Origin of the sequence: Clostridium hominis, assembly GCF_014287825.1 — a bacterium.
Taxonomy (GTDB): domain Bacteria; phylum Bacillota; class Clostridia; order Clostridiales; family Clostridiaceae; genus Clostridium; species Clostridium hominis.
In genome coordinates this window covers 1-52659 of record NZ_JACOOO010000043.1, presented here as the reverse complement: position 1 = coordinate 52659, position 52659 = coordinate 1, and the positions used below count along the sequence as shown (strand labels likewise).

The 52659-nt window shown below is 29.1% G+C and carries 50 protein-coding genes and 2 other annotated features; of the genes, 35 read left to right on the top strand and 15 right to left on the bottom strand.

The genetic code is table 11. The features are described 5' to 3' along the window. Window positions 1–110: 110 nt before the first annotated feature. From H8S20_RS18150 to celB, 3 genes are all read left to right on the top strand, one after another. Window positions 111–1373: a L,D-transpeptidase family protein gene (locus H8S20_RS18150; protein ID WP_186861006.1), complete on the top strand. Its 1263-nt coding sequence runs from the start codon at window positions 111–113 to the stop codon at window positions 1371–1373. 182 nt (window positions 1374–1555) lie between these two features. Further along, window positions 1556–1818: a binding site (T-box leader), on the top strand. 240 nt (window positions 1819–2058) lie between these two features. Next, on the top strand, window positions 2059–3393 hold the full coding sequence (gene brnQ / locus H8S20_RS18145; protein WP_186861005.1) for a branched-chain amino acid transport system II carrier protein: 1335 nt from the start codon (window positions 2059–2061) through the stop codon (window positions 3391–3393). A gap of 123 nt (window positions 3394–3516) precedes the next feature. Further along, window positions 3517–4806: a PTS cellobiose transporter subunit IIC gene (gene celB / locus H8S20_RS18140; protein ID WP_186861004.1), complete on the top strand. Its 1290-nt coding sequence runs from the start codon at window positions 3517–3519 to the stop codon at window positions 4804–4806. A 224-nt stretch (window positions 4807–5030) separates the two neighbouring features. Here celB and H8S20_RS18135 read toward each other — a convergent pair whose 3' ends face one another. Beyond that, window positions 5031–5714 (bottom strand): GntR family transcriptional regulator, encoded by a 684-nt coding sequence (locus H8S20_RS18135; protein ID WP_032117725.1) that lies wholly within the window; start codon window positions 5712–5714, stop codon window positions 5031–5033. A gap of 170 nt (window positions 5715–5884) precedes the next feature. Here H8S20_RS18135 and H8S20_RS18130 point away from each other — a divergent pair, with 170 nt between their 5' ends. Next, on the top strand, window positions 5885–7273 hold the full coding sequence (locus H8S20_RS18130) for a glycoside hydrolase family 1 protein (RefSeq protein WP_186861003.1): 1389 nt from the start codon (window positions 5885–5887) through the stop codon (window positions 7271–7273). 76 nt (window positions 7274–7349) lie between these two features. Here the strand turns inward: H8S20_RS18130 and H8S20_RS18125 are convergent, their stop codons facing one another. Both H8S20_RS18125 and H8S20_RS18120 read right to left on the bottom strand, forming a co-directional pair. Then, entirely contained in the window at window positions 7350–7937 is a 588-nt protein-coding gene (locus tag H8S20_RS18125; protein WP_186861011.1) for a 4Fe-4S binding protein, read from the bottom strand. Between the two features lie 16 nt (window positions 7938–7953). Next, entirely contained in the window at window positions 7954–8151 is a 198-nt protein-coding gene (locus tag H8S20_RS18120; RefSeq protein ID WP_186861002.1) for a DUF362 domain-containing protein, read from the bottom strand. A gap of 140 nt (window positions 8152–8291) precedes the next feature. Here H8S20_RS18120 and H8S20_RS18115 point away from each other — a divergent pair, with 140 nt between their 5' ends. From H8S20_RS18115 to H8S20_RS18100, 4 genes are all read left to right on the top strand, one after another. After that, window positions 8292–8942 (top strand): Crp/Fnr family transcriptional regulator, encoded by a 651-nt coding sequence (locus H8S20_RS18115; RefSeq protein ID WP_032117728.1) that lies wholly within the window; start codon window positions 8292–8294, stop codon window positions 8940–8942. A 118-nt stretch (window positions 8943–9060) separates the two neighbouring features. Beyond that, window positions 9061–9381 carry a rhodanese-like domain-containing protein gene (locus tag H8S20_RS18110; protein ID WP_032117729.1) on the top strand — a complete coding sequence of 107 codons (321 nt, stop codon included), beginning with the start codon at window positions 9061–9063 and terminating at the stop codon, window positions 9379–9381. 18 nt (window positions 9382–9399) lie between these two features. Then, window positions 9400–11100 carry an FAD-dependent oxidoreductase gene (locus H8S20_RS18105; protein ID WP_186861010.1) on the top strand — a complete coding sequence of 567 codons (1701 nt, stop codon included), beginning with the start codon at window positions 9400–9402 and terminating at the stop codon, window positions 11098–11100. A gap of 154 nt (window positions 11101–11254) precedes the next feature. Next, window positions 11255–11508 (top strand) — a binding site (T-box leader). 217 nt (window positions 11509–11725) lie between these two features. After that, on the top strand, window positions 11726–12274 hold the full coding sequence (locus H8S20_RS18100; protein ID WP_032117731.1) for a tryptophan transporter: 549 nt from the start codon (window positions 11726–11728) through the stop codon (window positions 12272–12274). 47 nt (window positions 12275–12321) lie between these two features. On the opposite strand, the gene H8S20_RS18095 is transcribed toward H8S20_RS18100, so the two are convergent. Beyond that, window positions 12322–13698 carry an MATE family efflux transporter gene (locus H8S20_RS18095; RefSeq protein ID WP_032117732.1) on the bottom strand — a complete coding sequence of 459 codons (1377 nt, stop codon included), beginning with the start codon at window positions 13696–13698 and terminating at the stop codon, window positions 12322–12324. Between the two features lie 219 nt (window positions 13699–13917). Here H8S20_RS18095 and H8S20_RS18090 point away from each other — a divergent pair, with 219 nt between their 5' ends. After that, complete coding sequence (locus tag H8S20_RS18090) at window positions 13918–14121, top strand: hypothetical protein (protein ID WP_032117733.1); 204 nt, start codon at window positions 13918–13920, stop codon at window positions 14119–14121. A gap of 76 nt (window positions 14122–14197) precedes the next feature. On the opposite strand, the gene H8S20_RS18085 is transcribed toward H8S20_RS18090, so the two are convergent. From H8S20_RS18085 to agaV, 3 genes are read right to left on the bottom strand one after another with little or no spacing between them, the layout of a single operon-like run. Continuing rightward, a complete protein-coding gene (locus H8S20_RS18085; RefSeq protein ID WP_032117734.1) occupies window positions 14198–15040 on the bottom strand; it encodes a PTS system mannose/fructose/sorbose family transporter subunit IID in 843 nt (280 codons plus the stop codon). Then, window positions 15030–15845: a PTS mannose/fructose/sorbose/N-acetylgalactosamine transporter subunit IIC gene (locus H8S20_RS18080; RefSeq protein WP_032117735.1), complete on the bottom strand. Its 816-nt coding sequence runs from the start codon at window positions 15843–15845 to the stop codon at window positions 15030–15032. Before H8S20_RS18080 ends, H8S20_RS18085 begins: the two co-directional genes overlap by 11 nt. A gap of 55 nt (window positions 15846–15900) precedes the next feature. Next, on the bottom strand, window positions 15901–16377 hold the full coding sequence (gene agaV / locus H8S20_RS18075; RefSeq protein ID WP_032117736.1) for a PTS N-acetylgalactosamine transporter subunit IIB: 477 nt from the start codon (window positions 16375–16377) through the stop codon (window positions 15901–15903). Between the two features lie 425 nt (window positions 16378–16802). Here agaV and H8S20_RS18070 point away from each other — a divergent pair, with 425 nt between their 5' ends. Then, the gene (locus H8S20_RS18070) at window positions 16803–17972 is read left to right on the top strand and encodes an AraC family transcriptional regulator (protein WP_032117737.1); all 1170 of its coding nucleotides are present in this window, start codon (window positions 16803–16805) and stop codon (window positions 17970–17972) included. Window positions 17973–18156: 184 nt separating this feature from the next. On the opposite strand, the gene yajC is transcribed toward H8S20_RS18070, so the two are convergent. The 3 genes from yajC to H8S20_RS18055 are packed head-to-tail and all read right to left on the bottom strand — an operon-like array spanning window position 18157 to window position 20084. Continuing rightward, on the bottom strand, window positions 18157–18435 hold the full coding sequence (gene yajC / locus H8S20_RS18065) for a preprotein translocase subunit YajC (protein ID WP_032117738.1): 279 nt from the start codon (window positions 18433–18435) through the stop codon (window positions 18157–18159). A gap of 1 nt (window position 18436) precedes the next feature. Continuing rightward, window positions 18437–18868, bottom strand: coding sequence for a PTS galactosamine/N-acetylgalactosamine transporter subunit IIA (gene agaF / locus H8S20_RS18060; protein ID WP_186861001.1), 432 nt, complete (start codon window positions 18866–18868; stop codon window positions 18437–18439). 37 nt (window positions 18869–18905) lie between these two features. After that, entirely contained in the window at window positions 18906–20084 is a 1179-nt protein-coding gene (locus tag H8S20_RS18055; protein ID WP_186861000.1) for an SIS domain-containing protein, read from the bottom strand. Window positions 20085–20275: 191 nt separating this feature from the next. Here H8S20_RS18055 and nagA point away from each other — a divergent pair, with 191 nt between their 5' ends. From nagA to pulA, 16 genes are all read left to right on the top strand, one after another. After that, a complete protein-coding gene (gene nagA / locus H8S20_RS18050) occupies window positions 20276–21418 on the top strand; it encodes an N-acetylglucosamine-6-phosphate deacetylase (RefSeq protein WP_186860999.1) in 1143 nt (380 codons plus the stop codon). Beyond that, window positions 21415–21945 (top strand): hypothetical protein, encoded by a 531-nt coding sequence (locus H8S20_RS18045; RefSeq protein ID WP_186860998.1) that lies wholly within the window; start codon window positions 21415–21417, stop codon window positions 21943–21945. Before nagA ends, H8S20_RS18045 begins: the two co-directional genes overlap by 4 nt. Before the next feature lie 33 nt (window positions 21946–21978). Continuing rightward, complete coding sequence (locus H8S20_RS18040) at window positions 21979–22830, top strand: class II fructose-bisphosphate aldolase (protein WP_032117742.1); 852 nt, start codon at window positions 21979–21981, stop codon at window positions 22828–22830. Window positions 22831–22987: 157 nt separating this feature from the next. Continuing rightward, window positions 22988–23353: a hypothetical protein gene (locus tag H8S20_RS18035; RefSeq protein ID WP_032117743.1), complete on the top strand. Its 366-nt coding sequence runs from the start codon at window positions 22988–22990 to the stop codon at window positions 23351–23353. A 248-nt stretch (window positions 23354–23601) separates the two neighbouring features. Then, window positions 23602–24180 (top strand): accessory gene regulator B family protein, encoded by a 579-nt coding sequence (locus H8S20_RS18030; RefSeq protein ID WP_207725357.1) that lies wholly within the window; start codon window positions 23602–23604, stop codon window positions 24178–24180. Next, complete coding sequence (locus tag H8S20_RS20745) at window positions 24177–24305, top strand: hypothetical protein (protein ID WP_279288191.1); 129 nt, start codon at window positions 24177–24179, stop codon at window positions 24303–24305. The genes H8S20_RS18030 and H8S20_RS20745 overlap by 4 nt, the downstream gene beginning before the upstream one ends. A 33-nt stretch (window positions 24306–24338) precedes the next feature. Continuing rightward, on the top strand, window positions 24339–25598 hold the full coding sequence (locus tag H8S20_RS18025; protein ID WP_186860997.1) for a sensor histidine kinase: 1260 nt from the start codon (window positions 24339–24341) through the stop codon (window positions 25596–25598). Between the two features lie 365 nt (window positions 25599–25963). After that, a complete protein-coding gene (locus H8S20_RS18020) occupies window positions 25964–27478 on the top strand; it encodes a sodium-dependent transporter (protein WP_186860996.1) in 1515 nt (504 codons plus the stop codon). A 1-nt stretch (window position 27479) separates the two neighbouring features. Further along, window positions 27480–27593: a MetS family NSS transporter small subunit gene (locus tag H8S20_RS18015; RefSeq protein WP_141395437.1), complete on the top strand. Its 114-nt coding sequence runs from the start codon at window positions 27480–27482 to the stop codon at window positions 27591–27593. 187 nt (window positions 27594–27780) lie between these two features. Further along, window positions 27781–28041: a metal-sensing transcriptional repressor gene (locus H8S20_RS18010; protein ID WP_032117747.1), complete on the top strand. Its 261-nt coding sequence runs from the start codon at window positions 27781–27783 to the stop codon at window positions 28039–28041. A gap of 20 nt (window positions 28042–28061) precedes the next feature. Continuing rightward, window positions 28062–30488 carry a heavy metal translocating P-type ATPase gene (locus H8S20_RS18005; RefSeq protein ID WP_186860995.1) on the top strand — a complete coding sequence of 809 codons (2427 nt, stop codon included), beginning with the start codon at window positions 28062–28064 and terminating at the stop codon, window positions 30486–30488. 28 nt (window positions 30489–30516) lie between these two features. Then, entirely contained in the window at window positions 30517–30726 is a 210-nt protein-coding gene (locus H8S20_RS18000) for a heavy-metal-associated domain-containing protein (RefSeq protein ID WP_186860994.1), read from the top strand. A gap of 126 nt (window positions 30727–30852) precedes the next feature. Beyond that, on the top strand, window positions 30853–31836 hold the full coding sequence (locus H8S20_RS17995; protein ID WP_186860993.1) for an alpha/beta fold hydrolase: 984 nt from the start codon (window positions 30853–30855) through the stop codon (window positions 31834–31836). A 192-nt stretch (window positions 31837–32028) separates the two neighbouring features. Then, window positions 32029–32352, top strand: a complete 324-nt coding sequence (locus H8S20_RS17990; protein WP_186860992.1) for a thioredoxin family protein — start codon at window positions 32029–32031, stop codon at window positions 32350–32352. A 205-nt stretch (window positions 32353–32557) separates the two neighbouring features. Beyond that, the gene (gene glgB / locus H8S20_RS17985; protein WP_186861008.1) at window positions 32558–34507 is read left to right on the top strand and encodes a 1,4-alpha-glucan branching protein GlgB; all 1950 of its coding nucleotides are present in this window, start codon (window positions 32558–32560) and stop codon (window positions 34505–34507) included. A 39-nt stretch (window positions 34508–34546) separates the two neighbouring features. Then, window positions 34547–37738 (top strand): type I pullulanase, encoded by a 3192-nt coding sequence (pulA, locus tag H8S20_RS17980; protein WP_366456583.1) that lies wholly within the window; start codon window positions 34547–34549, stop codon window positions 37736–37738. A gap of 62 nt (window positions 37739–37800) precedes the next feature. Here the strand turns inward: pulA and H8S20_RS17975 are convergent, their stop codons facing one another. The 3 genes from H8S20_RS17975 to H8S20_RS17965 form a co-directional block, all read right to left on the bottom strand. Further along, on the bottom strand, window positions 37801–38118 hold the full coding sequence (locus H8S20_RS17975) for a DUF1540 domain-containing protein (RefSeq protein ID WP_032117753.1): 318 nt from the start codon (window positions 38116–38118) through the stop codon (window positions 37801–37803). A 17-nt stretch (window positions 38119–38135) separates the two neighbouring features. After that, window positions 38136–38681 (bottom strand): NADH peroxidase, encoded by a 546-nt coding sequence (locus H8S20_RS17970; protein ID WP_032117754.1) that lies wholly within the window; start codon window positions 38679–38681, stop codon window positions 38136–38138. Between the two features lie 132 nt (window positions 38682–38813). Then, window positions 38814–39995 carry an ABC transporter substrate-binding protein gene (locus H8S20_RS17965; protein ID WP_186860991.1) on the bottom strand — a complete coding sequence of 394 codons (1182 nt, stop codon included), beginning with the start codon at window positions 39993–39995 and terminating at the stop codon, window positions 38814–38816. A gap of 194 nt (window positions 39996–40189) precedes the next feature. On the opposite strand from H8S20_RS17965, the gene H8S20_RS17960 reads away from it, so the two are divergent. From H8S20_RS17960 to H8S20_RS17945, 4 genes are read left to right on the top strand one after another with little or no spacing between them, the layout of a single operon-like run. Next, a complete protein-coding gene (locus H8S20_RS17960) occupies window positions 40190–41167 on the top strand; it encodes a tripartite tricarboxylate transporter substrate binding protein (protein WP_186860990.1) in 978 nt (325 codons plus the stop codon). 54 nt (window positions 41168–41221) lie between these two features. Then, window positions 41222–41674 carry a tripartite tricarboxylate transporter TctB family protein gene (locus H8S20_RS17955; RefSeq protein ID WP_032117757.1) on the top strand — a complete coding sequence of 151 codons (453 nt, stop codon included), beginning with the start codon at window positions 41222–41224 and terminating at the stop codon, window positions 41672–41674. A 14-nt stretch (window positions 41675–41688) separates the two neighbouring features. Next, complete coding sequence (locus H8S20_RS17950) at window positions 41689–43224, top strand: tripartite tricarboxylate transporter permease (RefSeq protein WP_186860989.1); 1536 nt, start codon at window positions 41689–41691, stop codon at window positions 43222–43224. An 18-nt stretch (window positions 43225–43242) separates the two neighbouring features. Next, on the top strand, window positions 43243–44619 hold the full coding sequence (locus H8S20_RS17945) for a sulfatase family protein (RefSeq protein ID WP_186860988.1): 1377 nt from the start codon (window positions 43243–43245) through the stop codon (window positions 44617–44619). A gap of 99 nt (window positions 44620–44718) precedes the next feature. Here H8S20_RS17945 and H8S20_RS17940 read toward each other — a convergent pair whose 3' ends face one another. Together H8S20_RS17940 and H8S20_RS17935 are read right to left on the bottom strand one after the other, a co-directional pair. Next, complete coding sequence (locus tag H8S20_RS17940; RefSeq protein ID WP_186860987.1) at window positions 44719–45780, bottom strand: response regulator transcription factor; 1062 nt, start codon at window positions 45778–45780, stop codon at window positions 44719–44721. A 13-nt stretch (window positions 45781–45793) separates the two neighbouring features. Further along, the gene (locus tag H8S20_RS17935; protein WP_186860986.1) at window positions 45794–47545 is read right to left on the bottom strand and encodes a sensor histidine kinase; all 1752 of its coding nucleotides are present in this window, start codon (window positions 47543–47545) and stop codon (window positions 45794–45796) included. A gap of 191 nt (window positions 47546–47736) precedes the next feature. On the opposite strand from H8S20_RS17935, the gene H8S20_RS20850 reads away from it, so the two are divergent. The 5 genes from H8S20_RS20850 (at window position 47737) to H8S20_RS17910 (ending at window position 52601) form a co-directional block, all read left to right on the top strand. Next, window positions 47737–48525, top strand: a complete 789-nt coding sequence (locus tag H8S20_RS20850) for a YdcF family protein (protein WP_186860985.1) — start codon at window positions 47737–47739, stop codon at window positions 48523–48525. A gap of 150 nt (window positions 48526–48675) precedes the next feature. Beyond that, window positions 48676–49128, top strand: coding sequence for a metallophosphoesterase family protein (locus H8S20_RS17925; protein WP_186860984.1), 453 nt, complete (start codon window positions 48676–48678; stop codon window positions 49126–49128). Between the two features lie 62 nt (window positions 49129–49190). Further along, a complete protein-coding gene (locus H8S20_RS17920) occupies window positions 49191–50123 on the top strand; it encodes a hypothetical protein (RefSeq protein ID WP_186860983.1) in 933 nt (310 codons plus the stop codon). A gap of 29 nt (window positions 50124–50152) precedes the next feature. Continuing rightward, a complete protein-coding gene (locus tag H8S20_RS17915; RefSeq protein ID WP_186860982.1) occupies window positions 50153–51265 on the top strand; it encodes an anaerobic sulfatase maturase in 1113 nt (370 codons plus the stop codon). 148 nt (window positions 51266–51413) lie between these two features. After that, complete coding sequence (locus H8S20_RS17910) at window positions 51414–52601, top strand: hypothetical protein (protein ID WP_186860981.1); 1188 nt, start codon at window positions 51414–51416, stop codon at window positions 52599–52601. Window positions 52602–52659 lie beyond the last annotated feature (58 nt).

Here is a 52659-nt window from a genome sequence, read left to right as displayed (position 1 = left end):
ATAAAATAAATTTATAAAGATTGAATATAAATTATTGTTTATGTAAATAGAGAGATTATATAATTATATTGTAACGTTAAAAATATTTAGTAAAAAATGAGGAGAAGAAAATGAAAGGGATAAGGGGTTTTTATAGTAATAATAAAGCTATTATTATTATAGCTATAAGTATTTTAATATCAATAATATGCTTTGCTAGCTATAAAAATATTAAAGCTAAGAATAATTATAATGAAAGATTAGTTGAAGTTGAAAGTTTAATTCAAGAAGGAGAATATACAAAAGCTATAGAGAAAATAAAAGAAATTAACGAAAGTATAAAAGGGTTAGACCGGAAGTATTTAATGTATCAAGAAGTATTAGAAAATTATTTGTTAATAAACTTTGATAAGGACAAATTTCAGGCTAAAGAAGAATTAAATGATTTTTATGAAAAGTATGAAGAAGAGCTTAAAAAACCAGTATTTCATAGACTATATAATGAAGTAGTTAAGCAAACTGAAGAATTAGAAAGTTATTTTAGAGAGGTAATAGAAGCGAAAAAGGTTATTGAAGATAATATATCTGGAGATATAGATAAGGTAAAAGTATTAATAGATGAGTTTAAAAGTAAATATCCGTTAGAAGATATTACAGAATTAGAAAGTAAGTACAAAGAAAGGGTTGAATATATAGAGAAAGAAAAAGAAGAGAAATCAGTAGTAGAAGAAATAGACTATGAAAAAGACATTAATAACTCAGGAGCCACGGAAGGAAGTGGTAAAGGGATAGGAAGTACATTAGCTGCACAGAATTCAAGTCAAATAATTACTGTCGTAAGTAATGGAGGGTCATATGGAGAGCTAGTTATGTGGGAAAAGGATGGCAGTGACAATTGGATAGAAGTAGATAGGGTAGCTGCAAGACTTGGTCAAAATGGAATGAAGTATGCAAGTGAAGTATATGAAATGGATAAGTGCACACCAACTGGTATTTATACTGTTACAGAGGCATTTGGAATTAATGGTAACCCAGGTAGTGGAGTGCCGTATAGGGAGTTAGATGGATCAGAGTATTGGGTTGATGATGTAGATTCTGAATATTATAATACTATGCAATTTGGAGAACCAAATGGAAGGTGGGCTTCAGCTGAAAAGTTAACTGATTTTGGTGGATATTATAATTATGCACTTGTTATAGATTATAATAGATGGCCAGTAATATCAGGGAAAAGTTCAGCTATATTCTTACATTGTGATATGGGGATATATACTTATGGATGTGTAGCTATACCACAGAATAATCTAGTAAATTTATTAACCTGGTTAAATCCTAGTAATAATCCGGTAATAATATTAGATTTTACTTATGAAGATATATATACTAATTATTAGTGAATAAAGTAAGGAAAATGCATTGTGATAAAATGGTATAAAAATGCCTTTAAAACGAGCATATTAGCTAAAAATTATGTAGTATAATAATAAAGTAATATAAAATATGATAAAAAAGTATTAAAATAGTATTGACATTGTATAAATGGTAATATATTCTATAGATAATAAGTTGATTTAAAAGACATTCGTTGAAGAGAAAAAGTAAGTATTGATTTGTTCCACAGAGAGTTGGTGTTTTGCTGAGAGCCAATGTCCAAGAGATATCTGAAAAATCATCTCTGAGAAGTAAAGGTGAAAAGTTATTGAGTAATCTTTACCGGAGGCTCACCGTTAAAAGAGAGGCGTATTATGATGTACGTTTGCTAAGTGCTATAATAGGTTTATTTTTTCATAAGCTATTTTATAGAATTAGGGTGGTAACGCGGTTAACCCCGTCCCTTTATTTTAAGGGACGGGTTTTTTTATATTTAAGTGAAGTTCTAAATCAATTATTTAGTTAACTTAAATAAACATACAAAATTTAATTTGGGTACTTGAAGTTACACAAAGTATACGACTACGAACGTATGAGAGTAGTGAGTTTAATTAATAAAGGGGGCGATCTTATGGAGATTGACATTGATATTGTAAATATAGGTAATAGATACAAAGAATAATATATTAGATTATTGGGGGAATTATCATGAAGAATTTATCAAAAAAAGATTTAGTATTAGTAAGCTTAATGCTTTTTTCATTATTTTTTGGAGCGGGAAATTTAATATTTCCACCATTTTTAGGGCAGGCAGCAGGTAGTGCTACATGGATTGCTATGGCAGGGTTCTTTATAACAGCAGTAGGATTTCCTGTTTTAGGAGTAATAGCAGTTGCAAAATCAGGAGGATTATATTTATTAGCAAAAAGAGTTCATCCTGTATTTGCTGCAGTATTTACAGTTTTGATATATTTATCAATAGGCCCAGGACTTGGTATTCCAAGAGCAGGAAGTTTACCTTTTGAAATGGCAGTAGCGCCTTACTTACCAGAAGGAGTATCAGTAAAATTATCATTATTTTTATTTACATTAGTGTTTTTTGCTATTGCTTACTGGCTTTCTTTATCACCAGCTAAACTTGTGGATAGAATGGGTAAAGTTTTAACACCAACATTATTATTATTAATTTTAGTAATATTTATAGCAAGCATATTTAGACCTCTTGGGGGATATGGAGAGGCAACAGGAGAGTATATGACATCTCCATTTGTAAAAGGATTCTTAGAGGGTTACTTGACAATGGATACTATAGCTGCACTAAACTTTGGAATAGTAATAGCTTTAGCTATAAAATCTAGAGGGGTTACTGATGACAAGTTGGTTGTATCAAATTCTATAAAGGCTGGAGTAATTGCTGGTAGCTTATTAATAGCTATTTATGCAGTTTTAGGACATTTAGGAGCAACTAGTGGAGGAAAATTTGGCGCTACTGAAAATGGAGCTCAAACATTAACTAATGTGATAACATATATATTTGGGAAGCCAGGGGCTGTATTGTTAGCAGTAATATTTACACTTGCTTGCTTAACAACTTGTGTAGGATTAATAACCTCTTGTAGCCAATATTTTGCCACATTAACATCTAAGGTTAGTTATAAAGGTTTTGTTAGAATACTAGCTGTATTAAGTATGGGAATTGCAAATATGGGATTAACACAAATACTTTCTATATCAGTACCAGTATTAAATGCAATTTACCCAATAGCTATTATGTTAATTGTTTTAGGAATGATGAATAAACTGTTTAATGGAAATACCATTGCTTATAGGTTAACAATATTGTTTACAGGAGTTGTAAGTATTGTAGATGCATTAGGTCAAGTAGGCATTAGAGTAGGAGTTGTTACTAGATTATTTGAAAAGCTACCACTTTATCCGCAAGGATTAGGATGGGTTGTACCGGCTGTAGTGGGTGTTTTATTAGGAATTATAATTAAGTTCGGTAAAGAAAATATGAAGGATTTAAATTTGGAAACTAACTAAAGTAATTTAATGATTGTATAGACAATATTTGATAGGTATCTGTCTATACAATTATTTTTATGCATAAAATTATTTGATATATTTGTTTCATCAGAACAACGTTTACAAAATGGAGGGAAAGAAATGAATTTTTATCAAAAATTTGAGGGGAAAATAATGGACTTTGGGACAAAACTTAATAATTTAAAGCTATTAAGAGTATTACGTGATTCTTTTATGATATCATTCCCATTAATAATATTTGGATCAATAATGTTAGTTATAGCTAACTTACCATTCCTTGATAAGGTACTAAGCCCAGAAGCATTGACTAATTTAAAAAATTTCTTAGGACCAGCATCAATGACTACAATGTCAATAACAACAATCTTTGTTACTTTAGGTATTGGTTATTATTTTAGTAAAGAAGAAGGTGTAGATCCTATATTTGGAGCAGCTATTTCTTTAGTATCTTTCTTACTTTTAACTCCTACTGCTAATGGTGGAGAATTAGGAAGTGTATTACAAATAGATAGATTAGGTGCTAAAGGAATGTTTATCGGTATGATAGCAGCATTTTTATCTGCATATATGTATACATTCTTTGTAAAGAAAAATTGGACAATAAAAATGCCGGATACAGTACCGCCAGCAGTGTCTAAATCTTTTGCAGCTTTAATACCAGCGGTTTTAACATTAACAACTTTTTTAGTAATAAATATAATATTCACATTTACGCCCTGGGGAAATCCACATGACTTTATATATGAAATAATACAAACACCTTTAACTAAATTAGGTAGTGGGATTTCAGCAACAATAGTAGCAATATTCTCAATTCAAATTTTATGGTTCTTTGGATTACATGGACAAATTATTGTAAATTCAGTAATGGATCCTATATGGAATACATTGTCACTTGAAAATTTAAATGCTTTCCAAGCTGGTACAGAAATGCCAAATATAATAACAAAACAATTTATAGAAACATTTACAGTTGGCCTTGGTGGAACTGGTATGACTCTTATAGTAATATTAGCTATATTAATATTTATGAAGAGTAGACAATTAAAAGAGATAGCAAGACTTGCAGCACCAGCTGGATTATTTAATGTTAATGAGCCGGTTACGTTTGGATTACCAATAGTTTTAAATCCGATAATTGCTATTCCTTGGATAATAGCACCTGTTGCAGCAACTTTAGTGGCATATTTTGCAATGGCATCAGGATTAGTTCCAGCAACAACAGGAGTTGCAGTACCGTGGACAACACCTGTATTGATAAGTGGATTTTTAGCTACAAATTCTATTGCAGGTTCAATACTTCAATTAGTACAAATGGCATTAGTGTTAGCTATATGGTTCCCGTTCTTAATGGCGTTAGATAAGAAAAACTATGAATTAGAAAAACAGGAAACAACAAGTGTAGCATAAGAAATAAAGTGCGAAGCACTTTAGAGAAAAGTTTGACTTAGTCAAAGAGCAAGAGGTCACTTGGTGACGACCAAGAGATTTACAATATTCAAGAATAATAAACTTATACTTTACTAAAAAAGCTTTCGGATATTTACGAATTAAATATCTTGGACTGATGTAGGCACCCTTGGTCTCGACGAAGTCGACTTTTCACTTGCGCACTTAGTGCGCATTTTTTTTAACTATCTTTTAGCATAATAAACTATTGAATTGTTAAAGTGTTTATTAATAGAATACTCATAAACTCTTCCGTTAGTAAGATAACCTATATTTTCAACTTGAATAGCTAGGTTAGATTCTTTGCAATTAGAAAGTTCAGTCTCTTCTTCGGTAAGGATTATAGCAGATATATTCTTTATACCATGAGAAATTTCATAATTATTATCGTACTCAATATATGAAAGAAGACTTGCTTCACAATTTTGTTTTGTAAGGTTTGGAAAAAGTGATACAGGCATATAAATATATTCAATATGATCTATTCTTGTGTTAATACATCTCAATCTTGTTATATACCAAACTTTTGAGCCTTTAGATATCTGTAATTTTTCGCAAATATTATCATCTGCAATTATTTGACTTAGATTTAAAACTTTAGTATTTATATCTTTAGCAGAATAAAGATCGTACTGAGAGCTTAAATTTAAAGAGTAAGTGCATGGTAATTCATTTACAAAAGTAGGGCCACCGTGAGATTTTCTTGCATAGCCTCGTTCTATCAATACATCCATTACTTTTCTTATAGTATGTCTATTACATTCATATTTTTGCGCAAGATGAGCTTCAGAAGGGAATTTAGAATCCTTTTCTAATTCGCCACAAACAATACTTTCTATTAGATCTTTTAATATATCTCTACTTTTCAAAATTTAAATCCTCCTTTAGCTACTATATTCTAATAATATTATAGTAAGTAATTATTTTCAATAAAGTATTACAGTATTATGAATCTTTAATTTTGTATAGACAGATGGTGAAAATATTTATTATAAATATTAAAATAATAATACTAAAATATGTTTGGAGGAAAATAATAATGGCAATATATAAATTTCCAGAGAATTTTACATGGGGAGCAGCAACTTCAGGCCCACAAACAGAAGGATGGAGTGATAAAAGTAGCTTTAGTATATACGAGCATTGGTTTCAAACTGAACCAGAGAAGTTTCATAATGGGGTAGGACCAGCAGTAAACTGTGATACTTATAGAAAATATAAAGAAGATGTTAAGCTTATGAAGGAAATTGGGTTAACTAGCTTCAGAACATCAATTCAATGGACAAGATTAATAAAGAATTTTGATACATGTGAAGTAGATCCAGTTGCAGTGGAATTTTATAATAACTACATAAATGAAATAATTGATGCTGGAATAGAGCCGTACATTAACCTTTTCCATTTCGATATGCCAATAGAATTACAAAATAGAGGTGGATGGGAAAGTAAAGAAGTTGTAGATTTGTATGTTAAATATGCAAGCAAATGTTTTGAGTTATTTGGAGATAGAGTTAAGAAATGGTGTACTTTTAACGAACCAATAGTTCCGGCTGAAGGGGGATATTTATATAAATTTATGTATCCAAATATATCTGATTTCAAGAGAGCCATACAAGTTGGATACAATACTATAGTAGCTCATGCTAAAGCTGTAGAATCTTTTAGAAAGTTAAAAACTGGAGGAGAGATAACAATAGTATTAAATCTTACTCCATCATATCCAAGGTCTGAAGATAAAAAGGATTTAGAAGCATCAAGAATTGCAGATGGTATTTTCAATAGATCTTTCTTAGATCCAGTAGTACATGGTAATTTCCCAGAGGATGTAGTAGAGTTATTAAAAAATAATGATTTATTACCAGAGTATACTGAAGAAGAGTTAGAGGTAATAAAAAATAATCCAATAGATTTCTTAGGAGTTAACTATTATCAACCAAGAAGAGTTAAGGCTAAAGAAACAGAAGTAGATCCTAATGCACCTATAATGCCAGAAACATTCTTTGATTATTATGATATGCCAGGAAAGAGAATGAATCCTTATAGAGGATGGGAAATAGCACCTCAAGTAATGTATGATGTAGCTATCAATATAAGAGATAATTACAACAATATTCCATGGTATATATCAGAGAATGGAATGGGAGTTGAAGGTGAAGAAAGATTTAGAGATGAGAATGGTGTTATAAATGATGATTATAGAATAGATTTTGTAAAAGAACATTTAACACATCTTCATAAAGGAATAGAAGAAGGATCAAATTGTTTTGGATATCATTTATGGACATTTATAGATTGTTGGTCATGGGCAAACTCATTTAAAAATAGATATGGATTCGTTTCATTAGACTTAGAAACAGGAAAAAGAACTATAAAGAAATCAGGAAGATGGATAAGAGAAGTTTCTGAAACAAATCAGTTTGAATATTAATTTTATAGAGAAAATTTCATAAGATAAATAATGAAAGTACAAGACTTGATTTTAAGGACTTGTACTTTCATTGCTTTTATTTTTGAATCTTATCTTTAATTATACAGATTCCTTGAGTCATAGTTCCCATAGGACAATATACACACCAGGAACGAGGTTTAAAAAGGAGCATAGTTATTGCGCCTAGTATGGTTGAAGTTATCATCATACTATAAAAACCAAAAGCAAACTGAGCAATCCATGGATTAATAGAGGAGTAATCTGCAAAGTTCCAAGGTAATTTAAAAGTCCATAAAAGTGTTATAACTTCTTTTAGAGTGTTTGTACCATTAAATACTAGGTAAGTATTTAATAGCATATTAGCAAACATAGTTAAAAAGAATATTAGAAATCCATATCTAAAATATTTATGCTTTAAGAATTTTGGCATAGGTTTATTTCTTGATAGTTTATATTTATTTCCTAATATATTGAGGAGCTGTCCTCTACCACAATAGGTATTGCAATATGCTTTTCCTCCTCCTAATAAAGAAATCATTAAAGGAATTAAAAAGCAAAGTAATCCAAGCCAGGCAAATAACATATTAAAGAGTCCTAAAAATAAGTAAAGTGCTGAAATAATCCACATGTATTCTGACAAATGTTTTTTCTTTCTTTTTTTCATAATCATATTAATCCTCCTATTTTATTTTAATTGTAGATGCAGGGCATACTTTTGTACATTTACCACAATCTACACATTTATCAAAATCTATTTGTGAATAAATTCCTTTATATATTGTTATGGCTTTTAGTGGACAAGTTTTTTCGCAAATTCCACAGCCTACACAATAAGTTTTATCAATATAAGCTTTTTTTCTAATACTTTTATTTTCCATAATTAATTACTCCTTTTGATTATTTATATTTTAAAAGATTTCAAGATTAGTATAAGGTTATAATATATATAAGGTATGTGACTTAGTCACTATGTATATTAAGAGAAAAAGATATATTTTTAATATGAGGTGAAATTAAAATGATAGATAATGTAAGGGAATTATATAATGCCTATCCAGTTTTAAAGAAAATAGATAAAAGTACAAATGGAATAATAACAGAGAAAGCTATATTTAAGGAGCTTTTAGCTAATGAGTATTTATCTACTTATGGAACAGGGTGCGTTGGATTTATATTTGTTTTAAGTGGGGATATAAAGATTCAAAGAGTTGGTTATGAGGGGGAGGAGACTAACCTTTACAATATAGGAAGAGGACAATTATGCCATGAAGCTTTAAGTTGTTTTTTAAGGTGTGAGCCGTTAAATATTATAGGAAAAGCAACTCAAGACTCAAGAATTATGTTAATTCCTTTTGAAATAGTTGAAAAATATCTTTTAAATAGTACAGATTTTTTAAAGGAGATGTATAGAGATTTACATTATAAATTTAATTTAATTATTGGCACTAAGGAAGAAGTTAAGCATGAATCTTTACAACGGAGACTAGTAAAATTATTAATAAGCAAAGAAAGTAAAAATATTTATGCAACACATGCAGAATTAGCATTTGAGTTAGATTCAGCGAGAGAGGTTATTAGTAGAAAGCTTAAGGAACTAGAAAAAGAGGGATATTTAAAACTTACAAGAGGGAAAATACAAGTAGTAAAAGAATTAAAAGAATTGATATAAAAATAAGCAATGTGATCAAGTCACAAAACTTTTAAATAATTAAGAGTAAGATGTAAGTATACAAAAGATAAAACAAATCTTTAAAACATAGAAGAATTAGATTTTAGGAGGAATGATTATGTTTGGATTTTTTAATAGAAATACTGGAAAAGTAATTAATGTAAATGATATGGATAGCTTAGTAGGGAATATTGAACTTATTGATATAAGAGAACCTTATGAGTATAATAGTGGATCAATTAAAACTGCAAAAAATATACCTATGAACACGTTATTAGATAATCCATCAAAGTATTTAAAACAAGATAAAGAGTACTATATAATGTGTCAATCAGGAGGAAGAAGTTCTAGGGCCTGTAGTGAACTTACAAAAAAAGGTTTTGATGTTATAAATGTAGCTGGGGGGATGGGCTCTTACTTAGGAGCAAAAAGAAATTAATTAAAAGAGGGAGAGAGTATTATGAAAAAGATATTAATAGTTGGAGGAGTTGCAGGAGGGGCATCATCAGCAGCTAGATTAAGAAGAAATAGTGAAGATGATAGAATAATTATGTTTGAAAAAGGACCTCATGTATCATTTTCAAACTGTGCACTTCCATATCATTTAAGTGGAACAATAGAAGTGCCTAATAGGCTAGTCCTTATGAGTCCAGAAAAGTTTCAAGCCCAATATAATATAGAAGCAAGGGTTAATAATGAAGTTTTATCAATAGATAGAAAAAATAAAGAAATAGAGGTTAAAGACTTATTAACTGGAGAAGTTTATAAGGAGAATTACGATAAGCTTATACTTTCACCAGGTGCTAGACCCATAGTACCAAGGATTCCGGGAATAGAGAATGTGAATGTATTTACTATAAGAAATGTAGTAGATATAGATAAATTAAACAGATTTATAAAAGAGGTAGATGGGAAAGAAGTAGCTGTAATTGGTGGTGGATACATTGGTGTTGAAGCTGCAGAAAACTTAATAGATGGTGGATATAATGTGTCTCTAATAGAAGCAACACCTCAAATATTAAAGCCTTTTGATTATGATATGGTTCAAATTCTTCATAAGGAGATGATGGACCATGGAGTAAACTTAATAGTAGAAGATAAGGTTACAGGATTCGAAAAAGACAAGGTGTTGTTAGAATCAGGAAAGAAGATAGATGCTAAGGCAGTTGTTATGGCAATAGGAGTAACTCCAGAAGTTGAATTAGCTAAAGATGCTGGTTTGGAAATTGGAGAAACAGGAGCTATAAAGGTAGATAACAATTATAAAACTAATGATGATGATATTTATGCAGTAGGTGATGCTATAGAAGTATATAATGCATTAACTTCAATGAACACTAAACTATCATTAGCAGGGCCTGCACAAAAAGCAGCTAGAACCGTAGCTGATCATATTAATAATAAGACTACAGTAAATAAAGGGTATATAGGTTCATCAGCTATAAAGGTATTTGATTATAATGCAGCATCAACAGGGTTAAATGAAGGATTAATTCAAGCGTTAGGTATGAAAATAAATTATGATGTAGTTAGGATTATTCCAGCAGATAAAGTAGGAATTATGCCAGGATCATCACCAATGCACTTTAAACTAATCTTTGAAGTTCCAACAGGAAGAGTATTAGGAGCTCAAGCTGTAGGAAAAGGAGATGCCATAAAGAGAATAGATGTTATAGCTACAGCTATTAAATTTGGAGCAACAGTTGAAGATTTAAAGGATTTAGAGTTATGTTATGCTCCACCATTTGGAACAGCAAAAGATGTAGTAAACTATGCAGGTTATGTTGCATCAAACCTTTTAAGTGGATCATTTAAGCAAGTTAATGTTGATAAGGTAAGAGAGCTTGTAGAAGAAGGAGCTTATATTGTTGATGTTAGAGAAAGAATGGAATTTGAAAATGGTCATATAAAGGGAGCTGTTAATATTCCTTTAAGTGAATTAAGAGAAAGAGTTAATGAAATACCAAAAGATAAGAATGTATATTTACACTGTAGAACTGGACAAAGAAGTTATAATGCTACATTAGCACTGCAAAATCTAGGGTTTGATAATGTAGTAAATATTACAGGTAGTTATTTAGCATTATCATTTTATGAATATTATAATGACATAACTGAGGGTAGAGAAAGTATAATGACAAAATATAATTTCAAGTAATAATAAAGTTAGGCTAGTGATATTATCATAGCCTAACTTTATTAAATTCATTTTAACATATTAGAGGTTATTGAATATAATAGAGTATTAAGAAAATTAAATTATGAAATATTGACACAATGGACTTGCTCTAATATAATGTATTTAATATATAATAAATTCAGAGATGAGGGAGAGTAGCAAAGTCAAGCTTCATTAAAGAGAGTTAGGGGTGGTGAGATCCTAACAAGAAGAAATTTTGTGAATGGGCCTCTTAGAAGCAAAGGGAAATACAATTTTGTAAAGTACTAGCGCCGTGGGCTGCACGTTATAGCAGATAGAATATGTTAGTATTCGAAATTGAGAGGCTTATTATATTTTTATAATAGCAATTTAGGTGGTACCGCGGAATTTATCTCCGTCCTATTTTTATAGGACGGAGTTTTTTTATTTAACTAACAATACAAATTTCACCCATAGGGTATACGTAATTTGATTATTGGAAGTTATTCATTCAACGATATGAGAACGACTTAATTTAAAATCTATTTAACGATAGATATTTGTTTGAGAGGTGAAAAGGATGGTTTGAAGTTATTTATTGATTAGAAAAAATGAAAATTACAATATTTGGAGGAGAATAAATATGAAAAGAAATAATAACACCAAGAAATTAATAATTAATGCTTTACTCTTAGGAATAGGAGTAATTCTACATCAAATCACACCAGCCTTAGGGATACCGATGCAACCAGACTTTGCATTAACCATGTTACTAGTAGTTATGATTATAAATAAGGGGGATTATAAAACATCATTGATAGCAGGAATAATAACAGGAGTTTTTACAGCATTAACTACTAAATTTCCTGGAGGTCAATTACCTAATATAATTGATAAGATAGTTACAGTTAATATTATGTATATGGTTATGATTCTTATGAATAAATTAGAATATGGTAAAGTTATTACTGAAAAGTTTAAGATATCAATTACAACTTTTATATTTGCATTAGGAACATTAATTAGTGGCACAACCTTTTTGTTATCAGCACAAATTATTGTAGGACTACCGATTAGTTTTAGAATATTATTTGTAACGGTAGTTATTCCAACAATAATAGTAAATTCTATAGCTGGAGTAATTTTATATAAAATAGTACTTTCATCCTTAAGAAAAATAGCAATCTCATAAAATAAAATTTCCTCTAATTACTTCTTTATAATTAGAGGAAATTTTACCTATACAGCATGATTTAATAAAGAATTTTTTTTTGTTAATGATGGCCAAATAGTTAGCAACATTGTTAGATAACAAGCTATTCCACCTATAAAATTTGAAATAGGTTCAGCTAAAAATACTCCATTAACGCCTAAGTTGAACATTCTTGGTAGGAGTAAGGTAAGTGGAACTACAATTATTATCTTACGAAGTAATGAGAAAAATATTGCTTTCTTAGATTCTTTAAGAGCGACATATACGGCTTGTCCTGAAAATTGAAATGACATCATAAAGAATCCAAAGAAGTAAATATGCATTGATGGCACTCCGAATTTAATAAGATTAGCGTCGTTGTTAAATATCTTTATAAAGAATTCAGGTAAGATACTTAAAATAATCCAAATAAAAGTTGTATAAGCTATACAGGTAATAGACATAAATTTAATTCCACTTTTGACCCTATTATATTTTTCGGCACCATAGTTATATCCTAATATAGGTTGAGAACCGTTAACTATACCGCTAATAGGCATAGTAATAATTTCACGAATAGAGTTAATAACAGTCATAATACCTACATATAAATCTCCACCATAACTTTGGAGTGTAATATTGCAGACCATTTGAACAATACTATTAGTAATAGCCGTAATGAATCCAGATAAGCCTAAGGTTATGATATCTTTAAGAATTAATAAATTAATTTTAAAATTTTTACGTTTAAGTCTTAATAACGTATTATGCCCAGTTAAAAACCGTAACACCCACAATGCAGATAAAAATTGGGATATTATTGTGGCAAGTGCAGCTCCTTTAACTCCCATATGAAAAATAAATATAAAGATAGGATCTAAAATTATATTTACTATGGCCCCCAGAAGAATGGTCATCATTCCGACTCTTCCAAATCCTTGAGAATTAATAAAGCTATTCATACCAAGGCTTATCATTACGAACACACTACCTAATAAGTAAATTGTTATATAGTTATTTGCATATGCAAATGTATTTTCACTAGCACCTAGTAATAGAAGTAACGGTCTTTTAAAGATTAGCCCTAATATTGTAAGTAATATACCTGATATTATTAAAAGTGCAAATGAGTTACCCATAATTTCTTCAGCACTATTATTATTTCCTTTGCCTCTTTCGATGGAGAATAAAGGAGCTCCACCCATACCGAAGAGATTTGCAAATGCCATTATTATTGTGATAATTGGAAATGTAACTCCTATACCAGTAAGCGCTAAAGTTGATGCATCAGGTATTCTGCCTATATATATACGGTCGACAATATTGTAAAGAATATTAATTAATTGAGCAAAAGTCATTGGTATAGCTAAGCGTAGTATATTTTTTGATACGCTACCTTCTGTGAAATCATTTTTGTTATTCATAAATAATCTCCTTATATATTGTGCAATAGCTTACGCACTGAGTTTTTTATCAAATATATATTATATCACTGATTTGTGTAATAATATACCTCTATTTAAATAAATTGTAATTTACAATTTATACTTAAACATATATTCTTATAATATTAGATAAGTTAATTAAATTAAAACATAAGTTTTAATTGTAAAATTAACTTATAATTTTAGGAGGTATGAAATATGAAAGATAAGATAAGTATTTGTTCAGAATGTTCAGGAATAGATATAGATAAGTTAGAAAAAGAGTTTGGAAAAGAAAATATTGACTATAGATGCATAGGTGAATGTGGTGGAAGATATGGTATTGTGCTAGGATATACAAAAAAGACATTCATACAAGCTGAAAGTGATGAAGAGTTTATTGAAATAGTTAAGAGTTTATAGAAAATAATTAATATAAATAAAAAAGGGGATTTGTAAAATTACAAATCCCTTTTAAGTATCTAAAAAGTAGTTATTATTAAGCCCACATTTGGAATCCACATACTTGGCCGATAAATGCACCAACGATTCCGATTACAAGTAAAAGAGCTATACAAGTAACTGGCTTCCAACCTTTCTTCTTAAGTAAGAAGAATAACATTAATGTTAAAGCTAGAGGAAGCATTTGAGGTAAAACACCATCTAAAATATTTTGAATAATTATAGGTGCGTCACCGTTTGGTATTTCAATTGCTAATTTAGTTGCACCATAGTTAGAAGTTAAAGCACCAACTACGAATACACCTAATAAAGAAGCAGCACCAGTAAATTCTTTAGCATTCTTAGTTAATACATCAATTGCTTTAGAACCTAAGTTGTAAGACCAGTGCATTAACCAGTACCTTACACCAAACTGAACAGCATTGAATATCAATAAGAATAATATTGGACCAGCTAAAGATCCACCAATTGCCATATTAGCAGTTATACCGGCTGTTATTGGAACTAGTGTAAACCAGAATATAGCATCACCAATACCACCTAAAGGTCCCATTGCAGCAACTCTTACCGCTCTGATAGTGTTAGTATCAGCTTTCTGTTCTTCTAAAGAAAGAATTATACCCATAACGAAAGTTACTAAGAATGGGTGAGTATTAAAGAATTCTAGGTTGTGTTTCATAGATTTAGATAAATCTTCTTTATTAGTATGGATTTCTTTTAATCCAGGAAGTATACCATATAACCATCCTGCGGCTTGCATTCTTTCATAGTTAAATGAAGCTTGTAGGAATAATGAACGCCAAACCATCTTATTTAAAGTTTTCTTGTCAAGTTTTTTAGCTGGAGTTAAATCGTTATATAATGTTGAATTAGATTCCATCTTCGTCATCTCCTCCTCCTACTGATACGAAACCAGCATTATTTTTCATCTTAACATTGTTTTGGAAGTCATAGATAGCTATAGCTATTCCGATAAATGCTATTATTAATAGAGCTGAACCTTTTAAAGATTCTATGCTTCCTATAATAGTTGCAAGACCAAATCCTGCAAAGTAAATTCCCCATAAGTCGTTAGATAACATGATTCTAAGTAAGATAGCGAAACCTACATAACGCATCATACCACCAGCAGCCCCTAAACCGCTCATGAACCAAGCAGCTTTTTCAGAGAATGCAGATAATGCTGTACCAGCAGCGCTTCCTCCAATTAAACCTATAACAACTACTAAAGCAAAGAATAATCCTAGAAGCCCCATTGCCATATAGTTAAGATTTTCGATACCTTTAGTATTAGCATCGTCAGCGTATTTATCTGCCTTAGACATTAATGGAGACATAATTGTAAATAATATTGTTACACTATATTGTCCGATTAATGCGAATGGAACAGCTAGTCCAACGGCAGCTGTTGGCTCTAACCCAGAAGAAATTGCGAATATAACAGCCATTATTCCACCAATAACAGCATTTGGAGGTTGAGCTCCTCCGATTGGCATATTTCCGATTGTCATTAATTGATAAGTACCACCTACTATAAGACCGGTTTGTAAATCACCAAGAATTGCACCGATAACAGCACCAGATACAATTGGTTGGTATAATGATTCTAAGAAACTGAATTGATCTATACCTGCAATAAATGCAAATACTGCAACCAATAAGATTTGTACTACATTAAAATCCATTATTGTAATCCCCCTTATTTAATATTTAGTTTTTTATAATGACCTTAAAAAGGTATTATTTGAATAGTTTATCAAGGCTTTCTGCACTTTCAGTAGGAACTCTTCTAATTTCAAGTTCTACCCCTAAATCTCTTAATTTTCTAAATGCTTCTACGTCCTTATCATCTACTGCGACAGAACCAGCAACTTGTCTCTTACCTTGAGCCATGTGCATATTTCCAATATTAACTTTCTTTATTGGAACTCCGCCTTCAACAAGTTTTAAAACATCAGAAGGAGTCTCACAAACTATAAAGATAAGTTGTTTTGCACTTGCTTTGTGAATTGTGCTTATAGTTTTTTCAAGAGTCCAATAACGAGTTGAAGCATAAGATGGAGCAGCCATATCCATTAAACCTTGTCTAAGCTTGTCCCCAGCAACAACATCGTTTGCAACTAGAATTAAGTTTGCTCCGATAGAACCACACCATTGAGTTGCAACTTGTCCATGTATTAATCTGTTATCTATTCTTGTTAAAACGATATTTGGCATATTTTCACCTCCTTTATTAACAAATTTGTAAAAAGTTATTAACTCTTTATATTTATTATAAAACTAACAAAAGATGGAATCTTTAGATTTTTTAGTATTTATTTTATGTTTTTTAACAACGTTTACAAAAGGTGAAAAAATTAAAATAAATTTTACTTAATATAATAAGGAAAATGTAGTGTAAAGCTAGAAGAGAGCTTAGTTTTTAAGGGTAAATATTTGACAAAAATTATAAATATATTACAATATATGTATAGGGAAAATTAAAAATTTAATAAGGGTATTTGTATATTTATCGTAAGGTTTTTATAAAAATATTATGTATATCATAATGATTTGTATTTTTGAATATATTAACTTAAGTCAATCTTTTTTTGAGTTAAGTTATAAAACGATAAATATTACAATGAGAGAGGGGATTTACTATGTATGATAAAACATCTAGCGCTCAGTTTAAAAAATATGGTTCTATTTATGATGAACCTAAGGAGATGCATAGTGATGAATTGATACAAAAGGAAGTTGTAACTAGTGATAGAGTAATTTCTAGTTTGTATCATTTTTCAGAGCCAGTATATGTAGAAGTCAAAGAAGGGATGGCTTATATATTAATTGGTGATTCAAGTGATGGTGAGTTTAAGTTGTTTGGAATACATAGGAACTTAGAAATTAAGGCTAATATGTATTTTAATATAATTCCTATGATGGATCAGGTGAGGTTCAATTTGATAATTCCTGTTAATTATAATTTGAAAATTGAGTTTTTAAATCCGCCATACGAGTATAGTAGAATTTTACCAACAATAAATATACCAGAAATAATGGCTTATTATTATACAATAAAAAGTCCTAACTATAAGTTCAAAGGTGAAAGACATAATATATATGAATTAACTTTTGTAGATAACGGAACATTAGAAACATCAATTGATAATGTTAACTATACATTAAATTCTTATGATTTGATTATTTATGGTAAAAATCAACTTCATACTCAAGCAGTTAATAGTGATTCCTCATGTTCATATTTAACTGTTATGTTTGATATGGAATGTAAAGATGATAGTTTAATTTGTAATAAAGTATTTCATTGTAGAAAAGAATTATATAGAGCTATACGAACTTTTGCTAAAAATATATCGTCTACTTTGCCTTATTCAGAAAATTTAATACTAAGTAATTTTCACGAAATAATTATTAGGTTGTTCCAAGATGATTACTTAGGAGAAGAGACAGATAAACTTCCAACTGAAACACAGCAATATTTTCAAGATGAATTGTTAGAAGGGATACTAGCATATATTGATAAAATGGTTTGTGAGCCAATTACAATCGAAGAGCTTTGTAGTAAGTTTTCAGTATCAAGATCTTCTTTACAGACATTATTTAAAAATAATTTAAATACAACACCTAAAAAATATATTAATGACTTAAAGCTAGCAAAAAGTAAGCTTTTAATAAAGGAAAACAAATATACCATTAGTGAAATAGCATTTATGCTAGGGTTTAGTTCGATTCATTATTTTTCAAGATCCTTTACGCATCATTTCGAAATAAGTCCTAGTGAGTATGCTCAAACAGTATTTAAATCTTAATAAGTAAATTGAATAGAATTGCGTAACAATTCAATTAAGAATTCTAAATGATAAATAAAAAATTAAAGGAAAAAATTCCTCCGTAGGAATTAAAAAAATAGAAACTGCCTAAGCAGTTTCAACCTTAATTTAGCATTATACATTTATAATTTTAAATTAAATAAATTGTTACGCACTTTATTTTTTAAGCAACGCTTTGAACAGAATATCTAGATACAGTAAGTACTACGTTTTTAGCTACTTCAACATCTACAGTTTCGTTACCAACCTTAACTATCTTACCGTAAACTCCACCACAAAACATTACTTTAGTTCCTGGTTTTAGTTCTATGTGAAAATCTTTAATTTCAGATGTTCTTTTTTTAAGGTTTTTTGCTGATATAAATAATAATATCATAGCTGCTATTCCTACTAATACTGCTACAGTAATACATGTCCATATAACAACTTCCCAATTTATCATATTAGATACCATCCTCTAACTCAACATCTTCATGAATAATGAATTCAAATTTTACAACACCACTCTTACCAACTTCTAATGCACTTTCTACCAAAGAAGATAAGTCATCTAAAATATCTTTAGTCATAGATATTTCAAGAGCCATAGGTAGGTTTGTACCACCTATTACTTCCATTGGTTTTTCAATTTCTGTTTTTACTTCAACTAAAGTTTTAAAAGGCGATCCGCCAGCTAAATCAGTAAGAGCTAAAATGCTATCACAATTATCTAAAGTTTTTAAAGAAGTATAGTATTTCTCTTTAAGAGTTTCTGTTGAGTCTGTTTCTTCGAAATCAACGTATTCAACGTTAATAGCTTCTCCTGATATAAGTTTTAAAGAAGAATGTAAACCCGTTGCAAAATTACCATGACCACTAATTATTAATCCTATCATATTTATTCATCCTCTCTCAATACGTTATAAGTTATTTCTATTTGCATGTATATGGATATAGTGTAACACCCTTAACAACACGATTTACCTCTCCTGATGGACAAGGGTTGTCTGGTGTTAAATTCAGTGATAAAGATTTTAATACTGCTAAAGTTTGAGCAAACGTGATGTATGCTAAGCCTAATTCAGCATTATTTACATTTTCATTTATATCATAAGATAATGTGTAATCAGCTAAAGCAGCTATTTCTTCAGAATGTTTGTCTGATACAACGACTAACTTATTATTTTTTCTTTGAGAGCTTATTTCTTTAATTAAATCTAAATCATATTTATAGGTATACTCATCATTACTTACATAAACAACTGTTAATGTTGAATCATTTATAATTGATTTTGGACCATGCCTAAATCCAAGTGGAGTATCAAATACTGCAACAGTTTTTCCAGCTGTTAATTCAAGCATTTTTAAAGAAGATTCTTGTGATATACCTTTTAATGTGTTACTACCTAAATAAACTATTCTTTCAAAGTTATATTCACTAACTATTTTGTATGCAACTTCAAAGTTATTATCTAAGAAGTTTTGAGTTGATGATGCAACTTGGTTTAACACTAATGATTTTTCATCTAAGTTATCTAAGTTAAAGCAAAGATATGCAGCTAAATACATATTACTAAAACTTGATGTCATAGCAAATGATTGATCATGAGTTTCCTCAGTAAGATTTATTGCATAACAATTATCAAGTTCTCCTGCCATTTTAGAAAGTGCACCATTTTTATTGCAAGTAATAAATAAGTTATATAAATTACTACAAACAGCGGAAGCAGCATCTACAGCGCCTATTGATTCAGGAGAGTTACCTGAACGACCAAAGCTTATTAATAATGTAGGTTTAGTTCTTGATAAATAGTTTTCAGGTGTTGCAACTATATCTGTTGTTCCATAAGACTTTACTTTGTAGTTTAATTTCTTATTTAAGTAAGAATATAATGCATTACCTACGAACTCACTAGTACCGGCTCCAGTTAATATAACATCGAAGTCATCGCATTTAATAACTTTATCTATGAAAGACTGTATAGCTTGTCTACTTTCCTTAATTTGATTTAATGTTTTTAACCATGTCTTAGGTTGTTGATAAATTTCTTTTAAAGTGAATGAAGAAAGCGTTTTCTTCATTTGGTTTTCATCAATATTAAATATATTCATAAAAATATCCCCTCCATTGTATTTTGTAACTTTATGAACTTTAAGCTGAGCTTTATTAATTCTAATTATAATGATGAGCTATTTAAATACAATGGAAGTACTAAAAGATATAATATGTATGTTAAAAAGTGCAAATATTAGAAAAATAAACTTATGTATAATAAAGATAAGGTTATACAAGGAGGGAGAATATGTTATTACAAAGCAAGAAGGTTTGGATTGCAGATCAATTTATTCCAGCTCAAATTGAGATTGATGATAATAAAATAACAAATATCTATAGCTATAATGAAAAAAGTGATGCTTTAGATTATGGTGATAGAAGAATAGTTCCAGGTTTTATAGATATTCATTGTCATGGAGCATATGGTTTTGATACAAATGATGCTAACGAACAAGGACTTAGAAATTGGACAAAGAGTATAGTTAATGAAGGAGTTACAGCAATCTTACCAACTACTATAACTCAAAGTAAAGAAGTTCTTACAAATGCTGTAGCGAATGTAGCAAAAGTTGTGGAAGAAGGCTATGACGGGGCAGAAATATTAGGAATACATTTTGAGGGACCATATCTCGATATGGAATATAAAGGAGCTCAACCAAAGCAATATATTACAAAACCTACAGTAAGAGAGTTTCAGGCTTATCAAAGAGCTGCTAAAGGATTGATAAAGTATGTTACCTTAGCAACTGAAGCAGATGAAGATCATGAGCTTACAGAGTATTTATTTACTAATGGAATAGTTGCAAGCATAGGACATTCAGCTGCAACTTATGAAGAAGCTATACTTGCATTTGCGCATGGGGCTAGATCACAAACACATGTATATAATGGAATGACTCCATTTAATCATAGAAAAAATGGACTAGTTGGAGCAGCATATAGAGTTAGAGGAATGTATGGTGAAGTTATTTGCGATGGTAATCATTCAACTTTACCAGCTTTATATAATTTCTTTAATGCTAAGGGACCTGACTATGGAATCATGGTTACGGATGCTTTAATGGCAAAGGGATATGAGCCAGGAACTAGATTTACTTTTGGTGGTAATGAGATAGAAATATATGAAGATGGTAGTGCTCATCTAGTTGAGACTAAAGGACTAGCAGGATCTACATTAAGAATGAATGAAGGTCTTAGAATATTAGTAGAAGAAGCTATGGTACCGTTTAATTATGCTATTAATGCATGCACAATAAATCCGGCAAGATGCTTGAGTATAGATAAGCGTAAAGGAAGAATAGGGGTTGGGTATGATAGTGATTTAGTAGTGCTTAATCATGATTATTCTGTTCATCAAACATATTGTTTAGGAAAGGCGATGTTGCAATGAAGAAGCACGTTACAAATTTAGCAGGAAATAATCTTTATTTAGATATATATGGGAATACAGTGTATTACAACGTTTTTGATAAAAATGGATATATTGTATCTAAGGAAGTAGAGCAAAAATTTAGATTACTTTATTATAGGTATTCTATTATTGTTATTGTATTTATCTTGTTTGGAGATTATTTTAAATCCCTACAAAATACTTTTATAGTAGGTATTGGAGTAATTGCTTTAGTAGAAGTATATTTCAGAGGAATATATTTAAAGAAATTAAAGGTAATAAAGAATTTTAAAAGAGATAAGAAGGTTTCTAAATTAGAGCTTATGGTTAGAAGCAAAGAAAAAGAAAAAATAGTAATGAAAGCATGTGCATATATTTTATTAAGCGCATTAATCGTAATAAATGCAATACAACAAAACTTTAATATAATGTTCATGATTTTAAGTGGGATAGTAGCAATATATAGTATCTATTCAGGAGCACTTAATATAATAGCTGCTAGTAAAATGAAAAAAGCAAAAATTTAGTTTATATAAAGCAAATAGCAAAGGAGAAGTATTATGGAATTAATTACAACAAAGCAAATTTTAAAACAAGCCCAAGAGGGGAATTATGCTATAGGTGCATTTAACGTTGAAAATATGGAGATGGTTATGGCGGTTATTAGTGCTGCTGAGGAGATGAATGCTCCAGTTATAATGCAAACTACTCCATCTACAGTAAAATATGCAGGGCTTGATTACTTTTTAGCAAATGCAAAGGTTGCTGCTAGTAATGCAAAGGTTCCTGTAGTTATGCATTTGGATCATGGGTCAAGCTTTGAGTTAGCTGCTCAAGCACTTAGAGCTGGTTATACTTCAATAATGATAGATGGATCTCATAATGATTTTGAAAGTAACATAGAAATATCAAAGGCAGTTGTAGATATGTGTAAACCTTCAGGAGTTGCAGTAGAAGCTGAACTTGGAAAAGTTGGAGGAAAAGAAGACGATTTAGATGGAGGAGATGGAGATTTATATACAGATCCACTAGAAGCTAAAGAGTTTGTTGAAAGAACAGGTGTCGATTCATTAGCTATAGCGATAGGAACTGCACATGGAATGTATAAAGGTGAGCCAAAACTAGATTTAGAAAGATTATCAGAAATAAGAAAAGTTGTATCAGTACCACTTGTATTACATGGTGGATCAGGTATACCAGATTGGAAAGTACAAGAAGCAATTAAAAGAGGAATCTGTAAAGTGAATTATGCAACAGAATTAAGAATTGCATACACACATGGAGTAAATACTTACTTAAAAGAAAATCCAGATACAATAGATCCTAAGAAATATAATAAAGCTGGAATAGATGAAGTTAAAAAGTTTGTAATGGAAAAAATACAAATTTGTGGTTGTCAAAACAAAGCATAATAGCAATCCAACAAGTTTTACCGAAAATTAAGAGTTATAGGATAATTAGAAAAGAGGAATCGTTAAAGATTCCTCTTTTTTTGAAGAATATGATATAATTTATATGTAATAGTTATAAAGTACGAATGAGTAGGCATTAAGAATTTGGAGGGTTAATATGGGAAGAACAAACATAGTTAATATTACAAAAGGTTATTTAGATAAAAAAGGGTATAATAATATAAATTTTGATAATGGATATGGGGTTATTGTTTTTGAAAAGGTAAAGATATTCTTTTATCCAGGAAATGAGGTTTTAAGAATAACTGCTATGCCAACAGATAGAAAGTACAAAATATATAAGGACTTTAATATTGAAGGAACTATTATAGGAAATGTATTGCTTAAGTATCAACCAGACAAAAGTAATTCAGAATTAATGTATGATATTTATGAAAAGTATGTAACAGAATCAAATATTGATAAAGTAGCAATGTTTTTATTGAATAATACACAGGAGATTTTCAACAAGATTGAAAAGTAATAGAACGTACTATTTATAGTACGTTTTTATTTGTTAAAGAAAGATAAATGAATTAAAAAATGTTATATAAATATAAGTTTTTTATAATAATTTAAATTCTGAAAGATAATAAAAAACACAGTTGTACTATAATGTGGTGCAAAAGTGCTGAAATATTAATTATTATACAAAAAAATGTAGCAAGTTAAACGGAAAAATGATAATATTATCTCGAATAATAAGTTATTTTTGTACAAAATGGAGAAATAATGAGGAATATTATAGAAAAGTTCGTAAGAAATATTGCTATATATAATAATTTTACTGATGAGCAGATGGAAGAAATCGAATACACATTAAAAGTAATTAGTTATGAATTAATTAAGATTATAGCTATTATATTTATATTTTATTTGTTTGGTTATTTAAAAGAAAGTTTAACCATATTATTTGTTATGTGTATTACTAAGCCATTTATTGGAGGATATCACGAAGATAGCCAGATGAAATGTTTTATTGCTACATTAATATTAGTTGTAATTATAATTCAACTTGCAATAACAAGTAATATTAGTTATATAAGTGCTGTTGAATTAAACTTTTTAAGTGTGTTTGTAGTATATAACAGAGCGCCAATAGTAAATGATAAGATGCCAATAACGAAAAATAGTCTTATTAAAAGAAATAGAATAATAGGAATAATAAATATAAGTGTTCTGGCTATAGGATCATTAATATTTTTTAATTCGACAGTATTGTCACAAGTAATAATTTGGACTGTATGTGTACAAGCTATGCTTATGTTTAATAAAAATGAATATAAAACTTATAAGGGGGTGAAGAAATGAGAGGTAAAAAATATATTGGGTGTTTATTATTACTATTAACTACTATGGTTAAAACATCAGGAACAGCGTCATTATTTAGTGTTGGAGTAGAAGAAATGCCAGAATCTATGAAAAAAGGCAGATAAAAGTTAGAAATGGTTTAAATAAGGAGTTATGATTTGATTATTAATATAGTTGATATAATTAATAGTTTGGTTCAGTCTATAATGATAATAGCGACTATTAATTATTGTTTAGAAGATGAGTATAAAAAAGATAATAAAGAGTTAATTTTATATACAATTGTTACATGTTTAGGTTTTGTAATTTCATATAAATTTATTGGAAATTCAAGTTTGAATATATTAATCACACATTGTATTTCACTTATAATACCTTATTGTTTATTTAGGAAAGATATACTAGGAATAACAGTAGGGCATACTATAATTTATTTTGCAATTGCTTTTAATTCGTTAATATTTAGCAATGTTTTTATGACTTTGAACATGTTAATAAATAAAGAGGAATACGTTCAAATTTTGCAAATACTCCTTATATATGCACCACAATTTATAATGGCATTTATTATTCTAAGGAATTTAGATTCTATAAATAAGATATACAAGGTAATTAGATCTAGGAATCTTTCAACAATATCATTTTTAATTTTAAGCTTAATATTAGATTTTATTGGATCTTTTAGTATAATAATTCAAGGCGAAAATAATCCTATATTTTTAAATATAATTTTTTTCGCACTATCAGCGTTCTTAGTAGCCATAACTATACATTTTGCTAATAGTGAAAAGAAAGCTAAAGAAATACATGACTTGAATATAGCCTTAGAAGAAAAGGTACTTGAGTTAAAAAAAATTAAACATGATTATGGTTCACAAATATCATATTTATATGCATTACATTTAATGAAAAGACACGATAGATTAGGTGAACTTTTAAAAGATATAATTGATGGTCATAATAGTATTACAGATCAAGTTCGGGTAAGTAATAGAAGTGATTCTATTATTGCTACTATTGTAAATAGTATTTCAACTAAGGATATTAATATTGTAATAGATGAACAGGCAAAAATAGAAGAATTTCCATTGGAAGAAGTTGAATTACAACGAGTAATCTCAAATATTATTACAAATTCAGTTACAGCTATGGATGGAAGAGGTATAATAACTATAAGAACCTTATATGAATTTAATAAAATTATAATGAAAATTGAGAATAATGGACCAGAAATTGATAAAGGTATTATTACAAAAATCTTTGAAGAAGGCTTTTCAACTAAAAAAGATGATAAAGGAAATCATGGGTATGGCTTGAGTATAGTTAAAGATATTGTAGAGAAGGAAGCTGGAAAAATAGAATTATTTAGTAACAATAAGAAAACAGAGTTTAAAATAATTATGCCTATAAGAATGTAAAGTCTTATGTGAATTAAAAAATATTAATATTAGTAAATAAAAACAATGAATTAGTAGGATGAATATTCATCCTACTAATTCATTGTTTTTATTTATAACTTAATTTAATTAAGAAAAAGATATAAATTACTTTCGAAATAGAAAAAATATAATTTTATTAATAACTCATTAATTTAAAGTGTTATTTTAAGTGATAAATTAACAAAAGTGTTATAAGGACACTATAAAATTGATAAAATGATAAAAAATAAGAGTTATACATAATAATTTATTATAAAAGGGTTGAAAAAAGTAATAAAGTAATATAACATATAATTAAGTTATTAAGGAATAAAAAAACAATTGATAAATAGGGGTGGATAAAGATGGATAACGGAAGAGAACAATGGGGATCGAAATTAGGATTTATTTTAGCTGCAGTAGGATCGGCAGTTGGGTTAGGGAATATATGGAGATTTCCTTATGTAGTTTATGAAAATGGGGGAGGAGCTTTTTTAGTTCCATACTTTGTTGCTATATTTACAGCAGGTATTCCTATATTAATTCTTGAATATGGAATGGGACATAAATTTAGAGGGTCAACACCTCTTTCAATTGCTAGAGCAAATAAAAAGTGGGAATGGCTTGGATGGTGGCCAGTAGTGACAGCATTTTTTATTTTAAGTTATTATTCAATGATATTAAGCTGGGCAATGAAATATTTTACATTAAGTTTTAATAAAGGGTGGGGAAGCAATACAGATGCATTCTTCCATAATGATTTTTTACAGCTTACTAGTTCACCATTTGAATTTGGAAATTTTATTTGGCCAGTATTACTAGGAATATTATTAATTTGGGGAATTGGATGGTTTATATGTTATAAAGGTGTAAAAGGTGGTATAGAAAAGTTAAATAAAATTCTATTACCAACATTAATAGGAATTATAGTTATTATTGCTATAAGAGGAGTAACGTTAGAGGGGGCTACTTTAGGATTAAATAAATTATTTACACCAGACTGGAGTAGATTAACTGATCCAAAGGTTTGGATTTCAGCATACGGACAAGTATTTTATTCATTAAGTTTAGCAATGGGAATAATGATGACATATTCTAGCTATTTGCCAAGAAAAACCGATATAAATAATAGTGCATTTATGACTGCTTTTGCAAACTGTGGATTTGAGTTTTTATGTGCAATAGGGGTGTTTGCAATTCTTGGATTCATGGCTACTAGTCAAGGGGTTGGAGTTGATGAGGTAGTTTCAAGCGGAGTTGGACTTGCCTTTGTAGTATTCCCAGAAGTATTTTCAGCAATGGGTGCATGGGGGTCTATTTTAGGAGCTTTATTCTTTATTTCATTAGTATTTGCTGGATTAACATCATTAGTTTCATTAGTTGAGGCGATAACTGCTTCTATAATAGATAAGACAGGATGGGAACGTAAAAAAGTTGTTTCAGGACTTTGTATAGTTGGTGCAACTATAAGTTCTGTGTTTGCAACAGGTGCTGGATTATACTTATTAGATATAATTGATAACTTTGTAAACTGCTATGCAATAGTAGGAGTAGGATTACTTGAAGCGATTTTAATAGGATGGATAGTGAAACCAGATATTATAAGAAATCATGTAAATAAAATATCTTATTTTAGAATTGGTAAGTGGTGGGATTTTATTGTTAAATTTGTTACCCCAACAATGCTAATAATAATGCTAGTTCAAAGTTTGATTTCTGAATTAAAGAGTCCTTATGGAGGGTATCCATTAGCAGCAACGCTTGTTTATGGATGGGCAATTATCGGATTTGGAGTAATAGTAGCGCTTTTAATAAGCAGAAAACCATGGGAAAATAAAAGTTCAGATAAAAATGAGGAAGACGGGGAGGTTGTTATTTAATATGACTGGAACATCGATGATATTTTTTGGGTTAGGTGCAGTAGTGCTTTGGGGCGGGCTAATTGTTACATTAACTATAACTATAAAAAATGAAAAAAAAGCTAAGTTACAATAAATAATAAACAGTATTTAAATTAAGATCAGATTTATGCATAGTGTTGTGTAAATCTGGTCTTTTGTTTTTTATTGTTGTTTGAATTTAAATTGAGAACTTAGAGAAAATAGTATTGACAGAGAGAAGAAATAGAGTATAATAAAATCAAACAGACCCCCCACCTGGGGAGGGGTGTTAGGAGGGTAATATGCAAGAAAGAAAAAAAGCTATTCAAAATTTAAAAGTAGCTAAAGGACAAATCGAAGGAATAATAAAAATGATTGAAGATGAGAGATATTGTGTTGATATATCAAATCAAATAATAGCAGTACAATCATTATTAAAGAAATCAAATATGCAAATACTAAGAAGACATATAAATCATTGCGTTTCTGATGCTATATTAGAAAATAAAGGTGAAGAAAAGATAGATGAAATTATGAAGATATTTGAAAAGATATCAAAGTAGAAATTAGAGGTGATAAAAAGATGAATAAAAAATATAAGATAGGTGGAATGACTTGCTCTGCCTGCTCTAATAGAGTAGAAAGAGGAGTTAAGAAAATGGATGGTATTGTAGATGCCAATGTTAACCTAACAACAGAAACTTTAACAGTTAACTTTGATGAAAATAAATTGAATGAACAAGATATAGAGAAAAAAGTTAATGACTTAGGATATACAGTAGTTAAGAATACTAAAGTGCATACTTATAAAGTAGAGGGAATGACATGTTCAGCTTGTTCTAATAGAGTAGAAAGAGTTACTAAAAAGATAGATGGAGTAATTGATTCAGTAGTGAATTTAACAACTGAAAAATTAACTATAACTATTGATGAAGATTTAGTTACTTATGGAGATATAAAGAGAACAGTTGAAAAGGCTGGTTATAAGCTTATAAGAGAAGAAGAAGTAAAAGTTGAAAAGAAAAAGAAATCAGATAAAGAAAAACTTTTTATAAGATTTATAGCATCTATTATATTTACTTTACCATTACTTATAATAACTATGGGACATATGGTAGGGATGCCATTACCACATATTATTGATCCTATGATGAATCCTATGAATTTTGCATTAGTTCAGCTTGTTTTAACGATTCCGGTTATGATAATAGGATATAGATTTTATTATGTTGGGACAAAGAATTTAATTAAATTATCACCGAATATGGATTCTTTAATTACAGTAGGTACTATAGCTGCTTTTATATATAGTTTGTTTGGTACTTACAAAATTTATAATGGTGATAGCTCATATGCGATGCATTTATATTATGAGGCGGCTGTTACTATTCTTACATTAATAACTTTAGGTAAGTATTTAGAAGCGGTTTCAAAAGGTAAAACATCAGAGGCTATTAAAAAGCTTATGGGATTAGTACCAAAGACTGCAACTATAATTAGAGATAATAAAGAGTTAATTATACCGATAGATGAAGTTATTGTTGGTGATATAGTATTAGTTAAGCCAGGAGAGAAGCTACCTGTAGATGGGGAAGTAGTAGAAGGTTCTACAGCAGTAGATGAATCCATGCTTACTGGTGAAAGTATACCAGTAGAAAAGACTGTTGGAAGTAAGGTAGTAGGAGCAAGTATTAATAAAACAGGATTTATTAAATATAAAGCTACTAAAGTTGGTAAAGATACAGCCTTAGCACAGATTATAAAACTTGTAGAAGATGCTCAAGGGTCTAAAGCTCCAATAGCTAAAATGGCTGATATAATATCATCATATTTTGTCCCTATAGTGATAGGACTTGCGATATTTGCAGCAATAGCATGGCTTATAGCAGGTGAGACACCAGTATTTGCTTTAACTATATTTATATCAGTTCTTGTAATAGCTTGCCCTTGTGCGTTAGGTCTTGCGACACCAACAGCAATTATGGTTGGGACAGGAAAAGGGGCTGAAAATGGAGTTCTTATTAAAGGCGGAGAAGCTTTAGAAATAACTCATAAGGTAGACACTATAGTATTTGATAAAACAGGTACTATAACAGAAGGAAAACCTAAGGTGACAGATATAATAACAACAGATTATAGTAAAGATGAAATTTTAATTATTGCTGCAAGTGCAGAAAAGGGATCTGAACATCCTCTTGGGGAGGCTATCGTAAGAGAAGCCGAAGAAAGAGGTTTAGAATTTAAAGGAATCGAAAACTTTGATGCTATTCCTGGACATGGAATAAAAGTTAATATAGAAAATAAAACTATATTACTTGGTAATTTAAAATTAATGAAGGAAAACTATATAGAAGTTGGAAGTTTAGGTAAAGAATCAGATAGATTAGCTAATGAAGGTAAAACACCTATGTATATAGCTATAGATAATAAACTAGAAGGAATTGTAGCTGTTGCAGATACAGTAAAAGCAAGTAGTAAAGAAGCTATAGAAAACCTTCATAATATGGGAATAAAAGTTGCTATGATTACTGGAGACAATAAAAAAACTGCAGAAGCTATAGCAAAACAAGTTGGAATTGATATAGTGTTATCAGAAGTTTTACCAGAAGATAAGGCTAATGAAGTAAAGAAGCTTCAAGGAGAGAATAAAAAAGTTGCAATGGTTGGAGACGGAATAAATGATGCTCCGGCACTAGCCCAAGCTGATATAGGTATAGCGATTGGGACTGGAACAGATGTTGCTATAGAGTCAGCAGATATAGTTTTAATGAAAGGTGACTTAAGAGATGTTTCCACAGCTATTAAGTTAAGTAAAGCTACTATAAGAAATATAAAACAAAATTTATTCTGGGCTTTTGGATATAATGTTTTAGGAATTCCAGTAGCTATGGGAGTGCTTCATATCTTTGGAGGACCATTATTAAATCCAATGATAGCAGCTGCTGCTATGAGTTTAAGTTCGGTATCAGTGCTTGCAAATGCTTTAAGACTAAAAAGATTTAAAGCTTAATATAATAAATTATTAGGAGGAAGAGTTTATGTTAAAGAAAATATCAATTGAAGGAATGAGTTGTAATAAGTGTGTTGCACATGTAAAGGAAGCCTTAGAAGAGCTAAAAGATGCAAAATCAATAGAGGTGAATTTAGAAGGAAAATATGCTAATGTAGATACAACTTCTAATGATGAAGAAATTAGAGAAAAAATAGATGATGCAGGATATGATGTAATATCAATAGATAATTTATAATATTAGTAAAAAATAAGGTGAAAAAGAGAGTTAATAGCTTTGCAATAACTCTCTTTTTTTGTTTATAATAATATAGTTACTAATTTGTAAAAAATATAAAATTTTTTATATTAATATGGGGGGAAAATGATTAATCATTTAGAGAGAGGGTACTTTTTTGAGTTTGGGAAAAGTTTAGAAACTATAAAAAGAGTAGATGAAAGATTAAATAGGATAAGAGAAACTGGTTATTTTAAGGGAAAAAATAATCTAGATATATATTATGAAGCATATATGGTAGAAGGTGAAAAAGGAAGAATAGTAATAAATCACGGATTTTGTGAATGTTTAGAAAAATATAAAGAAATAATTTATTATTTTATAGAAGAAGGGTATTCAGTATTTGGAATGGAGCATCGTGGACATGGAAGGTCTGGACACTTAGGTAGAAAGTATAAAAGTCAAGTTGATATAGAAAAATTCGATTATTATGTTGAAGATTTTAAACTTTTTTTAGACCAAATTGTTAAAGAGGATGGAAAAATATTATATCTTTATGCACATTCAATGGGAGGCGCTATAGGGACGTTGTTTTTAGAAGCTTATCCTGGATATTTTAAAAAAGCTGTACTGAATGCCCCTATGATGCAAATAAATACAGGAAAATATTCTAACTTTGTAGCAGAAGTATTATCTAAATTTTATATTGCTATAGGAAAAGGTGATGAATATATATTAGGACAAAAAGGTTTTGAGGGGACTTATGATTTAGATGGTTCAGGAACCTCAGATACATATAGATATACCAATCATTTATCTTATCTAAAAGAAAATGAAGAGTGTCAAAGAGGTGGAGGATCTTTTAGATGGATAAATGAAGGAATAAAGGCTACAAGAAAGTTATTAAAAGAAGAAAATATCAAGAAAATAGATATTCCAATATTACTTTTTCAAGCTGGAAACGATACTTTTGTAGTAAATGAAGCTCATAATAAATTTAGAGATTTAGCTAAAAACTGTACTATTGTACTTATTGATGAAGGTAAACATGAATTATATCTTGAAAGGGATTCTATATTACATTCATATTTAGATAGAGTATTCAAATTTTATGAACTACCTTTAAGTTAAGCAAATCCCAGTAAAGATGAAAAATATTAAAAGCTTAAAAAATAAAAATTAGATAATGGCAAGTGGTAAATTAGAGACTAATTAATTTTCCATTTGTCATTTTTGATAATAAAACTATTATAGTATAAAAGACAAATTGATAGTTAAAATAAAGATAATAAATTTAATATACAATAAAGAGGTGGAGAAAAATTGATAGATATAGAAGATAGAAATGATGTGGCTAATTTAATTAGAGATAATAAAATGAGTATTATATATTTTACTGGGAGTGCATGTGGAGCATGTGAAGCTATAAAAGGAAAAATTGAAAATATATTAAATGAATATCCTAAAGTAGTTTGCAGAGAAGTTAATGGGGAAAAATACATTGATTTGGCAGCCGAGTACGGTGTTTTTTCATTGCCAATAATGTTACTTTTTATAGAAGGTAAAGAATTTTTAAGATTAGGACGAAATGTTAATTTGTTAGAGCTTAAAGGGGATATTGAAAGATATTATAATATGATATTTTAAATTTAAGTAATTGGAATAAATTTATAATATTTACTTAAATAGATTATTTATTTAAAAAATGATACAATTGTTATATAGGTAATTTTACACAAAGATAATAAATAAGGGTTACATAGGGAGAGAGGAAATTATGGTCAGTACAACTAAGAAAAATGCTAAAAGAACTAGCAAGGCTATTATTAGCGAAGAAATAATGTCTAAAGATATGGTTAATTGTAAAAATGAAGAGATTTTTGGCAACGGTTCCAAAAAAGATAATATAAAAGATGAAAAAGAAATCATTGAATTAGATGAGCAATTATTTCATGAGGGAACACATATTAGTTGCTATGAATTCATGGGAGCACATTTTATAAAACATAAAGAAAAAAATGGAGTTAGATTTACTACATGGGCGCCTAGGGCAAGCAAAATAACTGTAGTTGGTGATTTTTCTGAATGGGAGATTAGAAAAGAAAATGATCTGAATAAATATAATGAGCTTGGACTGTGGACAACCTTTATACCAGGATTAAAGGATGGAGAAAGATACAAGTTTGCAGTTACAAGTCTAGATGGCAGTAATACTGTTTTAAAATCAGATCCATATGCTTTTAAGTCAGAGTTACGACCAGATACAGCATCTGTTTTAGTTAAGCAAAGTAAATTTAGATGGGCAGACAAAAGATGGTTAAATAAAAGAGAAAAATGCGATATTCAAAGCAGTCCTATGAATATTTACGAATTACATTTAGGGTCATGGAGAAGGAAAAATGGAGAATTCATGACATATAAAGAAATAAGTGAAGTATTACCAGAGTATGTAATGGAGATGGGATATACCCATGTTGAAATTATGCCTCTTCATGAGCATCCACTAGATAAGTCTTGGGGATATCAAGCTACTGGATATTATTCTCCAACATCAAGACATGGAGATTCAATAGAACTTAAGGAATTAGTAAATAAATTACATAAGAACGATATTGGTGTAATTTTAGATTGGGTTCCTGGACATTATTGTAAGGATGAACATGGTTTAAGTTATTTCGATGGAACTGCAACTTATGAGTATCAAGATTATTGGAAGGCCAACAATGAAGGATGGGGAGCTTGGAATTTTGATCTTGGTAGATATGAAGTAAAGAGTTTCTTAATATCTAATGCTATGTATTGGATAAGAGAATTTCACGTTGATGGATTGAGAGTGGATGCAGTGTCAAATATGTTATATCTTAATTATGGACGTAGTGAAGGGCAATGGAGTCCCAATATTTATGGTGATAATGGAAACTTAGAAGCTATTAACTTTTTAAAGGAATTTAATGAAGTTGTTCATACAAATTTTCCAGGAGTAGTAACTGTGGCAGAAGAATCATCTACATGGCCAAAGATAACACATCCCGTAAATGAAGGCGGAATTGGGTTTGACTTTAAGTGGAATATGGGATGGATGAATGATACCTTAAGCTATATAGAGATGGATTCTATATATAGAAAATATCATCATAATAAGATGAACTTCTCTATGATGTATCAGTACTCAGAAAATTTTATATTACCAATCTCTCATGATGAAGTAGTACATGGAAAGAAATCATTAGTAAATAAGATGTTTGGAGATAACTGGTGCAAATATGCTGGTCTTAGATTATATGCAGCATTTATGATAGCTCATCCAGGTAAAAAGCTATTATTTATGGGAAGTGAATTTGGACAGTTTATAGAGTGGAGAGAGTATGAGCAGTTACAATGGCAAGTAATTGATCAATATGAAGTTCATAAACAAGTTCATAATTATTTTAAGGTTTTAAATAAATTTTATAAAGAAAATCCAGCATTATGGCAACTTGATAATAAAGAAGAAGGCTTTGAATGGATAGATGCAGATAATAGTGAAAAAAGTACATTATCATTTATAAGAAGAGGTAAAAATGAAGATGATATGCTAATATTTGTTTTAAACTTTACGCCTGTAACATATTATGACTTTGAGGTTAAGGTTCCAAAGGAAGGCGAGTATGTAGAAATATTAAATAGTGATAGCATAGAATTTGGAGGAAGTGGACAGACTTTAGAAAGGTCTGTATTTACTACTGAGGATAATGGTGATTCATTAAAAATAAAAATAAATGTACCTCCATTAGCAGTAACAGTATTAAGACCAAAACTTTAAAAATTGTGTATATGAGAATTACAATAGGGTGGTGTTTTAGTGGAAATACTGAATTATGTTGAAAAATTTGAGGTTGATGGAAATAAGCATGGTAGGTATGGGATAAAATTAAGTCCTATGTCAAATACCATAAGATTTACAGCTAAGTATGATAATGCTATATGTGCCTATGTTGTAGGAGATTTTAATAATTGGGAAAAGTCAGAGGAATTTAGGTTGAATTGGCAGCTTGATACTGAAGATAGTACATTAAAAATGATAAAAGATATAAAATTTGAGAATGGTTTAGAGGAAGGTCAATATAGATATAAGTATATTTTAGTTGATGGAGAAGGAAATGAAATATGGGTTGATAATCCATATGGAGGTAAAAATGGCTTTAAGTTTACGTGGGATAAAGTAGAAAGCTTTTTAGAAATATTATCATCAAATAAATATGTAACATATAAAGCTCCAGTAGAATTAGTAGGAAGAGTTGTTGAGCTTTATGATAAAGTATTTTTTCCGGAGATCAAGTGGTATTTAGAAAAAGATATAGAAGGTGTAAACTTAGAAGATTCATATTTATATGTTTCTGAAGAGGTAGAGGAAGGAACAGAAATCTTTATAATAGCTAAAACTTATGATAACAAATATGAAAGCCGAAAAAAAATTACTGTTTCTAAGAGTTTACCTGATCAAACATTGGTACATTTTCTTACCGATGATAATAAGTATATTGGAGAGAGCTTTTTATGGAATTGTTGGGCATTTCAAGATGGATATGGTTCGAAGGAAATAGACTTCAATGTAGAGACTGATTTTGGAGCTTCTGCATATATGCCTTATTATAATTTCATAATTAGGAAGAAGCAATGGGGAACTAATTGGGTAAACCAGTGGGCAGAGCAAAGCGCTACTTTTAATACTGGTAACATAGGAAATAACCTATATATTTTATACGGTATACCAAGCCCATATAATTCATTAAAGGAGGCTGTTATGGCCTGTGGAACTAAAATAAAGTTTGCGGTTATTGATAACGATAGAAAGATAAAAGCGTACTTAACTAGAGAGCCTCTACTAGGTGTTGACTTTCACCTTTATATAAATGGAGAGAAAATAGAGGAAGTAACAACTATAATAAGAGGAAGAGAAGTTATTTTAACTAATGTACCTAAGAATATTAAGCCTAATGATTTAGTAGTTGTAAGTCCTTCTAATATGTATAATCCTTGTAAAGTTACTATGAGAAGCTACTTAGATAAATATTATTATTCAAAAGAAATGGGAGTTTCATTCTTACCTGAAGATATAGTATTAAGGCTCTGGGCACCGACAGCATATAAAGTGGAAGTAGCTTTATACAATAATTATGATGATTTAAATAATAATTATTGCAGTATAGCGGAAATGGCGTATGATCAAAGGACTGGAACCCATTATGTTGCTATAGATAGAGAAAGTAATGAAGGTAAATATTATTTATATAAATTACATTTTAGAGATATAAACAATGATGGGGAAAATATAGATAGGATAAATTACGCTGTTGATCCATATGCTTCTGCGGTAGGTATTAACGGAGATAAAGGTGCTTTAATAGATATTAATAGCAGTGAATGTAAGCCTTTAGGATGGAGAGAAGATAAGAGCCCTGATATCAAGAAAAAGACTGACTCCATAATATATGAAATTCATGTAAGGGATTTTACAATAGATAAGACTTCAGGGGTAGCTGATGATTTAAGGGGGACCTACTTAGGGTTAGTAGAGGAAGGAACCTTTTACAAAGATGAAGTGACAGACAAGAAGGTAAGTACAGGAATTGATCATTTAAAGGAATTAGGGATAACTCATGTTCACTTACTTCCAACTTATGATTTTGGATCTGTAGATGAAAGATTTAAAGAGGTTAAAGAAAATAGAAACTGGGGATATGATCCGAAGAATTATAATGTACCCGAAGGTAGCTATAGCACAGATCCTTATAATCCAATATGTAGGATCAAGGAGTTTAGGCAGATGGTACAAGGACTCCATAAAAATGGAATAAGAGTAGTTTTAGATATGGTTTATAATCATATGATGAGTACTGAAAATATGGATAAGATTATTCCAGGTTACTATTTTAGAACTGATTATCTAGGAAGATACTCAAATGGTTCTGGATGTGGAAATGAGTTATGCACAGAAAGACCTATGGTTAGAAAGTTTATTTTAGACTCTTGCAATCATTGGATAAAGAATTACCATGTTGATGGGTTAAGATTTGATTTAATGGAATTAATGGATATAAAAACTACTAAGGAGATTGTAAGAAGAACTTCTAGAATAGATAAGAACTTTTTAATATATGGAGAACCTTGGAAAGGTGGCGACTCGCCAGTTAAGAATGGAACCTATAAAGGTTCTCAAAAGAAAGAAAACTTCTCAGTATTTAATGATACATTTAGAGATGCTATAAGGGGTGATAATTCACCATCTAGAGGATTTATAAATGGAGATCAGCATAATGGAATAAAGGCATGGAGTATTATTGAAGGATTAAAGGGGTCAATATATACAATAACTTATAATCCAGATGAAAGTATAAATTATATGGATGCTCATGATAATTATACTTTGTGGGATCAGATTGAAAAGACTCAAAACTATAATATTCAAGAAGGGTTATATAGACTTAATATTGGAAGTAATCCAATAGAAAATTATAATGTAAGACAGTATTTATTAGGAGCTTCGATATTATTTACTGCTCAAGGAATACCATTTTTCCAAGGAGGAGCAGAATTCCTTAGAACTAAGCAAGGAGATCATAATAGTTATAAGAGTAACGATAATATAAATAGTATTAAGTGGAATGATAAAGTAAGATACATTGAAGTTTTTGAATATTATAAAGGATTAATTAAAATAAGAAAAAAATATGATTTATTTAAGATGATATCTCCAGAAGAGATTAAAAAGAATTTAAGTATAAAGTTTGCTCATAATGACGATAAATCTGGAGTGATAATTTCTACTATTTCGAGCGAAGATAATAATGAGCAAATTATTATAATTTATAATGGAACTAGTATTGATAACTATAACGTAAATAATGAGGTAAAATTAAGTGGAAATAAGATTTGGAGTATAATAGCTAATAATAAATTAGCAGGAGTAGATACTATTGAAAAGATAGTTAATTCCAACATTCCTCTTATAAAATCATATTCTATAATGATTTTACATGGTATTAGCTCATAATAAAAAGAAGTTTAGTAAAGAAATATGCCTGTGGCAGAATGTAAATGTCACAGGCAACTTTTTTATTTTTCTTGGAAGCTTTGACAATGTGCTTCTGAATATATTTTTACGTCATCTCCACCTACGCTAATACAAGGAAGATCACATAAACTATTACAATTATATTTACAATTTTCAACTTTACAAATCAAAGCATCACATGAACCTGAAGCATTTGTATTATTAGTTAAATCGCTATAAAGATTCTTGTCTAAGAAAGATCCACAGCATGTATCTTCAGAGCAACAAGAATTTAGACCACCAATATTAACTCTATTTGAATAGCATACTCCAGATTTGTTATGTGAACAATTATTTACTGAACAATTTATTTCTGCCATATTAAACACTCCTTTTATTATTTAGAAAAATATCTATCAAGTAATCCTTTAAATGCTCTTCCATGTCTTGCTTCATCTTTACACATTTCATGAACTGTATCGTGAATAGCATCTAAGTTATTTTGTTTAGCTAAACTAGCAAGCTTTTTCTTTCCATCACAAGCTCCAAATTCAGCTTCTACTCTTGCACTAAGATTAGATTTTGTATCTGCAACAACAACTTCTCCTAGAATTTCTGCGAATTTTGATGCATGGTCAGCTTCTTCATAAGCGATTCTCTTATAAGCTTCAGCAACTTCTGGATATCCCTCTCTATCAGCAACTCTTCCCATTGCAAGATACATACCAACTTCTGTACATTCACCCATAAAGTTTGCTCTTAAGCCTTCTATAATTTCAGAATCAATACCTTCAACTATACCAACTCTATGTTCATCTGCCCATTGTAGTTCTCCCTTCATCTCTTCAAATTTACTAGCAGGAGCTTTACATATTGGACACACTTCTGGTGGAGCATCACCTTCATGAACATAACCACAGACTGTACAAATATATTTTTTCATTAAAATTTCCTCCCTTTATTTATTTTGTAAATAATAAAAGTTTCAACTGTAGTATTATTTGCTAACTTATATAAAATTATGTTTATTATAAATAAAATAAGAAATAGCTAAGCAATTGCTTAGCTATTTAAATTAATTATTAAGTTTTATATCATAAGTTGAATCAAGATTATCTAATTCATTATATATATTAGGAGATACAGGATAAGTAAAAGATTCTTTTACATAATCTAAAATAGTTGCATTATCAAAAGATTTATCATTAATAAATTGTTCTGTAAGTGTAGTTGTTATTATAGGTGTATTTAAATATCTATATCTTTGCCAAATCTCAGATGAGTTAAGAAAGAAATTTAGAAAATCTAAAGAGGCACTTATATTATTAGACTTATTTAGAATTGATATATATTTATTGTTAGAATAGGAAAATTTCATATCAAAATTTTTAATAGGGACTATTCCAATTTTATTTTTTAAGTTATTATCACGTTCTATAGATGAATAAATTAATGATAATGGCTCTATAGCTAGAGCTGATTTGCCGAGGAAAAATGGATGTGCTCCAGTTTTATCATAGTCATAATAATTTATATCAAAGATTGTATACATATCCCTCAAAGTAGACAGTGTATTAGTTAATAAAGAATTATAGTCAGAGTTTTTTATATTTAATAGGGATAATATAAATTCACCATCAGAAATAATAGTTGGTATTGAAAATGGAATTTTGTCTAAATTATCTGTTGAATATAGTTCATTTATAGAATTTAAATAGTTTTTTAATTCGTCTATATTATTAAAACCTTTAGGAAAATCAATATTTATACTTGTCAAAAAATCTTTTCTATATACCAATACTTCAGGATTTATATCGTAGGATACTCCATATAAGTTATTGTTATAAATGCCATTTTTTAATATACTATCAAAAAAATAATTTTCTTCATAGGTTTTAATATAATCATTTAAATCATATAATAATCCTTCTGTAGCTAAACTGTTAAAGTTATGAGAAGAGGAGATTATTATATCAGGATAAGACTGATTTAGAAGAGAAGTATTAATATAATTAGAAACTTTCAAATCGCTACCTTCTATAAAAGATAAATCTATTTTTATTGAAGGATTATATGATTCAAATCTTTTAATAGCTTTATCAAAATATAACTCTTCTTGAGTTAAAGATTCTTGAACCCAAATATTTAAAGTCGACGGCCTTTCAGTATTTATATCTAGAGGCTTGGACAAAAAAACAATAAATAAAACTGGTAAAAGCAGAATAATTGAAAATAAAAATAATTTATAAAATTTCATTAAAACACCCTTTTTCAAAACTGAATATTGTACCAAATAATAATGTAAAGGTTTAAAACAACCGAATATAGTACAATTCACACTGAATATTATTAATTTAATATATATTTATGAGATGATACAATAAATACATAAGATAATTATAAACAATGATGTAAATAATTACAATAATTTAGGTGTGAGGGGAGAAAGTTATGAAAAAGGTTAAAAAATTATTAGCTAGCGTTATGGTAATGATGTTAGGAGTAACAGCTATAGGATGTCAAAGTAAGGATGCAAGTGGGGAAGCAACTGAAAATTGGCCAACAGAAGCAGTAACAATAATTTGTCCATGGGCAGTAGGTGGATTAGCTGACCAAGTAAATAGGGCGATGTCTGAATACGGTAAAGAGTTATTAGGACAACCATTACTAGCAGATAATGTATTGGGTTCAGGTGGAGCAGTTGCATTAACTCAATATTTACAAGAAAAAGCTAATAGTCATAAGTTGATATTTGGTGGAGAAGGAAGCTTTGCGATAGCGCCTCTTACATCAGAAGTAGCATATAAATTTGAAGATTTTATTCCTGTAATTAACGTATATTCTTCTACATTTGTATTATCAGCAAACCCTAAGACTAATGTAGATAGTTTTAAAGCATTAGAAGAGTATGCTAAAAATAATGTAATAAAGGTTGCTACAAATGGTACTGCATCTTCTGAAGCAATGCAATGTGCGGCTTTATTAAATGAAATGGGAGCTAACTATCAGGTAGTGCCTTATGATGGAGCTAATGAAGCTTTAACTGCAGCAGTATCAGGAGAAGTTGATTTTGCAGTTACTCATGCATCTTTAGCAAGAGAGTTTGTTAAATCAGGTGATGTTAACCCTGTAGTTGCATTTGATGAAAAGAAGCTTGTTGATGAAGTTTACAATTTAGATTGCGTTGTTGATTATGGATATGATACTTGGATGACAAATGTTTGTGCAGTATTTATGAGAGCTGGTACAGATCAAGTTGTGGTTGATAAGATGTATGATGTTTTAAATCAAATACTAACAAATGAAAAATTCTTAGCAACTGCTGATAATATTGGAGTAAATATAGATATTAAAAATGGTGAAGAAGTTAAAGCTTATATAGACAGCTGCATGGAAAAAGCAGAAAAGTACGCTAAATTAGTTCAATAAGTTGAAGAGGCTGTTATTTATACAGCCTCTTATTTATAGAAAGAAGGGGATTATATGAAGATAAAGTTTAAACAAGACTTAGTAGGTGGAATAGTATTTTTAATAGTATCACTTGTTATTTGGTTTATGATGCCAAGTCAAATTAAAATAAATACTACTGATGCAATAAATTCTCAAAGCTTTCCGAGAGTTATTATAGGCTTAATGATGGTTTGTAGTATTTATTTAATTATAGTTCAAGTTATAAAGATTATAAAAAAGATACCAGTAAAAGAAGTAGAAATTGATTTAAAGCAAGAAGGAAAATGTATCCTTATGATAGGTATGATAGCTGCATATTGGCTAATGCTTCATTTCTTAACTTTTATGGCAGCTTCATTAATTTTTGCGGGAGCTATATTACTATTCTTTAAATGTAAAAATTGGAAGTATTATGGAGTAGTATTTACTAGTATTATAGTCATAACACTAGTGTTTCAAAATTTATTAGGAGTAAAATTACCATAAGGAGGCAATAAGATATGTTAGAAAATATAATGGCAGGGTTTCAAGAGTTTTTTTCTATAAGTAGCTTTATATATATGAATCTTGGGTTATTCCTTGGAATAGTGTTTGGATCAATTCCAGGACTTACAGTTATGCTTTGTTTAGTCCTATTTCTACCTATGACATATACATTAGGTGCTATTGATTCGTTTATGTTTTTGCTAGGAATTTATTGTGCAGGTAGTTATGGAGGATCTATTTCAGCTATATTAATTAAAACACCAGGAACTCCTCATGCAGCTGCAACTATGTTAGATGGACATCCTTTATCTAAGAAAGGATTTACTAAAAAGGCTTTAAATATAGCTCTTAAAGCATCTACATATGGAGGAATATTTAGTGCTTTAGTACTTTTATTTTTAGCTCCTCAAGTTGCAAAAGTAGCTATGAAGATGGGATCACCTGAATACTTCTTAATATGTACCTTTGGCTTAACTATTATTGCAGGGGTAAGTGGCAAGAGTTTAGTAAAAGGTATAATAGCAGGATGCTTAGGGCTATTTGTTTCTTTTATAGGAATGGATGCTATGAGTGGTAATACTATGCGTTTCTGCTTTGACAATGTCTATTTATATGGTGGCTTTGATTTAGTTATTGTTCTTATTGGATTATTTGCTTTAGTAGAAATAATAAATCGTGGAAAATATAAAAAAGATGATTCTATGTTAAGTAAGTCTAATGATGCTGTAGAAACACTTAAACATTTAGATGATGGAAAATTTACTAAGGAAGAACGTAAACGTATGAGAATGCCAAAGTTTATTTCTTCTTTAATAGGTGTAATTGTTGGTATAATTCCAGGGACAGGAGCGGCTATGGCATCTTTCTTAAGTTATGATGTTGCTAGAAAAATGTCTAAGCATCCAGAGGAGTTTGGAAAAGGATCTATTGAAGGTGTTGCAGCAGCTGAATCCGCAAATAATGCAGTAACAGGAGCAACTTTAATACCATTATTAACTTTAGGTATACCTGGAGATGGTGCAGTTGCAATTATGCTTGGAGCGCTTATGATTAATGGATTAACTCCAGGACCAAATCTTTTTGCAGATCATGGAACAACAGTTTATGCAATTATGATTGGATTAATATTTGTAAATTTATTTATGTATATACAAGGGAAGTATTTAACTAACCTTTTTGCAAAAGTTGTTAAGATTCCAACTGAGATTTTGACTCCTATAATAGTAGTTTTCTGTTTTGCAGGGGCTTATTCAATTAAGGATTCTTTATTTGATGTAGGTATATCTATTGTATTTGCTATTATTGCGTACCTTATGAGTAAATTAGATTTTCCGACTATTCCAATACTCTTGGGATTAGTGCTTGGAGGATTAACTGAAAAGAATTTCCGTCGTACATTAATGATTTCAGATGGAAGCTTAAGTGTATTCTTTACACGTCCATTTTCAATAGTGTTTATTTTATTAATAATAGCGGTAGTAGCTATGATAGTAAAAACTAATATTAAAAACGCTAAAGCAGCTAAGCTGGAAGAAAAAGTAGAGGTATAAATAAAGGAGAGAATTTTTATGAGTAGACCAAACATTATATTTTATTTTTCAGATCAACAAAGATGGGATACAATAGGAGCTTATGGACAAGAGTTAGATATAACTCCTAATTTAGATAAATTAGCAGAAGAAGGGGTAGTTTTTGAGGAAGCATATACAGCACAACCTGTATGTGGTCCATGTAGAGCTATATTCCAAACAGGAAAATATCCAATTCAAACAGGATGTTTTAGAAATAATATTGAATTACCAAAAGATATTAAAACAGTTGCAGATTACTTTAATGAAGGTAATTATGAAACTGCATATATAGGTAAGTGGCATTTAGCAAGTGATGGAGAACTAGAAAAAGAACCAACTATTGACTATACAATAACAGCAATTCCACCAGAAAGAAGAGGAGGATATAAAGGCTTCTGGCGTGCTTCAGATGTTTTAGAGTTTACTTCACATGGATATGATGGATATGTGTTTGATGAAAATATGAATAGATGTGAATTTAAAGGATACCGTGTAGATTGTATTACAGATTATGCTTTAGAATTCTTGGATGGATATAATGGAGAAAAGCCATTCTTTATGACAATTTCTCATATTGAGCCACATCATCAAAATGATAGAAATAGATACGAAGGACCTGATGGATCAAAAGAAATATATAAAGATTGTAAGCTACCAGGAGATTTAGAAGCTTTAGGTGGAAATGCTAGAGAAGAATATCCAGATTATTTAGGATGCTGCAAGAGTCTAGATAATAATTTAGGTAGATTAGTAGAAAAATTAAAGGCTAAAGGGATATATGAAAATACTATAATAGTATATGCTTCAGACCATGGTTCTCACTTTAAAACTAGAAACACAGATGAGCATCTAAATGGCTATGATGATTATAAACGTTCTTGTCATTCAGGTTGTTTACATGTTCCATTAATAATAGCCGGGCCTGGATTTAGAGGCGGCAAGAGGGTTAAAGATTTAGTAAGTACAGTAAGCCTTCCAAAGACATTCTTATCTATGGGAGGAATTAATGTAGGAGATGCTATGGTAGGAGAAGATTTAAAAACTGTAGCTGATGGGCAAACTGAAAATCGTGTAAATGAAATATTCGCACAAATAAGTGAAAGCCGTGTAGGTAGATGTGTTCGTACGGAAGATTATTTATATAGTGTATATGCACCAAATAAAAATGGTGGAGAATATGCTGGAAGTGATTTATATGAAGAAGATTTCCTATACGATATTAAGAATGATCCACATGAGTTAAATAATCTAGTAAGAGATGAAAGATATAAAGAAATACGTGCTGAGTTAGCAGATAAGCTACGTAAACATATGGTAGAGGCTGGAGAAAAGGATCCAAAAATAATATCAGCAAGAGAGTGTATAACAAATTAGATAAATAAAGAATAGCTATGCAGATTAATCTGTATAGCTATTCTTCATTTCTATTTAAGTATTATTTAAAAGTTAGGTGTATTATTATTGATCAAGATACTATCTATATAACTTCATATATTCACTTGGAGATATTCCAGTTTTTTTTCTAAAGACTCTATTGAAATAACTAGTGTTTTGATAACCTATTTCATATGATATTTGAGTTAAAGTTAAGTTTGTATCTCTGATTAACTCTTTGGATTTATCAATACGTAAAGTTGTAATATAGTCGTTTATTGTTGAGTTTGTTTCAGCTTTATAAATATCACAAAGATAATTTTTGTTTATAAAAAATTTATCAGCTATATTAGAAAGAGAAATGCTGGTAGCAAAGTTTTCTTCAATATAAGTATTTATTCGCTTTATTATTTCAGTATGTTTTTTATTATGATTAATATTAGACTTAATTATTTCATCTATAGTTGAATTAAACCAAGTAATAGCTTCTTGTAATGTGCTTATTGAGTTAACTGTAGCGCTATTTGTATATTTACTATCCTTTAAGCCTTTATCTATAGATCCTAAGGTATCTAGAGTATATTCTATAAAGAAAAATAATTCTCTTAAAATATCTTGCATATAGGTTACAGGGATAGGAGAAGAAAGCTTTAAAATTGTTGATACATATTCTTTTAATACATCATACTGTTGCAATTCTAGATAATTTCGTATTTTTGTTTTATCAATACTAAAATCTAATTTAACAGATTCAATATTAATGTTTTTAGAATTATATAAAGATGTTTTTTGGGAATCTTGAGTGATTCTTTTTAAAGTATCGCAAAGATCATCAATATCTATAGATGCTTTAAGTAGATAATCACTTGCTCCATTTTTCATACTTTCTCTAACATAATCGTAATCATCATGACTGCTTAATACTAGAATTAAAATATGTGGATAAAGTTCTTTTATTTTTTTAGTAAGTGTTACACCATCCATAATTGGCATTTTAATATCAGTAATAACTATATCAGGTGATATTGTTTTAAGTTTTTCTAAAGCATCTTCTCCATTCAGCGCATCCCCTATGATATTTATTCCTTTAGCAGACCAATCTGTCATATTTTTAAAACCATTACGAAGAAGTTTTTCGTCATCAACAATCATAATTTTCATAAATATTACCCCTTTATAATTTAATCTTAAGTGTAACTGAAGTTCCAAGTCCAATTTTACTTTCGATTCTCAGTCCATAATTATTTCCATAGTACATTTTTAATCTATCGTTTACATTACCAATACCAATATTATTAAATCCAGACTTTTTATCTTTACTGGAGTTATTTAAAAGCTTGTCTACTGTTTCGCCATTCATACCAACACCATTATCAAGTACTTCTATATATAAATCATTGTCTTTTGTATATGCAGAAATAGTTATTATTCCAGGTTTACCTAAAGGTTCTATTCCGTGAAATATTGCATTTTCTATAATAGGTTGCAGAACAAGACAAGGGATTTTCGTAGAGTAAAAAGTATTTCTAATATTATAATTTACAGTAATACTATTACATGTTCGTATATTTTGAATATATAAGTAGTTTTTAATATTGCTCAATTCTTCTTCAAGTGTAACAAGTTCATCTATATTTCTTAATGTTTGCTGAAGAAGTTTCACTAAAGATGTTATTGTTGGCTCTATTAAATTATATTGTTTTGTCCATACTAAACACTTAATAGAATTTAAGGTATTATATAAAAAATGAGGATTGATTTGCATTTCTAATGCATGAAGTTCTGCTTTACGTCTATTTTCATTTTCAAGTATTAATAAATCAATTGTATTATCCACTTCAGATATAAGTTGTTCATAACCAGTAATTACATCGGTGAAAGTGGGAGTTTGAGCTTGATAAGTAGAGAGCTCTTTATTTATAAATTTCAATTTCATCTTCAGTAAAAGTTCTTGTAGTGGTTTATAAATTCTAATTGCAGTGATAATAACTCCGATTATTATAAGAATAATGCAGAAGATAGCACTAATAATTAAGCTTCTTTTTAACACATTAAATTCTTCTTCTAAATTAGATCTTGGAATTAGCTTTATTATAGTCCAATCACTTACAGATGAATTCTGACTTATGTAAATATAATCGGTATTGTTAAAGTTGTAGTTATACAGAAGATTGTCCTTTTCCATTGGAATAAAAGCTTCTGTAGGGTCTAGTGATAAAGAAATGTTTCTATCGCTAGATGATATTATATTGCCATCACCATTACATATAAATAAATTTTCATTATTATTTACTACATCTTTGTAAACAGCGTAAAAGTACTTTTCGCTAACTTCGATAATTATTGTTCCATATATAGAATTAGTAAGATTATTTATTAGAGGTTTTGTTGCTACAATAACTGCTTCATTACGATTTTGAGTAAAATAACTTCTATCAAAAATAAACCAGCTGATTTCATCGTAATTAATCATGGCCTCTTTGAACCAATAACTATTATGTATACTACTGGAGCTCAAACGAGGAGAGTTATTACTAGTAGTAAAAATGTTACCATTGGATCCCAGAAGTATAACATCGCAATTAATCCAGTTTAATGAAGCTACATATTTTAAGATATCGTTTTCAAAAGTTTTAGTATTTTTTATTCTAGAATATTCAGAATCATAAATTTGAGTTAAAAAGTCCTCTGCTATTAAATTATTATTGTATGCATTTATAATTGAATTAATCTGATCTGTAACTTTAGATAGATTTTGATCAACTTGATTTAAGGTATCAATGTTAGTTGAAATAATTTTTTTTTCTATACTTTCTTTGTATGTATTATAACTAGTAGAGCTCCAAAACAATAATGGAATTAATATTACAACAACTATAAGGAGTATAAGTTTTAGTAAAATACTGTCTTTTATATTTGTTTTCATAATAACCTCAAGATAAAAATATAAATATATATAAATTATATTATATCATATTAAAGTAATATATTCCAAATATAAGAAATGAAGTGATTGTACAAATGTAGGTAATACTTTACAGAAAGTTTACAAAATATTCTATATAGAATACAATTATTATATAATTAAAAATATTATTTTGAGATGAGGAGAAAGATGTGAAGAATAAAGTAGATGGTAAAGAAAAAAAGCTGTTATATAAGATATGTCTTTGGATAGGACTAGCTTTAATTATTTATTATATAGGATTAAGATTGATATCTGGATTTGTAGCTTTTTCTAGTATGTTTTGTTTATTAGGGATTATTCTTTTTATATATGGATTTATAGAACTCAAATTTAAGGTTAATATATGGGGAAGAATACCGAAGCTTCTAAAAAGGATTATTATAGTTTTATTTTTTATAGGGATGAGCATATTCATAATTATAGAGGGAGTTATTATTTATAATGGACATCATTATGATAAGGAAAGACCGGATTATCTTATGGTATTAGGAGCTGGGCTTAGAGGAAGTAAGATAAGTACTTCTCTTCTATACAGATTAGAAACTGCTGTAGAGTATAATAAGCTTTATCCAGATGTAAAGATAATAGTTTCTGGAGGGCAAGGACCTGATGAAGATATAAGTGAAGCAAAGGCAATGAAGGATTATTTAATAAGCAAAGGGATAGATGAAAGCTTAATAATAAGTGAGGATAAATCTACTAACACATATGAAAATTTCTTATTTACAAAAAAAATATTAGAAGATGAAACCGGAGAAGAGGACTTTACTGTTACAGTAATATCAAACAACTTTCACATGTATAGGGCTAAATATTTAGGTAAACAAGTGGGATTTGAATGTTTAGGATATCCAGCACCATCTCATGCAGCATCAAGTTTTATATTTTATACAAGAGAGTTTTTCGGTGTGATAAAAGCCTATATTTTCAAAAGATAATTTGAATTTGATATTAAATATAGTTTAAATACGAAAAGAGGAGGCTTTAATTATCGAAGCCTCTTTTTGTATATTAATAATTATAATAGTGTTATCGATAAATGAAAATAATATATATAAATACATTAATAGAAAAGAGGAACAAAAGATATGAGATTAGGTGTAATATCAGATACACATGGCTTATTAAGAGATGAGGTAATAAGTAAACTTGAGGGATGTGACTACATAATTCATGCAGGAGATATAGGTGGAGAAGAAGTATTTGAAAGATTAAACAAAATAGCTAGGACTTTTGTTGTAAGAGGAAATAATGATGGTGATAGTTGGGGAATTAAATTACCATGTTATAAAGAGATAGAGATGGACCAAGTACTTATGTATGTAGTTCATAAAAAAGATGATATACCTTTTGAATTAAGGGAAGTGGATCTTGTAATATATGGACATTCTCATAAATATAGTGAAGAGAAAAAGGATGAAGTAATTTATTTAAATCCAGGTTCTTGTGGTAAAAAACGATTTTCTTTACCATTAACTATGGCCATAGTTGAAGTTAATCTTGATAGAATAGATATAACTAAAATAGATTTGGAAGGATAGATTATGTTATATTATTATAATAAAGTGTTATAATGGAAAAAAGAGTATTATAGGGGGAGAGTATGATAAAAGAGATAAATGAAAAGTTAATTAAGCTTAAAGAAGAAATAGTATTAAAGAAAATATTAGATAAAAAATTGAAAAATTTAAGTTTGCAACTTGAAAAAGATAAAAGTGAGTTATATGAACTTGAAGTTAATTTAAAAAAAGAATATAAAGATGTAGAAAAATTAAAAAAGTTATCTTTTGCTAGTATATTAGCTACTGTTATGAGTAACAAGGATGAAAAACTAGAAAAAGAGCAACAAGAATATATAATGGCTAAGATTAAGTATGATGAGTTCAGTTCGAAGGTAGAGTTGTTAAAAGAAAATATTGAAAGTATAAAATCTAGACTGGAAACTTTAAAATATTGTGAAAATGAATATAAAGCATTATTAAACAAAAAGTTAGAATTAATAAAATTATATGGAGATCAAGATAAAAAGGTTAAATTATCAAAGATAGAAGAAGAAATAGAGAAAATGTTATTAGAGAAAAAAGAGATAGAAGAAGCAGAGAGTGCGGGCAAAGATTTATTAAGAACAGCCAATTTAGCTAAGGATTCATTGAATAGTGCAAAAAATTGGGGAATATTTGATATAGCTGGAGGAGATATGCTTTCATCTATAGCTAAGCATAATAAAATTAATGAAGCTGAAGCTCAATTTAGAAGAGTATCTACTTTAATTAATAGATTTAATAAAGAGTTAGGCGATATTCAATTTGAGGGATTATCTTTTTCCACAACAACAATAGCTTTTGATATATTTTTTGATAATATATTTACAGATTTTTCAGTACAAAATAAGATAAATAGCTCTTTAGATAACATAAGAAATCTAATAAGAAGAGTTGAAGAGATTTTAGCTGCTTTAAATAGTAAAAAAGTAAGCATAAATTCAAGGATATCAAATTTGAGAAAAGACTATGATAGTATAATTGAGAGTATTTAAATATATATAATAATGAGAGGTATATACTGATGAAAAGAAATATAAGTCTAATGATAAAGCCTTCTTCAAGTAAATGTAACTTGAAATGTAAGTACTGCTTTTATCATTCAATAGCTGATGCACGTGATGTAAAAGATTATGGATTTATGAGTAAGGAAACTTTGAGAGAAATAATAAATAAGGTAGATGATTATTGTGATGGCGGTAATTGTAATATAGGCTTTCAAGGAGGAGAGTCATTACTAGTAGGATTAGATTTTTATAAAGAATTAGTTAATTGTACAAAGGAAGCTAATAATAAAACAAAATTTAACTACCATATACAAACTAATGGAACACTAATAAATGATGATATTGCTAAGTTTTTAAAAGAAAATAATTTTTTAGTAGGAGTATCATTAGATGGAACAAAAGATATCCATAATTTAAATAGAGTAGATTCTTTAAATAGAGATTCTTTTAATAGTGTGATGAAGGGAATAAATGTTTTAAAGAAATATGATGTTGATTTTAATATACTTATAGTTGTTACTTCGGCATTATGCAAGAAAATAGAGAGTGTATATAAGTTTTTAAAGAAAAATGACTTTAAATATTTGCAATTTATACCTTGTCTTGACCCATTAGAAGCTGAAAATGGACAAACTTATAATTATTCATTGAAGGTAGAAGAGTATTCAAAGTTTTTACTTAATTTATTTAATTTATGGTACAAAGATGCTATGGAAGGGAATTATATAAGCATAAGATATTTTGATAATATATTGTCTCTATTCTTAGGACAAGATTATGAATCTTGTGATATGAGAGGAGTGTGCTCTTGCCAGCATATAATTGAAAGTGATGGTTCAATGTATCCTTGTGATTTTTATACTTATGAAAAATATTCAATAGGAAATATCCTAGAAGAAAGTTTTGATGAGATACATAATAAAGATGAGACTATAAACTTTATGAAAGAATCGTTAAATAAAAATCCAAAGTGTAGTATTTGTAGATTTGAAAATATATGCAGAGGTGGATGTAGAAGACATAGAGAAAATAGTGAAGATAAAAGTAATTATTATTGTCAGGCATATTATGAGTTTTTCTCAAAAACATTAGAGAGATTCCAAATTGTAGCTAATAAATTAAGAAGATAGAATAAAAAGAGCTAAAGTTAACAATTGTATAGTCAATAAATAAAGAGAACCGAAAGGTTCTTTTTTGATATATTTTTTTATATTAAGGGAATAATTAAAATAATAAAATTAAGTATAGGTAAATTATAGGAAATAAAGGAGTACAAAGATGAAAGAACTTATAGGTGCCTTAAGAAGAAATTCTATTATAAAGTCTCTTATGGATGAATTTAAAAAGGATTTTGAAGATGCCTATTATGATGTAAGTATTCAAGAAAAAGAAATGATGATTGAATATAGAGATGTTATATTTAGGAAATGGTTATATTCACCATTAAGAGGGGGCACCTATTTAACACCTAACTACATAATAAATAATATTTCACAACAAATATATCCTGGGGATTACTGTGTTATGCCATGTGTTAAAGTAAAGTTAGATATTAATGGAAGCCTAAGGTTTTATAGAAAATTTCGTTACCATTCATATAATAATAGTCCTGTAATTGATGAGTTAGAATTATTGATAAGTTTTTTGAATCCAACAATAATAGTAAGAGATGAAAATAAATATGTTATTGATGGTGGTGAATTATTAGTAAAAAAATTAAATATTCAAAGTGATTATTATATTGAATATCTTATAGAAGTAGGTACGAGACTAGGGATATTAGAACTAATGAAATCTATAGGATGTAGATGCTATAAGTTAGGAAAATATTATTATAATTATACGGAATTATCTATAGAAGAAAAAATTAAACGATTAATTAAGAGTAGTATAGATATAGTTAAAGATAATATAAGTGAAATTATAGAGTTCGATAGCAGAAACACTGTATTAGATCTTTTAGATAATGGAATAACTGAAGAGAAAATTTTTAAAATGATGGATTCAACTTTAAAAGATACTATAGAATCACCGAAAGATATATCAGATCCTTTAAAAGTTGATAAAGAATCAGTTCTTAGTATTGCAGAAGAAATATTAGGTGATGAGATAAGTTATTGGTTTATTAGAAGAGAAGCAGGAATTTACTTAGATACTTATTTAACGTGTATTTTAGGCTATTACTTAGGATTAATAGACCCAATTTATGATCAGTTATTTTTACCTAAACTATTTATTGATTTAATAAGTCATACTGACAATCCTTTAGATAGATTATCATTTATGTTTATTATGGAGCTAGGACATAATTTAACGAAATTTGGAGAAGGAATTATTATGGATCAAAAGAAAATAAAGAAAAATGAATTTAAAGCGTTGGTTCCTAAAAATATAAAAGAGTGTATTAAAGAGTATAGAGATAAGAAGAGTAGTATTTTGTATCATTTAAATGAGTATAATAGTTAAATGTAAAAAAATAGATTATTCATAGGTAAAAGCAAGGAGTTTTTTTATAAAAAGAGCT

Coding starts and splice junctions, on each gene's coding strand:
- H8S20_RS18150 (WP_186861006.1), top strand. CDS start 111: ATGAAAGGGATAAGGGGTTTTTATAGTAATAATAAAGCTATTATTATT.
- brnQ (WP_186861005.1), top strand. CDS start 2,059: ATGAAGAATTTATCAAAAAAAGATTTAGTATTAGTAAGCTTAATGCTT.
- celB (WP_186861004.1), top strand. CDS start 3,517: ATGAATTTTTATCAAAAATTTGAGGGGAAAATAATGGACTTTGGGACA.
- H8S20_RS18130 (WP_186861003.1), top strand. CDS start 5,885: ATGGCAATATATAAATTTCCAGAGAATTTTACATGGGGAGCAGCAACT.
- H8S20_RS18125 (WP_186861011.1), bottom strand. CDS start 7,937: ATGAAAAAAAGAAAGAAAAAACATTTGTCAGAATACATGTGGATTATT.
- H8S20_RS18120 (WP_186861002.1), bottom strand. CDS start 8,151: ATGGAAAATAAAAGTATTAGAAAAAAAGCTTATATTGATAAAACTTAT.
- H8S20_RS18115 (WP_032117728.1), top strand. CDS start 8,292: ATGATAGATAATGTAAGGGAATTATATAATGCCTATCCAGTTTTAAAG.
- H8S20_RS18110 (WP_032117729.1), top strand. CDS start 9,061: ATGTTTGGATTTTTTAATAGAAATACTGGAAAAGTAATTAATGTAAAT.
- H8S20_RS18100 (WP_032117731.1), top strand. CDS start 11,726: ATGAAAAGAAATAATAACACCAAGAAATTAATAATTAATGCTTTACTC.
- H8S20_RS18095 (WP_032117732.1), bottom strand. CDS start 13,698: ATGAATAACAAAAATGATTTCACAGAAGGTAGCGTATCAAAAAATATA.
- H8S20_RS18090 (WP_032117733.1), top strand. CDS start 13,918: ATGAAAGATAAGATAAGTATTTGTTCAGAATGTTCAGGAATAGATATA.
- H8S20_RS18085 (WP_032117734.1), bottom strand. CDS start 15,040: ATGGAATCTAATTCAACATTATATAACGATTTAACTCCAGCTAAAAAA.
- H8S20_RS18080 (WP_032117735.1), bottom strand. CDS start 15,845: ATGGATTTTAATGTAGTACAAATCTTATTGGTTGCAGTATTTGCATTT.
- agaV (WP_032117736.1), bottom strand. CDS start 16,377: ATGCCAAATATCGTTTTAACAAGAATAGATAACAGATTAATACATGGA.
- H8S20_RS18070 (WP_032117737.1), top strand. CDS start 16,803: ATGTATGATAAAACATCTAGCGCTCAGTTTAAAAAATATGGTTCTATT.
- yajC (WP_032117738.1), bottom strand. CDS start 18,435: ATGATAAATTGGGAAGTTGTTATATGGACATGTATTACTGTAGCAGTA.
- agaF (WP_186861001.1), bottom strand. CDS start 18,868: ATGATAGGATTAATAATTAGTGGTCATGGTAATTTTGCAACGGGTTTA.
- H8S20_RS18055 (WP_186861000.1), bottom strand. CDS start 20,084: ATGAATATATTTAATATTGATGAAAACCAAATGAAGAAAACGCTTTCT.
- nagA (WP_186860999.1), top strand. CDS start 20,276: ATGTTATTACAAAGCAAGAAGGTTTGGATTGCAGATCAATTTATTCCA.
- H8S20_RS18045 (WP_186860998.1), top strand. CDS start 21,415: ATGAAGAAGCACGTTACAAATTTAGCAGGAAATAATCTTTATTTAGAT.
- H8S20_RS18040 (WP_032117742.1), top strand. CDS start 21,979: ATGGAATTAATTACAACAAAGCAAATTTTAAAACAAGCCCAAGAGGGG.
- H8S20_RS18035 (WP_032117743.1), top strand. CDS start 22,988: ATGGGAAGAACAAACATAGTTAATATTACAAAAGGTTATTTAGATAAA.
- H8S20_RS18030 (WP_207725357.1), top strand. CDS start 23,602: ATGAGGAATATTATAGAAAAGTTCGTAAGAAATATTGCTATATATAAT.
- H8S20_RS20745 (WP_279288191.1), top strand. CDS start 24,177: ATGAGAGGTAAAAAATATATTGGGTGTTTATTATTACTATTAACTACT.
- H8S20_RS18020 (WP_186860996.1), top strand. CDS start 25,964: ATGGATAACGGAAGAGAACAATGGGGATCGAAATTAGGATTTATTTTA.
- H8S20_RS18015 (WP_141395437.1), top strand. CDS start 27,480: ATGACTGGAACATCGATGATATTTTTTGGGTTAGGTGCAGTAGTGCTT.
- H8S20_RS18010 (WP_032117747.1), top strand. CDS start 27,781: ATGCAAGAAAGAAAAAAAGCTATTCAAAATTTAAAAGTAGCTAAAGGA.
- H8S20_RS18005 (WP_186860995.1), top strand. CDS start 28,062: ATGAATAAAAAATATAAGATAGGTGGAATGACTTGCTCTGCCTGCTCT.
- H8S20_RS18000 (WP_186860994.1), top strand. CDS start 30,517: ATGTTAAAGAAAATATCAATTGAAGGAATGAGTTGTAATAAGTGTGTT.
- H8S20_RS17995 (WP_186860993.1), top strand. CDS start 30,853: ATGATTAATCATTTAGAGAGAGGGTACTTTTTTGAGTTTGGGAAAAGT.
- glgB (WP_186861008.1), top strand. CDS start 32,558: ATGGTTAATTGTAAAAATGAAGAGATTTTTGGCAACGGTTCCAAAAAA.
- H8S20_RS17975 (WP_032117753.1), bottom strand. CDS start 38,118: ATGGCAGAAATAAATTGTTCAGTAAATAATTGTTCACATAACAAATCT.
- H8S20_RS17970 (WP_032117754.1), bottom strand. CDS start 38,681: ATGAAAAAATATATTTGTACAGTCTGTGGTTATGTTCATGAAGGTGAT.
- H8S20_RS17965 (WP_186860991.1), bottom strand. CDS start 39,995: ATGAAATTTTATAAATTATTTTTATTTTCAATTATTCTGCTTTTACCA.
- H8S20_RS17960 (WP_186860990.1), top strand. CDS start 40,190: ATGAAAAAGGTTAAAAAATTATTAGCTAGCGTTATGGTAATGATGTTA.
- H8S20_RS17955 (WP_032117757.1), top strand. CDS start 41,222: ATGAAGATAAAGTTTAAACAAGACTTAGTAGGTGGAATAGTATTTTTA.
- H8S20_RS17950 (WP_186860989.1), top strand. CDS start 41,689: ATGTTAGAAAATATAATGGCAGGGTTTCAAGAGTTTTTTTCTATAAGT.
- H8S20_RS17945 (WP_186860988.1), top strand. CDS start 43,243: ATGAGTAGACCAAACATTATATTTTATTTTTCAGATCAACAAAGATGG.
- H8S20_RS17940 (WP_186860987.1), bottom strand. CDS start 45,780: ATGAAAATTATGATTGTTGATGACGAAAAACTTCTTCGTAATGGTTTT.
- H8S20_RS17935 (WP_186860986.1), bottom strand. CDS start 47,545: ATGAAAACAAATATAAAAGACAGTATTTTACTAAAACTTATACTCCTT.
- H8S20_RS17925 (WP_186860984.1), top strand. CDS start 48,676: ATGAGATTAGGTGTAATATCAGATACACATGGCTTATTAAGAGATGAG.
- H8S20_RS17920 (WP_186860983.1), top strand. CDS start 49,191: ATGATAAAAGAGATAAATGAAAAGTTAATTAAGCTTAAAGAAGAAATA.
- H8S20_RS17915 (WP_186860982.1), top strand. CDS start 50,153: ATGAAAAGAAATATAAGTCTAATGATAAAGCCTTCTTCAAGTAAATGT.
- H8S20_RS17910 (WP_186860981.1), top strand. CDS start 51,414: ATGAAAGAACTTATAGGTGCCTTAAGAAGAAATTCTATTATAAAGTCT.